This window comes from Pseudomonas sp. 20P_3.2_Bac5 (assembly GCF_025466035.1).
Lineage (GTDB): Bacteria > Pseudomonadota > Gammaproteobacteria > Pseudomonadales > Pseudomonadaceae > Aquipseudomonas.
The window spans coordinates 57084-114257 of record NZ_JANLOA010000007.1 but is presented as its reverse complement, the minus strand read 5'-3'; the positions used below and the strand labels follow the sequence as shown (position 1 = coordinate 114257).

At 58.3% G+C, this 57174-nt stretch carries 56 protein-coding genes and 1 pseudogene (1 of these 57 cut by a window edge); 13 read left to right on the top strand and 44 right to left on the bottom strand.

Annotation, left to right across the window (positions count from 1 at the left end; translation table 11 throughout):
• Positions 1-230 carry the beginning of a chorismate synthase gene (aroC, locus tag NTD88_RS01020; protein ID WP_095155548.1) on the bottom strand. Its footprint begins 862 nt before the window's first position, so 230 of the gene's 1092 nt are visible here — the first part of the coding sequence; its start codon is at positions 228-230; its stop codon lies beyond the left edge, outside the window.
• 133 nt (positions 231-363) lie between these two features.
• Between aroC and NTD88_RS01015 the strand changes: the two genes are divergently transcribed.
• Positions 364-1326 carry an alpha/beta hydrolase gene (locus NTD88_RS01015; protein ID WP_262155455.1) on the top strand — a complete coding sequence of 321 codons (963 nt, stop codon included), beginning with the start codon at positions 364-366 and terminating at the stop codon, positions 1324-1326.
• 94 nt (positions 1327-1420) lie between these two features.
• Complete coding sequence (locus NTD88_RS01010) at positions 1421-2218, top strand: hypothetical protein (RefSeq protein ID WP_262155456.1); 798 nt, start codon at positions 1421-1423, stop codon at positions 2216-2218.
• 48 nt (positions 2219-2266) lie between these two features.
• Here NTD88_RS01010 and prmB read toward each other — a convergent pair whose 3' ends face one another.
• Positions 2267-3175, bottom strand: a complete 909-nt coding sequence (gene prmB, locus NTD88_RS01005; RefSeq protein ID WP_110969309.1) for a 50S ribosomal protein L3 N(5)-glutamine methyltransferase — start codon at positions 3173-3175, stop codon at positions 2267-2269.
• 187 nt (positions 3176-3362) lie between these two features.
• Between prmB and NTD88_RS01000 the strand changes: the two genes are divergently transcribed.
• The 5 genes from NTD88_RS01000 to NTD88_RS00980 all read left to right on the top strand — a co-directional run bounded on the left by NTD88_RS01000 (position 3363) and on the right by NTD88_RS00980 (position 5998).
• A complete protein-coding gene (locus NTD88_RS01000) occupies positions 3363-3953 on the top strand; it encodes a cysteine hydrolase family protein (RefSeq protein ID WP_095155544.1) in 591 nt (196 codons plus the stop codon).
• A 67-nt stretch (positions 3954-4020) separates the two neighbouring features.
• Positions 4021-4341 carry a hypothetical protein gene (locus NTD88_RS00995; RefSeq protein WP_095155543.1) on the top strand — a complete coding sequence of 107 codons (321 nt, stop codon included), beginning with the start codon at positions 4021-4023 and terminating at the stop codon, positions 4339-4341.
• Between the two features lie 53 nt (positions 4342-4394).
• Positions 4395-4952 carry a Smr/MutS family protein gene (locus NTD88_RS00990; RefSeq protein WP_110969306.1) on the top strand — a complete coding sequence of 186 codons (558 nt, stop codon included), beginning with the start codon at positions 4395-4397 and terminating at the stop codon, positions 4950-4952.
• Between the two features lie 69 nt (positions 4953-5021).
• Positions 5022-5567 carry a GTP cyclohydrolase I FolE gene (gene folE, locus NTD88_RS00985; protein WP_095155541.1) on the top strand — a complete coding sequence of 182 codons (546 nt, stop codon included), beginning with the start codon at positions 5022-5024 and terminating at the stop codon, positions 5565-5567.
• 59 nt (positions 5568-5626) lie between these two features.
• Positions 5627-5998, top strand: coding sequence for a glutathione S-transferase N-terminal domain-containing protein (locus tag NTD88_RS00980; protein ID WP_110969261.1), 372 nt, complete (start codon positions 5627-5629; stop codon positions 5996-5998).
• 52 nt (positions 5999-6050) lie between these two features.
• Here the strand turns inward: NTD88_RS00980 and NTD88_RS00975 are convergent, their stop codons facing one another.
• Entirely contained in the window at positions 6051-6653 is a 603-nt protein-coding gene (locus NTD88_RS00975) for a glutathione S-transferase family protein (protein WP_095155539.1), read from the bottom strand.
• 146 nt (positions 6654-6799) lie between these two features.
• On the opposite strand from NTD88_RS00975, the gene NTD88_RS00970 reads away from it, so the two are divergent.
• Complete coding sequence (locus NTD88_RS00970) at positions 6800-7993, top strand: benzoate/H(+) symporter BenE family transporter (protein ID WP_095155538.1); 1194 nt, start codon at positions 6800-6802, stop codon at positions 7991-7993.
• Between the two features lie 15 nt (positions 7994-8008).
• On the opposite strand, the gene NTD88_RS29035 is transcribed toward NTD88_RS00970, so the two are convergent.
• The 3 genes and pseudogenes from NTD88_RS29035 to NTD88_RS00960 all read right to left on the bottom strand — a co-directional run bounded on the left by NTD88_RS29035 (position 8009) and on the right by NTD88_RS00960 (position 11496).
• Positions 8009-8713: a methyl-accepting chemotaxis protein gene (locus NTD88_RS29035; protein WP_371864280.1), complete on the bottom strand. Its 705-nt coding sequence runs from the start codon at positions 8711-8713 to the stop codon at positions 8009-8011.
• Between the two features lie 207 nt (positions 8714-8920).
• Positions 8921-9094: pseudogene (locus NTD88_RS29030) on the bottom strand (methyl-accepting chemotaxis protein); the annotation flags it as partial.
• A gap of 989 nt (positions 9095-10083) precedes the next feature.
• The gene (locus tag NTD88_RS00960; RefSeq protein ID WP_262155458.1) at positions 10084-11496 is read right to left on the bottom strand and encodes a PLP-dependent aminotransferase family protein; all 1413 of its coding nucleotides are present in this window, start codon (positions 11494-11496) and stop codon (positions 10084-10086) included.
• Between NTD88_RS00960 and NTD88_RS00955 the strand changes: the two genes are divergently transcribed.
• A complete protein-coding gene (locus tag NTD88_RS00955) occupies positions 11495-12781 on the top strand; it encodes an MFS transporter (RefSeq protein WP_262155459.1) in 1287 nt (428 codons plus the stop codon). The two genes, NTD88_RS00960 and NTD88_RS00955, sit on opposite strands and share 2 nt — an antisense overlap.
• Here the strand turns inward: NTD88_RS00955 and NTD88_RS00950 are convergent.
• Entirely contained in the window at positions 12774-13535 is a 762-nt protein-coding gene (locus tag NTD88_RS00950; protein ID WP_095155534.1) for an SDR family oxidoreductase, read from the bottom strand. The genes NTD88_RS00955 and NTD88_RS00950 overlap by 8 nt on opposite strands.
• A 229-nt stretch (positions 13536-13764) precedes the next feature.
• On the opposite strand from NTD88_RS00950, the gene NTD88_RS00945 reads away from it, so the two are divergent.
• Positions 13765-14769: an NADP-dependent oxidoreductase gene (locus NTD88_RS00945; RefSeq protein ID WP_262155460.1), complete on the top strand. Its 1005-nt coding sequence runs from the start codon at positions 13765-13767 to the stop codon at positions 14767-14769.
• Between the two features lie 47 nt (positions 14770-14816).
• Here the strand turns inward: NTD88_RS00945 and pyrF are convergent, their stop codons facing one another.
• Positions 14817-15518: an orotidine-5'-phosphate decarboxylase gene (pyrF, locus tag NTD88_RS00940; RefSeq protein WP_175653702.1), complete on the bottom strand. Its 702-nt coding sequence runs from the start codon at positions 15516-15518 to the stop codon at positions 14817-14819.
• A 178-nt stretch (positions 15519-15696) separates the two neighbouring features.
• Between pyrF and NTD88_RS00935 the strand changes: the two genes are divergently transcribed.
• On the top strand, positions 15697-15864 hold the full coding sequence (locus tag NTD88_RS00935; RefSeq protein WP_095155531.1) for a DUF2897 family protein: 168 nt from the start codon (positions 15697-15699) through the stop codon (positions 15862-15864).
• A gap of 48 nt (positions 15865-15912) precedes the next feature.
• Here NTD88_RS00935 and NTD88_RS00930 read toward each other — a convergent pair whose 3' ends face one another.
• Positions 15913-16242 (bottom strand): ComEA family DNA-binding protein, encoded by a 330-nt coding sequence (locus NTD88_RS00930; RefSeq protein ID WP_262155461.1) that lies wholly within the window; start codon positions 16240-16242, stop codon positions 15913-15915.
• A 217-nt stretch (positions 16243-16459) separates the two neighbouring features.
• On the opposite strand from NTD88_RS00930, the gene NTD88_RS00925 reads away from it, so the two are divergent.
• Together NTD88_RS00925 and NTD88_RS00920 are read left to right on the top strand one after the other, a co-directional pair.
• Positions 16460-17212 carry a metallophosphoesterase gene (locus tag NTD88_RS00925; RefSeq protein WP_262155462.1) on the top strand — a complete coding sequence of 251 codons (753 nt, stop codon included), beginning with the start codon at positions 16460-16462 and terminating at the stop codon, positions 17210-17212.
• Between the two features lie 37 nt (positions 17213-17249).
• Positions 17250-18296 carry an acyltransferase family protein gene (locus NTD88_RS00920; RefSeq protein ID WP_262155463.1) on the top strand — a complete coding sequence of 349 codons (1047 nt, stop codon included), beginning with the start codon at positions 17250-17252 and terminating at the stop codon, positions 18294-18296.
• A 351-nt stretch (positions 18297-18647) separates the two neighbouring features.
• On the opposite strand, the gene NTD88_RS00915 is transcribed toward NTD88_RS00920, so the two are convergent.
• The 35 genes from NTD88_RS00915 to serC all read right to left on the bottom strand — a co-directional run bounded on the left by NTD88_RS00915 (position 18648) and on the right by serC (position 57161).
• On the bottom strand, positions 18648-20672 hold the full coding sequence (locus tag NTD88_RS00915) for a polysaccharide biosynthesis protein (RefSeq protein WP_256587720.1): 2025 nt from the start codon (positions 20670-20672) through the stop codon (positions 18648-18650).
• A 60-nt stretch (positions 20673-20732) separates the two neighbouring features.
• Positions 20733-21743, bottom strand: coding sequence for an MraY family glycosyltransferase (locus NTD88_RS00910; protein ID WP_262155464.1), 1011 nt, complete (start codon positions 21741-21743; stop codon positions 20733-20735).
• Positions 21740-22705, bottom strand: coding sequence for a UDP-glucose 4-epimerase family protein (locus tag NTD88_RS00905; protein WP_095155525.1), 966 nt, complete (start codon positions 22703-22705; stop codon positions 21740-21742). The genes NTD88_RS00910 and NTD88_RS00905 overlap by 4 nt, the downstream gene beginning before the upstream one ends.
• Positions 22705-23958 (bottom strand): glycosyltransferase family 4 protein, encoded by a 1254-nt coding sequence (locus tag NTD88_RS00900; RefSeq protein WP_095155524.1) that lies wholly within the window; start codon positions 23956-23958, stop codon positions 22705-22707. Before NTD88_RS00900 ends, NTD88_RS00905 begins: the two co-directional genes overlap by 1 nt.
• A 14-nt stretch (positions 23959-23972) precedes the next feature.
• The gene (gene wecB, locus NTD88_RS00895) at positions 23973-25103 is read right to left on the bottom strand and encodes a non-hydrolyzing UDP-N-acetylglucosamine 2-epimerase (RefSeq protein WP_095155523.1); all 1131 of its coding nucleotides are present in this window, start codon (positions 25101-25103) and stop codon (positions 23973-23975) included.
• A gap of 28 nt (positions 25104-25131) precedes the next feature.
• The gene (wbjC, locus tag NTD88_RS00890) at positions 25132-26238 is read right to left on the bottom strand and encodes a UDP-2-acetamido-2,6-beta-L-arabino-hexul-4-ose reductase (protein WP_262155465.1); all 1107 of its coding nucleotides are present in this window, start codon (positions 26236-26238) and stop codon (positions 25132-25134) included.
• A 3-nt stretch (positions 26239-26241) separates the two neighbouring features.
• Positions 26242-27276: a polysaccharide biosynthesis protein gene (locus NTD88_RS00885; RefSeq protein ID WP_095155521.1), complete on the bottom strand. Its 1035-nt coding sequence runs from the start codon at positions 27274-27276 to the stop codon at positions 26242-26244.
• Between the two features lie 33 nt (positions 27277-27309).
• Positions 27310-28092: an AglZ/HisF2 family acetamidino modification protein gene (locus NTD88_RS00880; RefSeq protein ID WP_095155520.1), complete on the bottom strand. Its 783-nt coding sequence runs from the start codon at positions 28090-28092 to the stop codon at positions 27310-27312.
• Between the two features lies 1 nt (position 28093).
• The gene (hisH, locus tag NTD88_RS00875) at positions 28094-28708 is read right to left on the bottom strand and encodes an imidazole glycerol phosphate synthase subunit HisH (RefSeq protein WP_095155519.1); all 615 of its coding nucleotides are present in this window, start codon (positions 28706-28708) and stop codon (positions 28094-28096) included.
• Positions 28705-29838, bottom strand: a complete 1134-nt coding sequence (locus NTD88_RS00870) for an N-acetyl sugar amidotransferase (protein WP_095155518.1) — start codon at positions 29836-29838, stop codon at positions 28705-28707. The genes hisH and NTD88_RS00870 overlap by 4 nt, the downstream gene beginning before the upstream one ends.
• A 30-nt stretch (positions 29839-29868) precedes the next feature.
• Positions 29869-31014: a hypothetical protein gene (locus NTD88_RS00865; RefSeq protein WP_262155467.1), complete on the bottom strand. Its 1146-nt coding sequence runs from the start codon at positions 31012-31014 to the stop codon at positions 29869-29871.
• Positions 31004-32236 carry a hypothetical protein gene (locus NTD88_RS00860; RefSeq protein ID WP_143501960.1) on the bottom strand — a complete coding sequence of 411 codons (1233 nt, stop codon included), beginning with the start codon at positions 32234-32236 and terminating at the stop codon, positions 31004-31006. Before NTD88_RS00860 ends, NTD88_RS00865 begins: the two co-directional genes overlap by 11 nt.
• A gap of 38 nt (positions 32237-32274) precedes the next feature.
• Positions 32275-32955, bottom strand: a complete 681-nt coding sequence (locus tag NTD88_RS00855; protein WP_262155468.1) for a hypothetical protein — start codon at positions 32953-32955, stop codon at positions 32275-32277.
• Positions 32930-34165: a hypothetical protein gene (locus NTD88_RS00850; RefSeq protein WP_262155469.1), complete on the bottom strand. Its 1236-nt coding sequence runs from the start codon at positions 34163-34165 to the stop codon at positions 32930-32932. The genes NTD88_RS00855 and NTD88_RS00850 overlap by 26 nt, the downstream gene beginning before the upstream one ends.
• Positions 34166-34213: 48 nt before the next feature.
• A complete protein-coding gene (locus NTD88_RS00845) occupies positions 34214-35152 on the bottom strand; it encodes a Gfo/Idh/MocA family oxidoreductase (RefSeq protein ID WP_262155471.1) in 939 nt (312 codons plus the stop codon).
• A gap of 17 nt (positions 35153-35169) precedes the next feature.
• A complete protein-coding gene (locus NTD88_RS00840) occupies positions 35170-36147 on the bottom strand; it encodes a Gfo/Idh/MocA family oxidoreductase (protein ID WP_262155472.1) in 978 nt (325 codons plus the stop codon).
• 28 nt (positions 36148-36175) lie between these two features.
• Positions 36176-36937, bottom strand: a complete 762-nt coding sequence (locus NTD88_RS00835) for an oxidoreductase (protein ID WP_262155473.1) — start codon at positions 36935-36937, stop codon at positions 36176-36178.
• Positions 36924-37625 (bottom strand): cytidylyltransferase domain-containing protein, encoded by a 702-nt coding sequence (locus NTD88_RS00830; protein WP_095155510.1) that lies wholly within the window; start codon positions 37623-37625, stop codon positions 36924-36926. Before NTD88_RS00830 ends, NTD88_RS00835 begins: the two co-directional genes overlap by 14 nt.
• Complete coding sequence (locus NTD88_RS00825) at positions 37622-38638, bottom strand: Gfo/Idh/MocA family protein (RefSeq protein ID WP_262155474.1); 1017 nt, start codon at positions 38636-38638, stop codon at positions 37622-37624. Before NTD88_RS00825 ends, NTD88_RS00830 begins: the two co-directional genes overlap by 4 nt.
• On the bottom strand, positions 38635-39681 hold the full coding sequence (locus NTD88_RS00820; protein ID WP_095155508.1) for a nucleotidyltransferase family protein: 1047 nt from the start codon (positions 39679-39681) through the stop codon (positions 38635-38637). Before NTD88_RS00820 ends, NTD88_RS00825 begins: the two co-directional genes overlap by 4 nt.
• Positions 39682-39700: 19 nt before the next feature.
• On the bottom strand, positions 39701-40369 hold the full coding sequence (locus NTD88_RS00815) for an acetyltransferase (RefSeq protein ID WP_262155475.1): 669 nt from the start codon (positions 40367-40369) through the stop codon (positions 39701-39703).
• The gene (gene neuB, locus NTD88_RS00810) at positions 40366-41451 is read right to left on the bottom strand and encodes an N-acetylneuraminate synthase (protein ID WP_262155476.1); all 1086 of its coding nucleotides are present in this window, start codon (positions 41449-41451) and stop codon (positions 40366-40368) included. The genes NTD88_RS00815 and neuB overlap by 4 nt, the downstream gene beginning before the upstream one ends.
• Positions 41452-41454: 3 nt before the next feature.
• The gene (gene neuC / locus NTD88_RS00805) at positions 41455-42609 is read right to left on the bottom strand and encodes a UDP-N-acetylglucosamine 2-epimerase (RefSeq protein ID WP_095155505.1); all 1155 of its coding nucleotides are present in this window, start codon (positions 42607-42609) and stop codon (positions 41455-41457) included.
• The gene (locus NTD88_RS00800) at positions 42606-43757 is read right to left on the bottom strand and encodes a LegC family aminotransferase (RefSeq protein ID WP_095155504.1); all 1152 of its coding nucleotides are present in this window, start codon (positions 43755-43757) and stop codon (positions 42606-42608) included. The genes neuC and NTD88_RS00800 overlap by 4 nt, the downstream gene beginning before the upstream one ends.
• A 9-nt stretch (positions 43758-43766) precedes the next feature.
• On the bottom strand, positions 43767-44747 hold the full coding sequence (locus NTD88_RS00795; RefSeq protein WP_095155503.1) for an NAD-dependent 4,6-dehydratase LegB: 981 nt from the start codon (positions 44745-44747) through the stop codon (positions 43767-43769).
• 227 nt (positions 44748-44974) lie between these two features.
• Positions 44975-46258, bottom strand: a complete 1284-nt coding sequence (locus tag NTD88_RS00790) for a Wzz/FepE/Etk N-terminal domain-containing protein (RefSeq protein ID WP_262155478.1) — start codon at positions 46256-46258, stop codon at positions 44975-44977.
• Positions 46259-46392: 134 nt separating this feature from the next.
• A complete protein-coding gene (locus NTD88_RS00785; protein WP_262155479.1) occupies positions 46393-47499 on the bottom strand; it encodes a Wzz/FepE/Etk N-terminal domain-containing protein in 1107 nt (368 codons plus the stop codon).
• Positions 47500-47852: 353 nt separating this feature from the next.
• Entirely contained in the window at positions 47853-49307 is a 1455-nt protein-coding gene (locus tag NTD88_RS00780; RefSeq protein ID WP_262155480.1) for an MBL fold metallo-hydrolase RNA specificity domain-containing protein, read from the bottom strand.
• Positions 49308-49442: 135 nt separating this feature from the next.
• Positions 49443-49673 (bottom strand): lipopolysaccharide assembly protein LapA domain-containing protein, encoded by a 231-nt coding sequence (locus tag NTD88_RS00775; protein WP_175653721.1) that lies wholly within the window; start codon positions 49671-49673, stop codon positions 49443-49445.
• A gap of 21 nt (positions 49674-49694) precedes the next feature.
• Positions 49695-49994 (bottom strand): integration host factor subunit beta, encoded by a 300-nt coding sequence (gene ihfB, locus NTD88_RS00770; RefSeq protein WP_095155499.1) that lies wholly within the window; start codon positions 49992-49994, stop codon positions 49695-49697.
• 224 nt (positions 49995-50218) lie between these two features.
• Positions 50219-51892, bottom strand: coding sequence for a 30S ribosomal protein S1 (gene rpsA / locus NTD88_RS00765; protein ID WP_095155498.1), 1674 nt, complete (start codon positions 51890-51892; stop codon positions 50219-50221).
• Positions 51893-52014: 122 nt separating this feature from the next.
• Positions 52015-52704 carry a (d)CMP kinase gene (cmk, locus tag NTD88_RS00760; protein WP_095155497.1) on the bottom strand — a complete coding sequence of 230 codons (690 nt, stop codon included), beginning with the start codon at positions 52702-52704 and terminating at the stop codon, positions 52015-52017.
• Positions 52701-54941, bottom strand: coding sequence for a bifunctional prephenate dehydrogenase/3-phosphoshikimate 1-carboxyvinyltransferase (locus tag NTD88_RS00755; protein ID WP_095155496.1), 2241 nt, complete (start codon positions 54939-54941; stop codon positions 52701-52703). Before NTD88_RS00755 ends, cmk begins: the two co-directional genes overlap by 4 nt.
• 40 nt (positions 54942-54981) lie before the next feature.
• Positions 54982-56076, bottom strand: a complete 1095-nt coding sequence (gene pheA, locus NTD88_RS00750; protein ID WP_095155495.1) for a prephenate dehydratase — start codon at positions 56074-56076, stop codon at positions 54982-54984.
• Positions 56076-57161, bottom strand: a complete 1086-nt coding sequence (gene serC / locus NTD88_RS00745; RefSeq protein ID WP_095155721.1) for a 3-phosphoserine/phosphohydroxythreonine transaminase — start codon at positions 57159-57161, stop codon at positions 56076-56078. Before serC ends, pheA begins: the two co-directional genes overlap by 1 nt.
• Positions 57162-57174: the final 13 nt, after the last annotated feature.

Genomic DNA, 57174 nt, shown 5'->3' with positions numbered 1-57174 from the left:
GTGGTGCGGCCCTCGAAGACGCCGGAAAGAATCTCGACCTCGTCGGCTTCCTGGCGCTGGGTGGTGTGGCGGCTGGTGCCGGGCTTGCGCCGGTCCAGATCGCGCTGCAGGTCTTCCAGAGAAATCTCCAGACCCGGCGGGCAGCCATCGACAATGGCGACCAACGCCGGACCATGGCTTTCGCCAGCGGTGGTGACAGTGAACAGCTTGCCGTAGGTATTGCCGGACATGCAGGACGCTCCGCGAATCAGCCTGATTTGAACAAGGCCGCCAGTATACGCAGGCTAACCATTCAGTTCATCCCTGCTGGCGAACCTTCTGCACGGGGTCAGGTCCAACCGGCATCCCCCCGCATGTAGCCCGATGATGTCGCGCCTCGCCGTCCTGCTCCTCCTGATCGTTTCCGGCCTCGCCCAGGCCGCCGCCCCCGCCGTGTTCCAGCGCCCGGTCAGCCTCGATACCGGCCAGGGCATTCTTCATGGCAGCCTGCTGCTGCCGCGCGGCGACACCCCGCCGCCGGTGGTGCTGATCATCGCTGGCTCCGGCCCCACCGACCGCGACGGCAACAACCCTGCAGTCGGGCGCATCGACATTCTCAAGCGCCTGGCCCTGCAACTGGCTGCCCAGGGCATCGCCAGCGTGCGCTATGACAAGCGCGGCGTTGCCGAGAGCCTGGCGGCGACCCCGGACGAACGTCAGTTGAGTGTTGAACGCTATGTCGCCGACGCCGTGGCCTGGAGCCGCAAGATCAAGGCCGACCCACGCTTCGGCCCGCTGATCCTGCTCGGTCATAGCGAAGGCGCACTGATCGCCAGCCTGGCTGCGGAACCGGCCGGCGCCAGCGCGGTGATCGCCCTGGCCGGCAGCGGCCGGCCGGTAGACCAGGTGCTGCGCGAACAACTGGCCGAACGCCTGCCACCGGCCCAACTCAAGCAAGCGCAACAGGTGATCGATCAACTCAAGGCCGGCCAGCCGAGCAGCGATGTGCCGCCGGCACTCGCCAATACCCTGCGCCCCAGCGTGCAGCCTTATCTGATTTCGTTGTTCCGCCAAGACCCGGCGGCGGCCTTCGCACGCTTGCAGATTCCGGCGCTGATCATTCAAGGCCGCAACGACATCCAGGTCAGCCCGGCCGACGCCAAGGCCCTGCAGGCGGCCAAGCCCGATGCGCAGCTTGCGCTGATCGATGGCATGAACCACATGCTGCGCATCAGTCCGCCAGGCATGGGCCAGCAGCGCGACAGCTACACCAATCCGGCACTGCCCCTGGCCAGCGCACTGGGCGAACGGATCGTGGTTTTTGTGCGGCAGTTGACATCCGCCTGAGCAAATCGGGCTCCAGTCCTCGGCGAATCGGCCGATAAATCCGATGCAGGCGCTGTCACCGTAGACGGCCTGTTGCGCACACGAGGACCCTGTGATGACTGATGCACCCACCCAGGACGCTACCGCAGCGGCCGACGAACCGGTTGTTCCGGAAGCCGCCCCGCTGCCCTGGGCGGACCTGGCGCCCGAACATTTCCAGTTGCTGCGCCTGGCGCCGCTGCCGACCGACCGCAACAGCGGCGCGCGTCCGTTGCGTTTCGTCGAGTTCGGCCATGCCGAGCGCCACAGCAAGGAACACAGCCTGCTGCGCATGGAAATCCGTCTGCCCGGGCAAAAAGTGCGCAAAGAACAGAACGTGCTGGATATCCGTGTCGACCACGACAAGCGCCTGGTGACCATCGGCCCCGACAGCGGCTTGCAGATCGAACCACTGAACCGCGGAATAGGCCGCTTCATGCTGGCCCAGGCCGTGCAGTGGGCACAGCGCAAGTGGTCGCACTACCGGCTCGAGGGCGGCGCCCTGGGGAACAAGGACGCACTCAACGAAGACACCCGCCTGCGCCGCGACCATGTGCTGCGTAGCCACGGCGTGGAAGTCGAATACGCCGACGCCCAGCACCTCAAGGGGCGCTACGTCGAAACCCAGGTGGGCGAGCTGAAAGGCGGCTGGAATACCGACAAGCTGCAGCGGGTCGAGATCATCGAAGCGGCCAACATGTTGCAGCAGGCCGATCAGAAGTTGCAGGAGAAGGAATCGCAACTGCGTGAGCGCGACGAGCGGGTTTCCAAGTACCGGCGCGAAGACAGCGGCCTGCGGTTCACCATCACCTGCCTGGTGGCGTTCGCAGTGTTCCAGGCCGGCTTGCTGATCTGGATCGCCACCCACCGCTGAGGGCGAAACGCGGGACTGGCTGACAAGCCGTCCCGCGCAACAACACCATCAGACCCGCGAAGCGAACAGCGCCTGGTGCTGGCGGCATTGCTCGGCAGTGAGCATGAACACGCCGTGACCGCCGCGCTCGAACTCCAGCCAGGCGAAATCCACTTCCGGGTACAACTGCTCGACATGCACCTGGCTGTTGCCGACCTCGACGATCAGCAAGCCCTTCTCGGTGAGGTGGTCCGCCGCCTCGGCCAGCATGCGCCGCACCAGATCCAGACCATCATTGCCACAGGCCAGGCCCAGCTCCGGTTCGTGCTGATACTCGGCCGGCATGTCGGCGAAGTCCTCGGCATCGACATACGGCGGGTTGGACAGGATCAGGTCGAAACGCTGCGCCGGAAGGCCGGCGAAACCGTCACCCTGGACGGTGTAGACGCGCTGCTCCAGGCCATGTCGCTCAATGTTCTGGTTGGCCACTTCAAGCGCTTCGAAGGACAGGTCGGCCAGCACCACTTCGGCGTCGGGGAAGACTTCGGCGCTGACGATACCGATGCAACCTGAACCGGTGCACAAGTCAAGGATGCGCGCGGGCTCGTCGGCCAGCCACGGCTCGAAGCGCTTCTCGATCAGTTCGCCGATCGGCGAACGCGGCACCAGCACCCGCTCATCGACGATGAACGACATCCCGCAGAACCACGCCTCGCCGAGCAGGTAAGCGGTCGGCACGCGGTCTTCGATGCGGCGCTTGAGCAGGCGTTGCAGCTTCACCAGTTCGTCGTCTTCCAGGCGGCAATCCAGATAGCTGTCAGCCACTTCCCAAGGCAGGTGAACCGCTCCCAGCACCAGCAACCGAGCCTCGTCCCACGCGTTGTCGGCACCATGACCGAAGAACAACTCATGCTCGTGGAAGCGGCTGACGGCCCAGCGAATGTGGTCGCGCAGTGTGCGCAGGCGGGAAGTGATCACGGCAGACTCCTTGGAAGACGACCGGCGATTCTACCAGCCTCGCGCAACAAGTGGCCGCAATTGCATCGACGGGCGATTGGCTGACATGGCTGAGAGCCACTAACCACGCCACTTGTACGCTAAGCGATTCACATAAGTGTCCAAGCAGGGGAGAATAGGTAAAAAGCCCTACCCGAAGGAGCCCCTGATGTCTGTTCCAATGACGATGTTCCACCTCAGCGGACGTGGCTATCCGCCCGCCAAACTGAGCAACGCCAGCCTGATCATTATCGATGCGCAGAAAGAGTACCTGAGCGGTCCCCTGGCGCTGTCGGGCATGGACGAGGCAGTGGCGAACATCGGCAAACTGCTCGACGCGGCGCGCAAGGCCGGTCGTCCGGTGATTCACGTGCGTCACCTGGGCACCGTCGGCGGTCTGTTCGATCCTCAGGGTGCGCGCGGCGAATTCATCCCCGGCCTGGAGCCACAGGGCGATGAAGTCATCATCGAGAAGCGCATGCCCAACGCCTTCAAGAACACCAGCCTGCATGAAACCCTGCAGAACCTCGGCCACCTGGATCTGATCGTCTGCGGCTTCATGAGCCACTCCAGCGTCAGCACCACCGTGCGCCGCGCCAAAGACTACGGCTACCGCTGCACCCTGGTCGAAGACGCCTGCGCCACCCGCGACCTGCCGTTCAAGGATGGCGTGATCGCCGCCGCGCAGATCCAGCAGACTGAAATGGCGATCATGGCCGACAACTTCGCCTGCGTGACCCCTACCAACAGTCTGATCTGACCCTTGGCGCGCGGAACCACCTCCACGACTTTCGGTCCAAAACCGGATATTCACTGAGGAAATCGGAATGAAAATATCCGACGGTTTCGACGCCAAACGCCTGCGTCCGCGCCAGCCGGGCAATTGGCGTTCGCGCCTGGCCGCGGCGTTTTCGGCCCTGCTGGCAAGCGTCGGCGTGCTGCTGGCCATGGCTGGAGCCGCCAGCCTGCTGGGCCACCCCGCCGCACTGGGCGAGCTCAATGCCAACCCCGCCGCCGCCAGCCTGGTGCTCGGCGGCGGTTTGCTGGTGCTGTACCTGGGCGTGTGGCTCTGGCGCCGACGTCGCCTGCGTCTGCGCCGCGGCCGCGAACTGAACCTGTCGCCTCACCTGATGAAAAAACACGATTGACTGCAACGGCGTGTGGACTCGCGTAAACTGCGCCGCTCGCGGCGGAGACCTACATGCAAGACGACGATTTTTCCCTGTTCAAGAGCGAAGTGCGCGGCGTCAAGCCGATCAAGCATGATCGCGCCGACACCGGCAAACCCAAGACTGATCGCAAGCAACTGAACAACCTGCGGCAGAACGCGACGGTGCGCAGCGACCAGACCGTGGTTGACGGTCTGTCCGACCAGTTCGTCATCGACGTGGGCCCGGAAGACGATCTGCACTGGAGCCGCGACGGCGTCCAGGAAAGCCAGATGCGCAAGCTCAAGCTCGGCCAGATCGGCTTTGAAGGCAGCCTCGACCTGCATGGCATGACCGTCGAGAAAGCGCGCGAAACCCTCTGGGCCTTCCTCGCCGAGGCCACCCGCTTCGAAATCCGCTGCGTGCGCGTCACCCACGGCAAGGCCGTGCGCCTGGATGGCAAGCGTCCCATGATCAAAAGCCACGTCAATACCTGGCTGCGCCAGCACGCTCAAGTGCTGGGCTTTACCTCGTGCCAGGCCAGACACGGCGGCACCGGCGCGGTGTATGTGATGCTGCGCCGGACCATGCTCGAAGGTCGCGACGAGTAACGCCGGACTTGCGGCGCCGCCACAGCCGCCGTACCCTTCGCGTTTGCGAAATACACCACAGGTAGATCCATGTCCCTGGAACAGAACTACACCGCAATCCTCGGCCAGCTCGGCGAGGATGTCTCCCGCGAAGGCCTGCTCGACACGCCGAAACGGGCCGCGAAGGCCATGCAGTACCTTTGCCGCGGTTACACCCAAACCCTGGAAGAAGTGACCAACGGCGCCCTGTTCAGCTCCGACAACAGCGAGATGGTCCTGGTCAAGGACATCGAGCTGTACTCGCTGTGCGAACACCACCTGCTGCCTTTCATCGGCAAGGCGCACGTCGCCTACATCCCGAGCGGCAAGGTGCTGGGCCTGTCCAAGGTGGCACGGATTGTCGACATGTATGCCCGTCGCCTGCAGATCCAGGAAAACCTGAGCCGCGAAATCGCCGAGGCGGTGCAGACGGTTACCGGCGCCCTGGGCGTCGCCGTCGTCATCGAAGCCAAGCACATGTGCATGATGATGCGCGGCGTCGAGAAGCAGAACTCGTCGATGATCACTTCGGTGATGCTCGGCGAATTCCGCGATAACGCCGCGACCCGCAGCGAGTTTCTCAGCCTGATCAAGTGATCGGGAGCGTTACGCGAGCCGACCTGTCCAGGTCGGCTTTTTCATTTTGAGGAGTTGCCATGATCGTCAAAGCACTGCGGGTCGGCCTCGGCCAGGTGATCGTCTTTCTCGACTGGATCAGCCGCCCGGCCAAACGCAAGCGTGACCCCGCCGCCCAGGCGCGGGTCGAGCAGGAAGCCCGCGGGTTGAGCCTGTACCAGTTCCACGCCTGCCCGTTCTGCGTGAAGACCCGCCGCACCCTGCACCGCCTCAACGTGCCGGTCACCCTGCGCGACGCGAAGAACAACGAACAGGATCGTCAGACCCTGCTCACCGAAGGCGGCAAGATCAAAGTGCCGTGCCTGCGCATCGAAGAAGACGGCAAGACCACCTGGATGTACGAGTCCAAGGCGATCATCGCGTATCTGGACCAGCGTTTTTCGGCTGCCTGATCCTTTCGGGGCCTGCTGTGCAGGCCTTCGCGAGCTCGCTCCTACAAGAACGTCAGCCTTCCATCGCTACATGCCGCGGATGCTCTGCCACCCGCGCCAGCCACTCCCGCACTTTCGGATAAGCGCTCAGATCGAAGCCGCCCTCATGCGCCACATGGGTGTAGGCATACAACGCCACGTCGGCGATCGAATAGCGGTCGCCCACCAGATACGGCGTCACTTCCAGTTGCCGCTCCATCACCTTGAGCGCCTTGTGCCCGCCCTTGTGCAGCTTGCGGTATTCCTCCAGGCGCTCGTCTGGCAGTCCCAGATAGAACTGGATGAAACGCGCCACCGCGATATAGGGCTCGTGGCTGTACTGCTCGAAGAACTGCCATTGCAGCACCTGGGTGCGCAACCGCGGCTCAGAGGGCAGGAACTCGCTGCCGTCGGCGAGGAAATTGAGAATCGCGTTGGACTCCCACAGGCAGGTGCCATCTTCCAGTTGCAGCACCGGAACCTTGCCATTGGGGTTCATCGCCAGGAATTCCGGCGTCTGCGTCTCACCCTTGAGAATATCCACCGGCTGCCAGGTGTAGGGCAGATCGAGCAGGTGCAGCATCAGCTTGATCTTGTAACAGTTGCCCGACTGGTAATCCCCATAGACCTTGTACATCTTGCCCCTCCCCCTTTTCTGCAAAAGCGAACCGACCTTCATGGTTGGCGACTGTACGGCTAAATGCAACGGTTGCTGTATTGCAATCGACACCCTGTCGCACGGTAGTCTGAAAAATCTGCTGACACCCGTATAAGGATTTCGCCATGCCCGACGCCACCTCCGCACAATTGCGGCCGCTGGCCGACTCGTCACCCTCCGCGGTGGTCGCCGGTTTCATCGCCATGCTCACCGGCTACACCAGCTCATTGGTGCTGATGTTCCAGGCCGGCCAGGCCGCAGGGCTGACCAGCGCACAGATTTCCTCGTGGATCTGGGCGCTGTCCATCGGCATGGCGGTGTGCAGCATCGGCCTGTCGCTGCGTTACCGCACGCCGGTGACCGTTGCCTGGTCGACGCCGGGCGCAGCATTGCTGATCACCAGCCTCGGCGGCGTGACGTACGGCGAGGCCATTGGCGCCTACATCACCTGCGCCGTGCTGGTGGTGATCTGCGGCCTGACCGGCAGTTTCGAACGCCTGGTCAAACGCATTCCCGCGTCGCTGGCCTCGGCGCTACTGGCCGGGATCCTGTTCAAGATCGGCAGTGAAATCTTCGTCGCCGCCCAACACCGCACCACCCTGGTACTGGGGATGTTCTTCAGTTACCTGCTGATCAAGCGGGTGTCGCCGCGCTACTCGGTGCTCGCCGCGCTGGTGGTGGGTACGGCGCTGTCCGGCGCGCTTGGCCTGCTGGACTTCAGCGGTTTCAAGCTGGAAGTGGCGACACCGGTGTGGACCACGCCGAGCTTCTCCCTCGCAGCGACCATCAGCATCGGCATTCCGTTGTTCGTGGTGGCGATGACTTCGCAGAACATGCCCGGCGTCGCCGTGCTCCGCGCCGATGGCTATCAAGTGCCCGCCTCGCCGCTGATTTCGGTTACCGGCCTGGCCTCGCTGGTGCTGGCACCGTTCGGCGCCCACGGGGTCAACCTGGCGGCGATCAGCGCGGCAATCTGCACCGGGCCGCATGCCCATGAAGACCCCAAGAAGCGCTACACCGCAGCGGTCTGGTGCGGGATTTTCTACGGCATCGCCGGGACCTTCGGTGCCACCCTGGCGGCACTGTTCGCCGCCCTGCCCAAGGAACTGGTGCTGTCGATTGCCGCCCTGGCGCTGTTCGGCTCAATCATGAATGGCCTCAGCGTGGCGATGAACGAAGCCAAGGAACGCGAAGCGGCGCTGATCACCTTCATGGTCACCGCCTCGGGCTTCACGCTGTTCTCCATCGGCTCGGCCTTCTGGGGCATCGTCGCTGGCGTGTTAACGCTGCTGATCCTCAACTGGCGTAAAAGCGCCTGACAGGCATTTCCGGACTCAGATCCGGAAATGCCCGACCATCCCTTTCAACTCCGCCCCCAACTGCGCCAGCTCGATACTCGAGCTGGCGTTGCCTTGCATGGCCATCGCCGACTGATCGGCGCTGCTGCGAATCTGGGTCACGCTGCGGCTGATCTCCTCGGCCACCGAACTCTGCTGTTCCGCGGCCGCGGCAATCTGCTGGTTCATCTGCTGGATCAGCGACACTGCCGCAGCGATGCTGCCCAGCGCACTTTCGGTTTGCAGCGCATCAGCCACCGCCAGTTTGACCAGTTCGCCACTGTTCTGGATCTGCGTCACCGATGACTGGGCATTGGCCCGCAGACTGCTGACCAGGCGCTCGATTTCTTCGGTGGACTGTTGGGTGCGCTTGGCCAAGGCCCGCACTTCATCCGCCACCACGGCAAAACCGCGACCCTGCTCACCCGCGCGGGCAGCTTCGATGGCGGCGTTGAGCGCCAGCAGGTTGGTCTGCTCGGCGACGCTCTTGATCACTTCCAGCACCGAGCCGATGTGCTGAATCTCGGCACTGAGGGTCTCGATGCTGTGGCTGGCCGAATCGGCGGCACTGGCCAGTCGCTCGATGCGCTGCATGCTCTGGCGCACCACCTGCTGGCCGTTTTCCACCTTGCCGTCCGCCGATTGCGCGGCTTGCGCAGCCTCCTCGGCATCACGGGCAACGCTGTGCACGGTGGCCGTCATCTCCTGCATGGCGGTGGCAACCTGATCCGTTTCTTCTTTCTGGCTGCTGACCTCGCGATTGGTCTGCTCGGTCACCGCCGACAAGGTGTGGGCGTTGCTGGCCAACTTGTCGATCCCGGACTGCAAACCACTGACGATGCCGCTCAGGCCGCTGCCCATCTGCTGCATGGCCAGCAGCAACTGCCCCACCTCATCACGGCGATCGACGTTGATTTCGCCGCGCAAATCCCCTGCGGCAATTTCCTGGGCACGGCTGATCACCCGGCGCAGCGGCAGCACGATGGCCCGGGTAATGAGGATCGCCGCGACAATGCCCACCAGCAGTGCCAGCAATGACGACAGCAGAATCAGCAAGGCATTGCGCTTCAATTCGGCCTGCATTCCGGCATCGATGGCCGCGTTGATCTGCTCGACCCGCGCCGTGACCTGTTCGGCGCGCGCCTGCAATTGCTGGCGTAGTTGCTCCTCGCGGGCCAACAGGTCCGTGTATTCACCAAGCTTCTCGCCAAAGCTGGAGATGTGGGTGGTCACCTCGCCGAGTACGCTCTGATAACCGGGGTCTTCGATACTGCCCTTGAGTTGCGCGGCCAGTTCCGCCGCCTGGTCAGCCTGCTCGATGCGCCCCTGACGCACATCATCGGCGCCCTTGCGGCTCTGCTCCAGGCGCACCCGCGCCTCATCCATCGCCTGCAGCATCAGCCGCGCCACCTGACCGACCTGGCCGGCCTGCTCGACGAACTCGGCGCCCTTCTGGCCTTGGGAGTCCTTCAGCGTCCAGGTGCCATCGTCCGCCAGCCCGGACTGCAACACGTCCAGGTTGTTGGCAACGCTCGACACCGACCAACTGGCCATGTCCAGCGCCAGCTCCTTGGCCTGGGTCAACTCGACGAATTGGTCGAAGGCCTGGCGGTAGGCATTCAGCTCGGCGCCGACATCGCTGCTGGCAAGTTCCGGCAACTGCCCGGCCTGGGCGCTCAAGGCCTCCACGCCCTTGCGCAGTGCTTCGGCGGCCTTGGGATCAGAACGCTGGGCGAAGCGCTGTTCGTCCAGGCGCAGGGCCAGCACCCCGTTGTTGAACGCGGTCATCTGCTTGAGCCCATCGACGCGTTGGCCGAGGCCATACAGCGCGGCAATACCGATCGCGGCCACGACCGCCGTCAATAACAGCACCAGGGTGAATCCCAGCCCCAGCTTGCGGGCCATGCCCAGGTTGGCGAAACCACCATTTGCGCCCGATTTCATTGCTCGCTGCCCCCTTCTGCCCCTGGAAAACTCGCCGCATCGCCAAGGGTGCAGAGTGGCAACGGCGCCCGTGGCAGCACAAGACACCGGCGCCGGAATAATGGCAAAAAGCTACGGAGCCGTCGTTTTCAGGAAACTGAAGGTCGTCGCGACGATAGTTGGCCAACCGTCTGAAAAAACGCTTGAGCACGCACATCCTGGGTGTAGGCGACATTGATCCGCAGCCAGTCACTGTCGGCGCCCTCCGGATCGAATGCCGAACCCGGCGAGAGCACGACGCCTTCGCGCTGAGCGATCTGTTGCAGCGCGCTGGAGTCGACACCCGGGCAGCGGGCCCAGACGAACATGCCGCCGTAAGGCTCGGCAAAAACCTCCCAGCCGGTGGCCTCGAGCAGGCGCAACGCAGTGGCCATATGCTGGGCCAGACGCACGCGCAGGCGCTGCACGCTCTTGCGGTACACCCCGCTGGCCAGCAGTTGCGCCAGCACCTGCTCGGCAAACCGCGACGTGCCAATCCCGGTGATCATCTTCACCTCGGCCAGGCGTGCGATCAGCCCCGCATCGGCGACGAGGTAACCGACCCGCAGCGAACTGCTTTGGGTCTTTGAAAAACTCGCGAGGTAAATCACCCGCTGCTGACTGTCGAGGGTGGTCAGGCGGGTCGCCTGGCTGTCCTGAAAGTCGGCATAGATATCGTCCTCGATGATCCGCACGTCGAATTCGCCGGCCAGTTCCAGCAAACGCTGGGCGGTGCGCGGGCTCAGGCTGGTGCCGGTGGGATTGTGGTAGAGGCTGTTGATGAACAGATAACCCGGGGCGTGCTCGCGCAGCAGATCAGCCATCACCTCAAGATCGGGGCCGTCCACCGTGCGCGGCACCGGCAGCATGCGCACACCGTGCAGGCGCAGCAGGTTGTAGAGGTTGTAATAGCCGGGCGTTTCCACCAGCACGGTATCGCCCGGCTTGAGCAAAGTGCGCACCAGCAGGTCGAGGGCCTGGCTGGCACCCTGGGTGGTGAGAATCTGCTCGGGCTGCACCTGGATACCCAACAATCCGAGGCGCTTGCGCACCTGCTGGCGCAAGGCCGTGAGCCCCAACGGCGGCCCGTAGCCGAACAGATCCTGCTCCGCACCGCGACTGACCTGACGAATTGCCAGGGCAATTTCCTCGCTTTGCCGCCAGTTGTCCGGCAGCCAGCCACAGCCAAGCCTGAGCAACGCGTCACGGTCGTCGCTGAACAACCGCCAGCGCCCGTCGATGCCTTCTTCCCAGTGCGGTTCTTCGGCGAAAGGCGCCTGGCCCTTACGCTCGGCGACGAAAAACCCGACACCGTGACGCGCCTCCAGCCAGCCTTGCGATACCAACCGGTCGTAGGCCTCGATAGCACAGGACTGGCTGACGCCCTGCTCTTTCGCCAAATGACGAATCGACGGCAGACGGCTGCCAGGACGTAGCCGCTGGGCGGCAATCCAGCCCTGCAGGCCATCCGCCAACTGCTGTACCAGCGGGGCCGTCAATTGCCGATCAAGGTTCAGTTTCATGGTTCAGGTGTTTGTTTATTTTGGCCGAACAGTTAATCACAAAAGACCCGGAGGTGTGCCTTTCCCCCTGCCAACGGTCACCCGAAAATCGCCTTGTCACTACAAGGAGTCCCCCATGATTACCCGCCCTGCGTCCGCCATACTGGCTTTCGCCCTGTGCCTGGTCACCTTTGCCGTCAATCTCCAGGCCCCGCTGTACACCGCCTACGCGGCGCTTTCCGGCCAGGGAGCGGCGGCGACAGCGGTCGCTTTTTCCGGTTATGTCGTCGGCGTCCTGCCGGTACTGCTGTTGCTCGGCGGACTGGCGGACCGGGTCGGCCACAAGCCGCTGATCATTGCGGCGCTCTGCCTGTCGATGCTGGCCACGGTGCTGACGATGCTCGCGCCCGGCCTGACCACCCTGGCCTTCGCCCGCACCCTGCTGGGCGTCGGGACTGCGCTGGCATCGGCTACCGGCACCGCGTACATGGGCGAATTGATGCGCAACGGCGACAACCGCGCCGCAGCCAATCGGGTCACTGCCAGCACCTCGCTGGGCTTTGGCCTCGGCGCGGCGGTCACCAGCCTGTTCCTGCTACAAGGTCCCACACTCGTACCCGGCAGCTTTGCGCTGCATCTGGGTCTGGCGTTGGTTGCGCTGCTGGCGGTACTGGGGTTGCCGGATCCTGGCGTCCGTCGCCAAACCGCGCTGCTGCGCCTGCCGTTCTACCCGACGGGAAGCCTTCCCTACGGCCTGGCGATCCTGCTGGCCTGGGGCTGTGTCGGCCTGGTCATCGCTCTGATGCCGTCGATCCTGGCACGCCATCAACTGGCCAACTGGTCGGGGATGTCGACGTTCTGTGTCATCAGTTGCGGCCTGCTGTTCCAGCCACTGGCACGACGCATGACACCAGCCCGCTCGACCGGACTGGGCTTGCTGGTGCTGCCATGCAGCTACGCACTGCTGGCGTGGGGCGCGCATAGCGGCACATTGCCGGCTGTGTTGCTGGGAGCAATCGGGGCCAGCAGTGCCTGCTACGGGTTTATCTATCTGGGCGGGCTGTCGGCGGTCAATGCGCTGGCGAGAACAGAAAAAACCCGCGCTAGCGCCGGCTTCTTCCTGCTCGCCTATCTGGGTTTCAGCCTGCCGGTGATCTTCACCGGCCTGTTGGCTGATCGCTTCGGCGCAGGCACCGCCTTGACCTTGTTCGGCGCCTTGTTGCTGGTGGGTTGCCTGGTGGTCGCCGGCGCCCTGCTGCGCTCCAGCAGAAACGCCGCGGTCCAGGCCATGCTGGCCGTCAAATAGCCGTGGCACCACCGTCCACCGCCAGGGCCTGGCCGGTGGTGAAAGCTGCGCCGTCGCTGCACAGGTAGAGCACGGCGCTGGCGATTTCCTCGACCTTGCCGATGCGGCCAACCGGGTGCATGGCTGCGGCAAACTCCGCCTTGCGCGGGTCGGCTTCGTAGGCACGGCGGAACATATCGGTATCGATTACCGCCGGGCAGACGGCGTTGACCCGGATCTGCTTCTTGGCGTATTCGATCGCAGCGGACTTGGTCAGGCCAATCACCGCGTGCTTGGAGGCGCTGTAGATACTCATCTTCGGCGCCGCACCAAGGCCGGCAACCGAAGCGGTATTGACGATCGCGCCGCCGCCCTGGGCAAGCATCAGCGGCAACTGGTACTTCATGCACAGCCACACGCCTTTGACGTTGACGCCCATGATCGCGTCGAACTCCGCCTCGCTGCCTTCTGACAGGCGGCCCTGCTCAATCTCGATACCGGCGTTGTTGAAGGCGTAGTCCAGGCGACCATAGGCTTCGACGGTCCGCGCCAACAACTGCTGCACCTCGGCGTCCTTGGTCACGTTGCAGGCGACGAAGATTGCCTCGCCACCTTCTGCGCGGATCAGCGCCACCGTGGCCTCGCCACCCGCTACGTCCAGATCGGCCACCACCACCTTCAGCCCTTGCCGGGCAAACGCCTGCGCCGTGGCACGGCCGATACCTGCGGCGGCACCGGTGACCAGAGCGACCTGGCCGGAAAACGTCATACTCATCGAAAGCTCCTGCAACAAGGTGAGGAAAGTGGCGTGAGTCTAGTCAGCCGATAGAGCGGATGGGCAGCATCATCAGGGTTCCGGTTGATGCACTATGAGAACAGGTGATTATCAACGCCATGCTTCATCACCTTGCTCGATAGTCAGGTATTCGCCGCAAAGGCAGCACTTGCCGAGCGCGCCATGAAGGTCTATCACAAAGCTTTTGTCCAACCTTTGCGAGGCTTCCATGACTGCCCAGATCAACCGCCGCTTCCTGCTCGCCAAACGCCCGGTAGGCGCCGTGACCCGGGACGACTTCAGCTACGAGCAAGTGCCGGTGGGCGAACCCGCCGACGGCCAGGTGCTGGTGAAGAACCTCTACCTGTCTCTCGATCCGGCCATGCGCGGCTGGATGAACGAAGGCAAGTCCTACATCCCACCGGTGGGCCTCGGTCAGGTGATGCGCGCACTGGGCGTCGGTGAAGTGATCGCCTCACGTAACCCGAAATTCGCCGTCGGCGATCACGTCAACGGTGCACTGGGCGTACAGGACTATTTCCTCGGCGAGCCGCAGGGCTTCTACAAGGTTGATCCAAAACTGGTGCCGTTGCCCCGCTACCTCTCGGCGCTGGGCATGACCGGCATGACCGCGTACTTCGCCCTGCTCGACGTCGGCGCGCCCAAGGAAGGCGAGACCGTGGTCATTTCCGGTGCCGCCGGCGCAGTGGGCAGCATCGCTGGGCAAATCGCCAGGATCAAAGGCTGCCGCGTGGTGGGCATCGCCGGTGGTGCGCAGAAATGCGCTTACTTGAAAGAAGAACTGGGCTTTGACGGGGTGATCGACTACAAGGCCGAAGACGTGCTGGAAGGCCTGAAACGCGAGTGCCCGAAAGGGGTGGACGTGTATTTCGACAACGTCGGCGGCGACATCCTCGACGCCGTTCTCAGCCGCCTGAACTTCAAGGCCCGGGTGGTGATCTGCGGCGCCATCAGCCAGTACAACAACAAACAGGCGGTGAAAGGCCCGGCCAACTACCTGTCGCTGCTGGTCAACCGCGCCCGTATGGAAGGCTTCGTGGTGATGGACCATGTCGCGCAGTATGGCGCGGCCGGCCAGGAAATCGCCGGATGGCTGGCAAGCGGCAAGCTCAAGAGCAAGGAAGACATTGTGGAGGGGCTGGAAACCTTCCCCGAGACGCTGTTGAAGCTATTCAGCGGTGAGAACTTCGGCAAACTGGTGCTGAAGGTCTGAAACGAAAACGGGGCTCCCTTGGGAGCCCCGTCTTGTCTGGTCTGGCCTTAGCCGCGAATTTCCGCAACCACCGCCGCCAGCGCTTTGGCCGGATCAGCCGCCTGGCTGATCGGGCGGCCGATCACCAGGTAATCGGAGCCAGCATCCAGAGCCTGACGCGGGGTCAGGATGCGGCGTTGATCATCCTGGGCGCTACCCGCCGGACGAATGCCCGGCGTCACCAGCTGCAGCGACGGGTGCGCGGCCTTCAGCGCCGGTGCTTCCAGGGCCGAACAGACCAGACCATCCATCCCTGCCTTCTCCGCCAGCGCCGCCAGACGCAACACCTGCTCCTGAGGCTCGATATCCAGGCCGATGCCGGCCAGGTCTTCGCGCTCCATGCTGGTCAGCACGGTGACGCCAATCAGCAACGGCTGCGGACCGCTGCGCTTGGCCAGCTCGTCACGGCAGGCCGACATCATGCGCAGGCCGCCGGAGCAATGCACGTTGACCATCCACACACCCATTTCCGCCGCGGCCTTGACTGCCATTGCCGTGGTGTTGGGGATATCGTGGAATTTCAGGTCCAGGAAGACTTCGAAGCCCTTGCTGCACAGGGTCTCGACGATACCGGAAGCGCTGCTGGTGAACAGCTCCTTGCCGACCTTCACCCGGCACAGCGCAGGATCCAGCTGATCCGCCAGCTTCAGGGCGGCCTCACGAGTGGGGAAATCCAGGGCGACAATCAGGGGCGTCTGGCAGACGGACATGGGCAAGGTCTCTTTGGCAAGTCGAAAACGGCGCGCATTGTAAACGATGCAGCGGCGCAACGGGGGCCGGCGATCGCGAATTCCCCGCGGCGTTCCCGCCCCTATAATTGAACCAACACAGAGAAGTTTTACTCGAAATTACAGATACGGCCATATTCGCCGTGCAAAGGAGAGTGCCATGCCCTGGTATGCCTGGTTGATTCTGGTGGTGGCGATCGGCTCGATCGTCGGTGGCCTCATGATGCTAAGGGACACAGCGAAAAAGTTGCCCCTGACGGAAGAGCAGTTGAAGCGGGTTCATGAAAGGAATGCGGAGATGGATGCCAAGGAGGCGCAGGATCGATAACTCTGGCCACAGAGAAAAGGGGCGAGTGGTCACACTCGCCCCTGAGGCTTAGTTGACGGTTATTTTGTCGCGATTGCGGTCGACCAGCGCCTTACCGATGCCCTCGACCTCCAGCAACTCGTCCACTGAGGCGAAATCACCATTGCGCTCGCGGTAGTTGATGATGGCTTGCGCTTTCGTCTTGCCTATGCCCGAAAGTTCGCGCTGTAGCGTTGGAGCATCAGCGCTGTTCAGATTCAACTTTTCCGCGACTGGTAGCTCCACGACCATGGCTTCGGATAGAGAGGCGCCAGCGGGCGACGTGGGAGTGCCGCTTGCCACCAGCGAAAAAGTCATAGCAACAGCCGCCAGAATGGAGGTGATGTAGTGCTGAGTCATAGGTGTTGCTCCTTGATGTCTTGAGTTCCCAAGGCAGCTTTTCCGTAGCTGCGGCTGAACCTTAGACCCGCGCAAATCCACTGGCAAACGTCTGGGCCGAAAGAGTATTTTCAAAACTATTCAGCGGCCCGTCATAACGCATGGGTAGCAGCTTTCTATGGCACTTTGATACTGATAAGCTGCCCGGCCAGCCTTCGCATGCCGTCCCGAGCCTACCTTGCAGCCACAGCCCGGCCCTCCCCTTTTCCTTTCTTTCTCGGCGAATAATCGAGGGCGGGACCTCGTCGTCGGCGATGTTCACGGACAATTCGATATGCTTGAGGCGCTGCTGAGCCAGATCGAGTTCGATGAAGCCGATGACCGTCTGTTCATGACTGGTGACCTGATTGATCGCGGGCCGTATTCTCATCAGGTGCTGGACTGGCTGGATAAACCTTGGCTGCATGCCGTCAGAGGCAACCACGAGCAGATGGCGCTCGACTGCGTTGCGGGAACAGGCGATCCACCGCGACACACACGCAATGGCGGCCGGTGGTTCCACGAACGCCCTTGTTCGGAACAACAGCAGATTGCCGAGCGCCTGGCATTGCTTCCGGTCGCTATATCCGTCCAATTGAGGAGCGGCGATTGCGCCGGGATCATCCATGCGGAGCCCCCTGGCTGGGAGCACAGTCTCGACTGGCCGCAAGCAATAGCACTGCTCGACAGTGCGGAGCCGCAACAACAGCACCATGCCCTGACACAGGCGCTTTACGCCAGAACCCGGATCACAACACAGGACTGCCGACCTTTCAGTGGGGTCGACAAGCTGTACGTCGGGCATTCGACGGTCCCCGAGATACTGCATCTGGGTAACGTGGTCTATGTCGATACAGGCTGTTCATTCGCGGACGGCAAATTGACCCTGATTGACATGCTGAGCGGAGAAGCATTCTCCGTGCGTCCACAACAACACATGCTCTGCCTCTGACAGAGCCCTTTTACGTGGGTGAGGAGTGCCCGAAACAATGAGACCCTTGAGCGAAAAGTGCATTACATTTTTCGACTTCCTGAGATTCAGCCTGGCCCAGGTCGTATTGATAGGACATGGTATCGGCATTTTCTACGGATACTGGGGCGGCTTCTTTCCCGAGCGCGTTCCCTACCCCCAGCAAATCGCCGTCGTTGGCTTCTTCTTTGTTTCGGGCTTCCTGATTTCCCGCAGCGTGATGGCCAACTTCAAGTACAAAGGCGCGGATGCCAGTCGATATTTCGTCGACCGCTTTGCCCGTATCTATACCACCCTGATTCCCGCGTTGATCTTCGTCTATCTGGTCGACACTCTGTTCGCGCGCTTCTTCCCGCAAGCGGAGCTGCTGGTCTATGTCAACCTGCAGACGTTCTTCTACAACCTGCTGCTGATCCCCTCCGTGCCTCTGGGTACCATGCGCCCGATCTGGAGCCTGATGTTCGAGTGGTGGATCTATATCCTGTTCGGCGGCCTGGTGTTCTTCCGCAAGCGCTGGATCCTCTGCCTGATCTGTATCTGGTTCGGGGCCAAATATACCTTCAAGGTCAACTCCCAGGGCGAAGCCGGACATCTGGAGCTCATCTGGCTCGCCGGCGCCATTGGCGCTTTCTGGTTCGACCGGCTGACCCGTTTTGCCAGCACCACCCGGGTTGCACTGATTGCCTTCGTCGCCGCTGGCGCCATTTACCTTTACACCAAGAACAGCTACCACCTCGTGGCAGGCCTGATTCTCTCGGCCGGGCTGGTGGCACTGGCCGCTCGGCTCAACGCCGATCAAAGCCCCGTGAGCGCGGCGAAGAAAAGTCGATATGCCACCTTGGCTGGCTTTAGCTTTACCTTGTTCCTGACCCACTACACCGTGCTCTTCTGGATTCAGAAGGTGCTCGGAAGCAACACGCTCGGTTTCATGCTCTCCATGTTCCTGTCCAATGTCTTGGCGTTCCTGATCGCATGGTGCACGGAGCGGCATCACAAGGCCGTTTCGGAATACCTTCTGGGATTGCTGCGCCAGGGGAAATTACGCTTGGCGAAATTCTCGCGCTGATCAAGGGTCAAGAAACCGGCTTTGTCCTATCCGATATGGATAACTTGCTGGGCAGCGCCCCCCGTGAGGGGGAACCAACAAAGTCGGGCTCGCTGCATTCAGTGCTGAATGTAGTGAGCCTGTGGCGCGTCTATCGAGGAAAGAGCACCGCCGCCTTGTCGCAAGCTACTGCAAACTCACGAAAGCGATGAAACGATAGACACATCGCGGCCAGTTTGCTCGGTGTTTAGAACAGAACCGTTTGTTTAAGAAACATAAAAAATCCGATGCGTGTTTCCATGCATCGGATTTTTTGTCTTCGTATCAACGGTTCAACGAGTCAGCACCAGACGTTGCGATTGGCATTTTTTGTCACGGGTCGAGACGTCGCTGCTGATAGATCCAGTCGACAATCTCTCCATCAGGCGCATAGCCGCTGACAGTTTCCCGCAGCAATTGCCTGACCCGATTGTAGTCATCCACTTCGATCGCCCTGAGCAGTTCGCTCAGGCGCTCCTTGAGCACATCCCAGGACAGGTAGTCCTCGTTGGCGGTCATGATCATTGGGTGTCGGGTGGCGGCAACGTTGTCGCCGATCAGCAATTCTTCGTAGAGCTTTTCTCCGGGACGCAAGCCGGTGAACTCGATAGCAATATCACCGTGAGGGTTGCGGTCGGAGCGTACGCTAAGGCCGGAAAGGTGAATCATCTTTTCCGCCAGCTCGGTGATGCGTACCGGCTCGCCCATGTCCAGGACGAAGACATCGCCGCCCTGCCCCATAGAGCCCGCCTGGATTACCAACTGGGCTGCTTCGGGGATGGTCATGAAATACCGGGTGATGTTCGGGTGCGTCACGGTGAGCGGCCCACCTGACTTGATCTGCTTGTGGAACAGCGGAATTACCGAACCGGACGACCCCAGTACATTGCCGAAACGGACCATGGTGAACCGGGTCTTGTTAACCTGGGACACATTGCCCTTGTCACCGAACAGGACCGGCGCCAACTCGCGGCTGAGCGCCTGCAGGGTCATTTCGGCAAGACGCTTGGTGCTGCCCATGACATTGGTCGGACGCACCGCCTTGTCAGTGGAAATCAGGACGAAGTTGGCAATGCCGGCCTGCAGCGCAGCCTGTGCAGTATTCAGGGTGCCGATGACATTGTTCAGCACACCTTCGGCAATGTTGTGCTCGACCATGGGCACATGCTTGTAGGCCGCCGCGTGATAAACGGTATCGACGCGCCAGGTCTTCATAATGTCTAGCATCTGTCCCTGATTGCGCACGGACCCAAGGATCGGCAGGATCTTGGTCGGCAGCGACTCGCGACGGACCCGCTGTTCCAGTTCGGACAGGATGCTGTAGAGATTGAACTCGCTGTGTTCGAACAACAGCAGTATCCGCGGGTGCAGACCGAGAATCTGCCGGCACAGTTCGGAACCGATCGAGCCACCCGCCCCCGTCACCATCACCGACTGATCGGATATGCAGCGTTCGAGCAGGTCTTCCTGCGCGGGAACCGCGTCACGCCCAAGCAGGTCGGCGATATCCACTTCCTGAATGTCGTCGACCTTGACCCGGCCACTGGCCAGGTCCATGAACCCGGGAACGCTTCGAACGTGCAAGGGAAACTCTTCAAGGAAACCGAGAATCTCCCGGCGTCGCACACGGGTCACCGAAGGAATGGCCAGAAGTATTTCTTGCGCCCCCGTTCGATCTATCATCTTTTGCAAATGACGGGGCTTGTACACCTGCAAGCCGGAAATAACACGATCGGCGATGCTGCTGTCATCATCGATGAAGGCGACCGGGCGCATCATCTTGCCCAGACGCAGAGCGGCAACCAGTTGATTACCGGCGGAACCGGCACCATAGATCGCGACCTTGGGCAATCCATCGTCCCGATTGGTGAACGGCACATGTTGCGCAGCGGTGAACCAGTCGCCGAGGAAATACTGGCGCATGGCCAGACGCAAGCCACCCACCAGAATCAGGCTCAACCACCAGTAGTTGAAGATGATCGAACGGGGTACGACATTCTGGTGGTTGCTGTACCAGTAAACCGCCACACCCAGGATCAGGGCTGAGAGACTGACCGCCTTGATGATGGCGATGAGTGCATCGTTGCCAAAATAGCGCATTACCGCCCGGTACATACCAAAGCGAATGAAGAGGGGAATAGCGATTATCTGCGCGCTGATAAAGAGCCAGAGGTGGTCGCGGATGGGGTTCGCCATATCGTCGATGCCCAGGCGCACGACGAACGCCAGCCATAACGCAGCCCAGACCAATACGACATCGGCCAATACCTGCAACAGGCGCTTTTGACGGCGGGGCAGCCCAAGCAGCACCGCCCGCAATCTATCCATAACCCCTTCAAACACCTTTACTGCTCCCATAGTGAATCCGTACCTGAAAACACGTGCCTCTGCGCATGCCCGCCAGAGAATCAATCCAGGTTATTCAAGCGCACCGGCACGGTAACGCACGGCCAGTATGACCAGCGGTACATAAGCGATGATCACACCCAGCACCCCGTCCAGACCCAGCAGCATGACGCACAAGGCAACGGGTAACAACCAGAACAGGTTGAGCGCGCCAACCGCGACGGTCACAGGCAAATGCTTGCCGTAAAGGCGCGACGCGAACTGGTAGGCATGGCTGCGATGAGCCTCATAGACTTTATCGCCCCTGGACAGACGGCGAATCAGGGTATAGGTGGCATCAACGATGAACACCCCAAGCAGAATCAGCCAACACCAGAACAATTGCGAGGATACCCAGGCAGCTTGCAATGACAGCACGCCCAGGGCGATACCAAGAAAACCACTACCTGCATCGCCCATGAAAATGCGTGCTGGCGGGAAGTTCCAGTAAAGGAAACCAGCGACGGCCATCGCCAGCAAAAGCGGCAGCATCAACAGTTGCTCAAACCCTCCGAGCCAGTACAACAGGCAGGCCCCAAGACAGGCGCAGATCGCCTCGACGCTGGCAATTCCGTCGATGCCGTCCATGAAATTGTAGAGATTAAGCAGCCAGACCAGATAGAACGCCGCGATAATCGCGCCGAGCCAGCCAAGATCCAGCGTCGCGCCAAAGACCTCCAACGCAGGCAGTCCGCCCAGCCAGAACAGCGCCCATGCAGCGGCGAGGAAATGCCCCAGGAGACGCCAGCGCGCAGCGATATGACCGTGATCGTCCATGAAGCCGATGATCGCGATCAAGGCTCCCGCGCCCCCCAAGGCAATGATCCCGTGCAGCCCGGGGCCACCGTCCGTAACCAGTAATGCCAGAGCGAGGAGAAAGGCGAGCACGATTGCCACGCCACCACCTCGCGGTGTTGGCACCGCATGGGAGCTGCGCGCATTGGGGATATCCATGATGCTCCTGGCCAGCGCGTAGCGCCGAAGCACGGCGGTCAATATCAGGGACAGCCCCCCTACCAATGGAATCAGCCAGGCTTGAGTCATTTTCTTGTTTTTTCCTGATAGTCCCGGGCCGCCAGCCGAAGCGCGTCGTCAACGCTGATCGGTGGATTCCAGCCCAGCAAAGAACGCGTTTTTTCAATATCGACTTGCAAGGAGCCACACAACCGCTGCGACAAGGAGCGCTTGCCCAGCAGTCCTGCGCCCAGTTCCAGCAGGCTGCTGGGAACCGGCAACAGCCTCGCCGGCTTGTCCAAGGCCCGGGCCATGCGGCGCAGCAAGCCGCTAGTGGACAAATCTTCGCCATCGCTGACGAGGAAGGTCTGGTTGGCCGCCGCCGGGTGGGCGACGCAAGTGACCACGAGATCCGCCAGATTGCCCAGGGCTACCAGGCTGCGACGGTTATCGATGGCGCCGAATGGTAGCGGCACGCCCTTGTCCAGCCAGCGCATCATGGCCAGGAAATTGGCTTTCACCCCGGGGCCGTAAACCAACACCGGTCGCACAATAACCACCTCGAGCCCGGTCTCCTTGGCCAGCGAACGCAGCGCCTGTTCGGCTTCCATCTTCGACACACCATAGGGATCGGCCGGGGCCGGCATATCGTCGGCACCATAAGGGCGCCCCTTCGCTGTGCCCTCGCCGTTGACCTTGATCGAGCTGATGAACACGAAGCGACTGGCACCGGCCTGCACGGCCTGGCGCGCCAGGTTCAGGGTCCCATCGACGTTGACCTTGCGGAACGCTGCCAGCGGGTCCGTTTCGGTGTCGTTCATGACATGTACGCGCGCAGCGGAATGAATGACGGTACGCACCCCGACAAGAGCGGCCGCCCAGTCCATCGAGCCGTCCAGCGCCTCGAAACGGCTGACGGCCACGCGAGGGTCCAGATCGGCGGGCACACTGCGTAACGCCGCAACCACCGAATAGTCCCGCGCCAGAAGCCCTTCAAGGACAGCCTTACCTACAAAACCGGAAGCACCGGTCAACAACACGGTATGTGACATCACTTGCCTGCCTTGCGTAGGGTGGCTTCACGAAATAACGATTCCAGGCGAGCCATGAGCTTGGGCTTGGAATAATGTTCGAGGTAGTACTGACGCCCGGCCTCACCCATCGCGTTACGTTGCGCCAAGGCGGTATCCGCGAGGGTACTGGTGATTGCGGCAAGGCCTCGGGCGTCACTGGAGTCACAGGCAAACCCGGCGCCGGACTCGCGGATGACTCGAGCTGCCTCGCCGTTGATCATGCCCAGCAAAGGACGCCCGGACGCCAAGTAAGCTTGCACCTTGCCGGGAATCGTCCTCTGGAAGACATCGTTGGTTTTCAGGGTCACCAGCAACGCGTCAGCCTGGGCGAACAGGCCGGGCATCGCCTCCAGCGGGTGACGACCAAGCAGGTGCACGTTGTGCAACTGGCGCGCCTGTACCTGCTCCGCCAGCCAGGCGCTCATTCGGCCATCGCCAACGATGACCCAGCGAATCGCCGCGGTATCACGCAGCGCCTGCGCCGCGTCGAGAACCGCCGGGAAATCCTGAGCCTCGCCAAGGTTGCCGGCGAAGACCACGGTGAACACCGAGGGATCCGCCGCTATCAAAGCACTCGTCGTCGAACCTGAGGAGGAAAAATCATCTTCCGCCCAACTGGGGAAATATACCAACCGCTCATCGGCGATCCGCCGTGTGCAATATTGCCTGACGTTGTCCAGGAAACCGTGGGACTGCAGCAGCAGGTAGTCGGTGCGGTTGTAGATCCACGACACCATCTTGCCTACCAGTGCCAGCAGACGCGGGTTGCGTATCACCCCAACGGCGCGCAGCGTTTCCGGCCAGAGGTCCAGCACCCAGACAAAAACCGGTGCTTTCTTCAAACGCCCGATGACGAGCGCCGGTATCGCCGCCATGATCGGCGATACCGCGTAAACGAACAGCACGTCGTACTGGCGGCCACGTAATTTGAAAGCACCAACCGTCGAGGCACTGAGAAAGAACGATGCGTAGTTGAGCATCAGTTGGATACTGCGCTTACCTCGCGGCAGCATCGGTACCCTGACCACATCGGCACCATGATAGGCCGCAAAATTCCCGGGAGAAGTGCGGTAGCTTTCGAACACTTCACCCTCCGGATAATTGGGCAGCCCCGTGAGGACGGTAACCTCGTGGCCCTTTTCCTTCAGGTCGCGGACCAGATCATTGATCCGCATGTTTTCAGGCCAAAAATACTGCGTGACGACAAGCACTCTCAGCTTTTTATCAGACATGCATACCACTCGGTTCAGTAACGCTTCCATACGGTCCGATTCACATAGTCGGTATAACTATGAAGAATGCGGACAACCTTATCCGAGACGTTCGGCATACTGTAATCAGCCACCAGGCGCAGGCTACGCTCATCGCCTCGAGCCTGGCTGTCGAGAATGCTCAAACCTTGCAGAACACGGTCGACCTCCAGCCCGACCATCATCGCGGCGGCTTCCTCCATACCTTCAGGACGCTCATGGGCCTCGCGGATATTGAGCGCGGGGAAGTTCAGAATCGACGCTTCCTCACTGATCGTGCCGCTGTCGGAAAGAACGGCTTTGGCCTCAACCTGGAGCTTGTTGTAGTCCTTGAAGCCCAGCGGCTTCAATAAACGGACATTCTCGTGGAAGTTCACGCCCATGGCGTCGACGCGTTTCTGGGTACGCGGGTGCGTCGATACGATGACCGGCAGATCGAATTGGGCGGCGACGGTGTTGAGCACGTCCACCAGCTTGAGGAAGTTCTTGTCCGAATCGATGTTCTCTTCGCGGTGAGCGCTGACGACAAAGAAGCGGCCCTTTTCCAGGCCGAGCCGTGACAGCACGTCCGAGGCATCGATACCATCACGGTAGTGATTCAGTACCTCGAACATCGGGCTGCCAGTCTTGATCACGCGATCCGGTGGCAGGCCTTCGCGCAACAGGTAGTCACGGGCGATGGTGCTGTAAGTCAGATTGATATCGGCGGTGTGATCAACGATCCGGCGATTGATTTCCTCCGGCACACGCATGTCGAAGCAACGGTTACCTGCTTCCATGTGGAAGGTCGGGATCTTGCGGCGCTTGGCAGGGATCACCGCCATGCAACTGTTGGTATCGCCGAGCACCAACAACGCCTCAGGTTGCACTTCGGCGAGCACACGATCGACCGCGATGATCACGTTGCCAATGGTTTCTGCACCGCTGGCACCAGCGGCGCTGAGAAAATGGTCCGGTTTGCGAATACCCAGATCCTTGAAGAAGATCTCGTTCAGTTCGTAATCGTAGTTCTGTCCGGTGTGCACCAACACATGATCGCAATGCTCATCGAGCGCGCTCATCACGCGGGACAAGCGAATGATTTCGGGACGAGTCCCTACGACGGTAACGACCTTCAGCTTTTTCATACAAGTCTCTCTTCTGAATCCGGCAGACTTACGGGCACACAGGCAGCGCGTAGGTGTCCGGTCGTTCACGGTCAAAAATTTCGTTAGCCCAAAGCATCACGATCATCTCGTCTTCACCGACGTTCGTGATGTCATGGGTCCAACCTGGCACCGTCTCGACGATGACCGGCTTCTCGCCCGAGGTCTGCAATTCATAGAACTCGCCGGAAAGGATGTGGCGGAAGCGGAAATTGGCGTGCCCCTTGATGACCAGGAACTTCTCGGTTTTCGAGTGATGGTAGTGACCACCCCGAGTGACGCCCGGATGTGCAGTGAAATACGAGAACTGCCCAGCATCCGGGGTTTTCAGCATTTCCACGAATGTGCCGCGCGGATCGCTATAGCCAGGCACCTCATAGGTGAAGGAGTCCGGAGGCAGGTAGCTGAGATAGGTCGAGTACAAGGCTCGCACCAAGCCTGTACCCACCCGCTCACTGACCAGGCTCTGACGGCTGTCGCGAAATGCCCGCAGCAGGTCAGCCACTGCACCGACGGTAGTGCTGTAGACCGGCTCGACCTGAACCGCGGGATCGGTGATTGTGCCATCGAGAATGGAGATGCAATGGCTGACTACATCGTCGATGTAGACCAGTTGCAAAGGCGCCTGCTCGTCATGGATCTGAATCGGCAGGTCACGAGCGATGTTGTGGCAGAAGGTCGCGACTGCCGAGTTGTAATTCGCTCGCGCCCATTTGCCGAACACGTTCGGCAGGCGAAGAATATGCAAGTCGATGACCTGTTGGCCGGCGAGCGCGCGCAAGGACTCTTCGGCCTCGCGCTTGCTATTGCCATAGGCATTGTCGCGATCTGCCTGGATAGAAGAGCTGTAGACAACCGGAATCCGCTTTCCGCCGGCAAGCAAAGCCTCACACAGGACCTGAGTGAAGTCGCGGTTGCCGGATGCAAACTCGGCAGGATCCTCGGGACGGTTCACGCCCGCCAGATGGAAGATGCAATCGGCTTCTGCGACCCGAGCCCTGAGACCATCCAGGTCATCCCGCGCACACCGCAAGATCTCTACATCATCGCGCTCGCGCAGATGACTCTCCAGGTTCTTGCCGATGAACCCATTGATGCCGGTAATCAGGACCTTCATCGATCACTCCTCCGGCGTCGCGTGCTCACCACGCTGGATCGCGTTGATGAAATCAAGCTTCAACAACAACTTCTGCATACCCGCAACATCTAGGCGCTCGGTATTGTGCGAGTTGTAATCTTCGGTATGGGAGATCTTCTCCTCGCCCTGCTCTACGAACTTGCTGTAGTTCAGATCACGCAGATCAGGAGGTACTCGGAAGTAATCCCCCATATCCTCGGAGCACGCCATCTCTTCGCGACTCAGTAGCGCTTCGTATAGTTTTTCGCCGTGGCGGGTGCCGATGATCTGGATCGGATGCTCCGGCTTCCCCATCAACCCGGAAAGCGCCTTGGCCAATACTTCGACGGTCGCCGCCGGAGCCTTCTGCACGAACAGATCACCGTTGTTGCCATGTTCGAAGGCATAAAGCACGAGGTCCACGGCATCTGCCAGCGTCATCATGAAGCGGGTCATGTTCGGATCGGTAATGGACAGCGCCTTGCCCTGACGAATCTGGTCCACAAACAACGGAATAACCGAACCGCGGGACGCCATGACGTTGCCGTAGCGGGTTCCGCAGATAACGGTTTTGGTTTCGTCAAGGTTGCGCGACTTGGCAACCATGACCTTCTCCATCATGGCTTTGGAGATGCCCATGGCGTTGATCGGGTACACCGCCTTGTCGGTACTAAGGCAAACCACCCTACGAACTCCGTTCTGAATGGCTGCTTCCAGAAGGTTTTCAGTACCGATAACGTTGGTCTTGACCGCTTCCATGGGATGGAATTCGCAAGACGGTACTTGCTTCAACGCCGCAGCATGGAAGATATAGTCCACACCTCGTGTCGCGTTGAGCACACTCTGGTAGTCACGCACATCACCGATATAGAACTTCAGCTTGCTACTCGCGTAGCGCTTGCGCATGTCGTCCTGCTTCTTCTCATCACGGCTGAACACGCGGATTTCAGCGATATCCGTATCGAGGAAGCGTTTTAGCACGGCATTGCCGAAGGAGCCAGTACCGCCGGAGATGAGAAGTTTCTTTCCGCTAAACATAAATAATCCTGAATATGATGCAGACGGTCCCGACTACCGGGAGTGCAAGGCCGAGAACACCAACTCGTCCTTCTGCTGGGCCGTGGGATAACTGATCAGTACGGCCCGATAAGGTCCTTTGAACACGAAAAAACTACCCGCAGCAACGCCCACGACACCACAAGCGGCAACAACCTTGGCCATGTCATCGAGCGAACCACCGCCGCCGAGAATTGTAACAGGGATGCTTACTGCCTCACGCAGCCGGGTAGCCAGGGCAACGTCGTAGCCCTTCATGCGACCGTCGTTGTCGATCGAGTTGATGACGATCTCGCCGGCACCGGCAGTCTCCATCTCCCTCGCAACGTCCAGAACGTTGCGCTTGGTATTGCGAGTGCCATTATGGGTCCAGACATCGTGCTGCTTACTGAGCATCCGTGGTTTGTGGTCCAGCACGACGACGACCGACTGCCGGCCGATTTCGTCGGCGATCCGCGTCACCAGCGAAGGGTCCTCCAGCGCCGCGGCACTGATGGCAACTTTCTCGACCCCAAGGGAAATGATCTTTCTTGCTTGCTCCGGTGTACGGATGCCACCACCGTAGCAAAGTGGCATACGGCATTCGGCTGCCAGGTTGGCGATCCTGTTGTAGTCCGGTTCAACGCCGTTAACTGTGGCGTCGATATCGACGACGATGAGTTCGTCGGCCTCTTTTTCGTTGAAAATCTTCACCGCGTTGATCGGATCACCAACGTATTTGCCGTCCTTGAAACGCACTGTCTTGACCAGACCGCCGTCTTGAATCAGCAAGCAGGGAATAATTCGAGGTCTTAGCATTTCAGAGTTCCGCGAAGTTTTTCAGGAGACCCACACCAAAGTGATGGCTCTTCTCGGGATGGAACTGAACGCCAAAGACGTTTTCGGCCGCTACGGCACAACTGAAATCCAGGCCATAGTTCGATGCCGCGGCGCCGTGTTCAGCCTGCTTGCATTCAAAGTAGAAGGAATGAAGAAAGTAAAAACGTGCTTCATCCTCAAACCCCTTGAACAGCGGGTTTCCATTGACCGGCATAACATCGTTCCAGCCCATGTGCGGCATCGCAATGTTCTCCAGCCCATTCACCGAGCGGAACGAACGAACCCGCCCAGGCACCCAGCCCAAACCGGCCAACTGCCCTTCGTCACTGGTGTCGGCCAGCATCTGCATGCCCACGCAGATACCGAGTACGGGGATCTTCTCCTCCTTGACCATACGATCGACCGTGTCCCGCATGCCGGAATTATCAAGGCGCTGCATGGCGTGATCGAACGCGCCAACACCGGGAAGGATGAGCTTCTCGGCACCGGCCAGGTCTTCTACGGAACGAGCGACCCGCACAGGAATATGCAGGCGCTTGTACACGTTCACGAAGGCCTGAATGTTGCCCAGGCCATAGTCGATAATGGTGATCATCTAAAGAGCCTTCTCTCCAGACCCAGCGCGCTCATGACCCGCGCACCGATGCCGATCATAAACCGCTTACTCTTGTAATCGTGGAACGTTTGATTTTTGCCGTCGAAAATGGCTTGCAACTCAGCGACCGTCAGATCGAGCTTGTTGGCGACGTATTCGAACTCCGACTTGAGGAATTGCTCGTCAAGCTCCGGCTTGGCGATACGCTCCAGCGCCGCTTCGCGGGTCATCTGACCGGTCATGATCAAACTGGAGAAGTGAGCACGGCGCTTCTCGTAGCCGAATTTGCGAGGCATCCAGTAATCCTCGTAAAAACGAGTGAAACGCGACTCATGGTGCTTGTGCTGAAATTTCTTCCAGCCATACAGGCGACCGAGGGTTTCCTCGGCTTCATGCTTGACGTACGGCAACAGATTCAACGGCCTGACCACCTGCATACCCAGGACGTAACGGTAATAGAGTTTGTAGACCATCACATCAACGACAGGAAAGCTCTTGAGCTTGCGTGATCCAAAGCGATCATGGATGTCATTGATGAGGGTCTTGTCGATACCGGGGTAAGCGCCCCACTCTTCAGGCTCGCGACAGCACTCGGTGGAATAGTTCCCACCGGTCAGCACGTACTTGATCTTGTGTGCCTTGGCAAACTTGTAGAGCCCCGAGAAGAAAGCGGTGTCCTGTGGAATGTCCTGATCCGGAACCTGAGCTTTGAGGAAAGCGACCTGCAAGCTCTTCATCTCTTCCCAGTTAATCACCTCGGTGTAGAGATCAAGGCCCAGGCCATCCACCAGCTTCTCGATGTTGCCTACCGCCTGATCGGTGTTCCAGCCAGCATCAACATGGAAAAGCAAAGGCCGCAGCCCCATTTTTTCCTTGGCTACATAGGCCAAGTAGGAGCTGTCCAGACCACCGCTCAGACCAATGATGCAATCGAAATCGCGACCCTTGCCGTCAGCCTTGATGCGTTCGGCGATCTTCGCCAACTCCGCTTCGCCGCGGGCATCGGTATGCCAGTTCGGCTGGATGTTGCTGCTGAAGTTCGCACAATACTCACAGCTACCATTGACATCGAAGCGAATATTGGGATCCGACGTGTCCATTATGCAGGTCTTGCAAATTTGGTATTCCATAGAGCCTCGTTGAAACCTCAAATACTGGATCTAAGGACACTCCATAAATTGCTCTACGGAGTCCTCATCCTTAAGAAAAACAACCTTCTTTCCCAGCGCCTTGTACTCATACCCGAGGAATGAGTCATAAGAAACCATGTACGCGCATTCCGGGAAGCACGCCGCGTCGAGCACCTTGTCGGCCAAGCCCGTCAACTGCGTGGCGGATGCCTCGTAGACATGCCTAGGGTGAAGCTTGACCACGATGAAAAAGTCCAGATTATTCTTGACGCGCTGAAGAAAATCAATCTCAAACTGAACATAAGGTGCGGAAGATGCGAGGAAAAGCACCGGCCGTCCTTCGCCCACCGACTGAAGATTGAATTTGGGACGAATGATCGCTGAGCGACGAAACTCGTAATACCGGGAAAATACTGCTTCAAACTCCTGATCGAATACGTAAAGACAATCCACCGCACCGAATGAGTAGGTGAACTCAAGATCACCATGAATATACGCATGTTGAATGATCGAGCATCGGCGACTCAGATGCGTAGCAATATAATCCCAACGCTGCAAGTTGCAGTCGGTAATGAGTGCTTTCTCTGCTCGCGACATGTTTGCGACGAACAAGGAAAACCAGGTCAAGGGCAGTATATCCACCGCATGAAATATCAAATCACGACGACGAACACCTCGATGGGCACGGTGAAGCAAAATGGTTGCCAGTACACGCCATACAATGAAAACTGCGCGAACATAATCCAACGCCGACAGATACGGCAGCATCGACCAGGGGCGCTTGCAGCGAAAGCTGATTCGCTGGGCGAAGTCATCGAAAAGATAGTTGAACAATTTCACGTGACTGGAATTGGGCAAGCAGATCAACTCAGGCAGATCAGCCACCGCCTTGCTCTTCGATGAGAACAGAGCCCGGACTGCCAAAAAAAGATTGCATAGTGCGGCAACGGCCAAGAGCGGCAACAACGCTATGCGTATTGCCCACAAAACCAGAAGAATCGTGTTCCCATAACGCTTCCACAAAGAGAATAGCGGCATGATTTTGTACTGAGGCAACGCATCCGCCACCTTCTCGTCGCCGAGAAACTTTTGTTTCAAGGCTTGATCGAGGCAAACCTCATTTACATACGATTCGTAGATGACTCGAGCCAGTGATGAGGTTTTATCAGCGAACATCAACATTCTCTTTGACAAAAAGCAGACGACTTCCACCCCAGAGCATCAGGTAGAATATGATATTGAACAGGGCGATCCATTGCAGCATGCTGCCGCGGAAAACACTGAGGAAGAACAACAGTTCGCAGGTAAAGATAAAAAGAAACACGGGACCCAGACGATAGCGCAGCGAGTACAAAGTACAGATGTACAGCGAATACATGAAGACCGGAACGGCCCAGAATATATAATTCCCATAGTTCAAATAAAGCTCGGTTTCGATCGGCCACTGCTGGGTGGCGGATCCTTGGAACCACTGCTTGGGGAAATAGATGGACGTCAGCCAGCGACTGATGTCATGCATGTAGTCTTCCGAAGGTATGCCGACGAACGTCAGCCACTTGTTCATCGGGTAACCCATGGTCAGAAGAAAGTCAGGCTGCATATCCCGAAGAATCATGTCATGCAGGAAAATGGTATTGAAATAGCTGAGGAAATATTCGAGAAGCATTTCCGGCGTACTGTAGAAACCATTAGAGCGGAAATACATCGCAAAGCTGAAAGCCAAGGTGAAGAAGACAAAAATGACTGCCCCCTTCAGCAAGGTCAGACGGGCTACCGTGAGCCAAGGAATGCTGAAGAAAATCGTGAAGTAGAAGATCCGGCTCTTCACCCCTTGGATGTAAGCGCAGAAGACAAGTGCAACAAGCACGAACAAGACCAGAAAGTAGCTTTTGCTACGCGCGGTTTTCCAGTAAAACCCCAAGGCAAAGGCCAGGAAGTTTGAACTCATGATAAGCAGGAAGTTCAGCAGACCATAGCCTTTCTTGTTCTCCAAGTAGGTATCGCTATAGTTGCCGAACCAGGCTTCGATACCGCCTGTCACTTGGAAGAAGTAAAGCCCACCGACCAATACCAGACTCGTGAACACGAAGAGCATGAAGGTATTGACCCGATACTGCTCCAGCACCGTGGAAGCGGACGTTCGTGCCAGCAGCACTTCAAAGAGACGGGTAAACAGGAAGAACAAGGTGAATACATAGGCATAGGACAGAATTGCCTCATCTGAGAGCTTCGACCAATCATTGGTCTTCCCCCACGGCAATACATATACCCAATCAACCCATTCGAGAATATAAAAAAGGGTGCTGGGAAAAATGAAATAAAGAAAGTAGCTACCAAACACCACATTGGAGGGACACAGCAGTTCCTTGTTCCGAAACAAAAGGAAGACCGTCAGCATGAACATTACAATCAGAAACAACATACGCCACGCGCCTCCTAGCTCTTGGCTTCAAGGGCGTCGAGTGCCGTCTTCACGGATTCAAAAACCAAACCATTGCCCGCGTCATTCAGATGATGGTTATCGCTCAGAAATATCTCTCCAACGACACCCGCTGGATAACACTTGTTCATGAAGCCGGCTGGGAACTGCTCCTTCAGCAGCTCGTTATATTCCTCCACCGATTGTGCGATCAGTGGATTGCGGGCCTGATAAGCCAAAGAGGGCGGCGCAATCGGAACGATCAGTATCTTCGCTCCGGCGAAAACCTCCGACAACGCCAACAGATTTGCCCGGAAGGAAGCGGGAGGCACGTAGCGGATGCTACGGGAAACAATCAAACGGGCGTAAAAACGCTTGACCAGACGATGGACAGGGCGACTGATAAACGTGGGCAAGCGCAAAAGAATGGAAAGCTCCGCCTTTTTGATGGCTCGCGGATAGCAATCGACGATCCCTACCTGCACCACGACGATATCGGGCTTCAACGCAGCATAGTAGTCACGGGACAAGGACAACAACTGGCTGCTGTCCATGCCCGGAACACTCACGGTCCGCATCCTGAAACGCCCCGCGCAGTCATCGGCAAGGCGGTAAGTCCAGCACTCGTCATCAGTGATGAGCGCCGGACTTACTCGGGGCAACCCAAGGGAGTCAGTTAATACAAGTACTTTGTTCATGATCGCCTTGAGTACGGATTTTTTTGAAAAGAATCAACACCAATGCCCCAACCAGCAACGCATTGAGCAACGGCAGAAAAACGATGTGCGGCGTTCCCGTGTACAAATAACCGAAGGTGAACGACAGCCCAAGACCGACGACCATCAAACTCAAGTAAGCGACCGCCAACACCCGCTCGAGGCGTTGGGCGAGATAAAAATTGCAAACGAATCCCAGACAAATGAGCATCGTTTTGAGCAACAGCATCGATATCAAAATCTCGAAAAGCGGCCATTCAAAACGACCGATGACCAGCAAGAATAAGCTGATCGCAACGACGAAGAACGACACGACCGCAGACAGCCAAGCCCCACACTTGATCATCATGACCTTGAAGACACCGTGCTCCGCGTCATCGCCACTGAACCGCTTTAACAACCCGGGCGTGAAATAATAAAGTACCGAAGTCATCCCCAGGAAATAGATATTGGTGAGTACATCGACATACTGGAAGTCGGCCCTGACTTTCTCGGCAGCCCCCAACGTATTGAGAACCACGCGATCCAGCGTAAGCACCACGACCAGGCCACTCGCCATCAGAAACATGTACCGGGAGGCACTGAGAATCTTCCAGAACAACCTGAGGTTTTCAGAACGGTCGCTGATGGAAGCTCCCAGTTTGCCTCGGCAATAGACAAAGAACGCAACGACCACCGCAAAGGCCGCGAAAGCCCAAGCACCGAAGAATCTGTGCTCCAGCGTACTGTCGGAAAACAACAGAAATGCCAGGCCGAAGCTGACGAAGAATGCGCTCGCCCAGGAAACGTTCAGCACATTCAGGTGAAGGTCCATGCCCAGGAGACGGAACACCGTCTGGCAGGCCGTCTTCAGATGGTTGATTCCACCGATGAACAATCCCGCCATGAGGAAAAAGCGCTCATGACAAACTGCGGCTGCGAGCACCAGCAGCACGGCGATGAATGCCGAGAACTGGATTTCCAATCGTAAAATGCGCTGTTTCTCTTCCACCGAACCGCTGATGGCTCCATCGCGGATCGCACCATTGTGAAAACCCAGCGCAAGAAACGTGCTATAGGAGATCACGATGAATGCAATGCTGGAATCCGCGAGAGCCTGTTGACTCGCCATATTGGTGAAGTAGAGCGTCAACAACGCGACCAGCGAAAACTCGCTGTAGGTTGCCAACACGTATTTAATCGCACCAACCATGCCCTCACGCCTCATCGAGCGGCGACTCCCGAACGGACCAGCACAAAATCACGCATAACCAGCGATACGTGCATATAGTCGACTGTTCTCAAGGTGCTCCGCCAGAGAACAGAGCCCGTCTTGATCACCGTTCAGGAACTTGTCGACCTGGAGGTAAAGCCCCGGTTTGTAGCGGGCATCAAGACTGTCATCAATTTCCACTGGAGAGACGGCAACACTGTTGATCAGTTGCACCTGAAGCTTCTCCAACGGTTTGAAAATGAATCGACGCTTCTTCGTCAACACTTCCACTGCCCAGCGCCCAGGCGCCTCCCAGTCGCCCGTATAGGCAAACAGCGCACCCTCGGCGGTTACGCCGGCACCGGCGAAACGCGCCGCACGCTCATGCCATGACAGCGAACCGGCGTTGAACGTACTCAACTGGCTCGGGCGACCGCCCAGGTAGAAGGCCAGGTCGGTGACGTGGGTCGTGTTTGCAAAGAACCAGTTTTCCTTGACCCCCTCAGCCTTGTGGATAGCCTTGATGGTGTCTGACCACTCGGTGATTTCAAAGTTGAAGCTGGTGACCCCACCATCTTCAGCGATCAGTTCACGCGCCTTGAGGACAGAGGCAAGGAAACGACGGTTGTAGGCGATGTACACAGACGCACCGTAGTGGTCTGCTTTCTGCGTCAGACGCTCGATAGACTCAAGAGTCAAGCCGCCTGGCTTCTCGATCAACAACTGCTTTACGCCTTGCTCCAGCAAGTAAGCGCTGGTGTATTCCAGTTGCTCGACGCTGACCGCAACAATGGCGAATTCAACTGCGGGATGTTCGCCATCGAAATAAGCTTCAACACCACCCGGTACAGGTTTCACACCTACCGTTTGGTGAAAGGTCTCGGCAGATTGCGCGCTGCGCCCAACCACCTGGAATGGCTTTTCCATGCCTTTCAGAACGTTGGCATATTGAACGGCCATAGGGCCGGCACCGACTAATAGCATCATGGGTTATCCGTTCTTGATCAGGTAATGGGGCAAAGCGTGTAAGCGCCGCCGTCGTGCGTGTTGAAGAACGCCAGCAGCGTTCGCAGGAACGGCGCATGCAAAGCTGCCGATTCATCGAAGGTGGTCAGTTGGCATGGACTGCCACGATAAATGGACTCCGCGACACGGTGTGTCAGTTGGCTTTGGTACAGAACAGTAAACGGCAAGGCTTCAACAGCCCCGCTTGCCTTGTCCTGAAGTTCGCACAACCCAGCCCCCTCATTGAGCGTCACCCGATAGTCTTCGGTCTCGATCTCGATCCGCAATGGCTGTGAAGCGACCTCGGCATGACAGGTCAAGGAGAAACGGCTGTCCTGCCAATTGCCAGCAAGCGTTCCAATAAGTTCCTTGTAGCCGGGACGCTTGCTCTCGACAACCACTGGATCCAGTCCGGAAACATCGGCGACATACGAGGTCGCGCCGGAAAGAAATGCCCAGATATCGATGAAGTGGATGGCGTTGCAAGCCAGTCCCCATTGCTCGCCAACGACGCGCAGGTCGAACGCCCGCTGCCCACTCAGACGCTCACGCAGGACTTCATAACCCGAGAACATGCGGCGCGGGCAGTTGACCCAGACGTTGCACCCCACATGGTCAAAAAGCTGTGCCGCAGCGTTCAGTTGTGCCTCCGACTGGAACAGTACTTTTTCCAGCAGTAGGTTCCTGACCGTCAAGCGAGCAAGCATGTCTTCCAGCAATTGCAGGCGGCAGTCAGCGTTGGTGGCGACCACACAGAAATCAATGCTGCCTTTGACCTGAGCGATGTCGGTCAGAAAGTCGATACTGCGAATCGAAGACGAACGCTCGACCTGCTCCCAGCGCTCCTTGGCCCTTTCCAGCGACGCCGCGAACGGATCTACAACCTGAATGGTGATGTCGGCGAAATCAGCGAGAGCCAAGGCCTGCAGATGGCGGCTGCCAAGCTGCCCAGCCCCTACGAGAAGAATGTTGAACATGGTTGATCACTTTTATCCGGGAGGAAGACTACAAGCTAAAGCCATCATCGACGACGATGTTCTGACCATTGACATAGCTGGCATGGTCGGAAAGCAGGAACATGACGGATCCCACGACATCCTTGATATCCAGCATGCCCTTGCCCAGTGTGTGCTGCTTGTAGGCGGCGAGGAAACGCTCGGGCTGATGATCGAAGATTCCGCCAGGACTCACGCAGTTGGAGCGGAAGTCACTGCTGGCCACATAACTGGCCAGGTATTTGCTGAGATGAATCAGCGCGGACTTGATCGCGGCGTACTCCACCGGCATCGTCATTGGCGTGTCGTCATACACTTCGAATTTTGGCGCAACCACGCCATAGATCGACGAGATATTGACCAGCGAGAAAGGCCGACGGCTGCGCTCGAAATATTTCGCGCACTGCTGCATGAACAAGAACGATGACCCCAGATGCAGAGAAACGTTCTCGTTGAAATCGGCAAGGGTCACGTTCTCGAACTTGGCACCGTATCGCTTGTTGCGTGGATAGGTACAGTTCACAGCACCGTCCAGATCGTCCAGCGATGCAAACAAGTTATCGACGGACGCCGTATCATTCAGGTCCAGGGATACGCGGATCACGTCTGGATGATTCTCGGCAATTCCTTGTTGCAGTAGACGCTCGTTCATCAAGGAGAGATTGATGTCGGCCACTAGAACCCGCGCACCTTCGCCAAGCAAGGCCGCCGTGAGCTTACTGCCGAGCAGGCCTCCCGCACCAGCCACAAGAACTTTCTTACCCTTCAGCATGCCCTTTCTCTCTATCCGCATATAACATTTCGGCCATTTTGAAATCGTAGATATCATCGATATCCACAGCGCGTTGCCGCGGCACGACTACAGATTTAACCCGTCCGGAAAAGATCCGCTCCTGCTCCAATACGAACGCTGGACGGGTCACGTACGCCACGGTAGTCATGTCGAACACTGCTGGCGCATCCTGACGACGGTGCACCGCATTCCCCGAGCAGACCAACTGGCTGTTACCCGCATCATCCCGGACGACCATATTGAAGTAGGGGCTGCGCGATGCTGGCGTAACAGTCACCACCACGTCCGTATCCTGGTCAAGGCTGGCCAGACAACTACGGACATCTTCACTGTTTCTCAGGGGACTGGTGGCAGGCAGGCTGATGAAAGTGTCGAACGATTCGCCACGCTCCTGGAGGTAACCGATTGCATGTCGCCAGGCCAACCATTCGGCTGCAGTATCGGTGGCCAGTTCTTCCGGCCTAACGATGACTTCTGCGGAATAGGCACGGGCCACTTCGGCAATTGCAGACGAGTCTGTTGATACGAATACCTTGCTGATCCCTTCAACCTGTTGCGCGACCAGAATCGAGTGCGCGATTAGCGGGATTCCCCCCAAGGGTCTGATGTTCTTGCCTGGCAGCCCTTTCGAATTGCCGCGAGCAAAGATAAAGGCGTAAACACTCATGCTTGAATGCCTCCAATGGCGACAACCTGACCGGCTGCGGCCGAACGCTTCATGGCCTCAATGAGATGCAGCGTTTCCAATGCATCGGCAATACCCACTGCAGGCCGCGTAACGCCCATTGCTACCTTGGCGAAATGCCGCAACTGATCCATGTACATGTTGTTCCGATCATAACTGGGGTCATCGAACAGCACGCTCTGCTGATCCTTTGCGCTATGCAGGGAAATACGATTGTTCAGGATGTCCCAGACCAGCGTCCCGGACTGTCCGACCACTTTGCAGGTCCGCACCGGAGCACGCTGCAGGAAATCCATGTGCACATTGGCGACCAACCCGTCGTTACGCACCAACAGGGCATCCACGGTGTCTTCAACATCGACTTCCAATGCTCCTGAATTGCGCGCCACGCAATAGGCGGTCTCGAACCGACCGAACAACCAGCCGATATAATCCAGCTCGTGACTGAGCTCGAGCAGAACGCCTCCCCCCAGAGCCCGGCGGGCCGAAACATTCTTGCGGTAATCGCTGGCAGGACGCCAATCGGGCAGGTACTGACCAACGTCGACGCTGACACTGCGAACCGCACCAACCCGGCCTTCGTCGAGAAGCGCCTTGAAAGCTACGGCCGACCCCATGTAACGAAGGTTGTAAGCGACGTCGATGATGGATTCTCGATCGATAAGGAGGTCGCGCAAGCCACTCAGACGCTCGAGACTGTCGGCGATCGGTTTTTCGATGAGTACAGGGATGCCCTGCGCCACCAACAAGGAAGCATGCTCGATGTGCCAGGGAGCGGGAGAGGCAATGACGGCGAAGTCGGGTTTAGTCGCCAAGGCTTCCTGAATCGAAGCGAAACGCAGTACATCCGCCCCCACATCCTCGACCTGCAATTCCCGGCCCGATGCGGAGACGCAAGCGACTTGGGCTGGCGCGAACAACTGTCGCAGATTGGCGATATGACGTTTGGCGATGCTGCCACTACCAATGACAAGAAAACGGGAGAACTGACTCATAGGCCGCCGAACTCGTGCTGGGCTCGTTGAAAGTCCTCCATCCGCCCGATGTCCAGCCAATACTCATGTATCGGGAACATATTGACGTCGCGGCCGGCAGAAATTTCATGTTCCAGCAAGGTTGGCATGTCGACACGGGTACCTGCCGATACGCTCTTCACCAGCTCGGGCGAAAGCAGGTAGATACCGGCGTTGATGAAGAAGCGCTGCACCGGTTTTTCCACCATGGAGCGAATTCGGTGTCCGTCACTCTGGATAACGCCATAAGGCACGCAGTATTCGTACTCACGCACACACATCGTGGCGGAACCGCTATGGGCCTGATGAAAATCCAGTACGTTTTCGAAATCCAGCGTGGTCAGCAAGTCGCCATTCATCATGAACATCGGCAGATCGATTTCATCATGAGGCAACAGTCCTAGCGCTCCACCGGTACCCAGTGGCGACTCTTCGTGGATATAACGAATGCTCACCCCCCAACGACTGCCATCACCGAAGTGTTCGCGGATCATTTCCGGCATGTAATGAGTGGAAATGAAGAAGCGGTGGAAACCAGAGTTGATGAAGCGTTCCAGAATCAGTTCCAGAATGGGCTTGTCGCCTACCTTCAGCAGCGGCTTCGGGCAATTGTGGGTCAGCGGGCGCAAACGCGTACCGAACCCGCCTGCCATCAGGAAGACCGGATTGTTTCTGCGCGGTTTATTGAGCAGGTCGTGCAAGGTTTCCAGGCCGATCACCACACCATTGGCGTCCAGCACCGGCAACTGCAGCAACTGGTAGCGCTCCATCACCGCCAGAATGCGTTCTTTGCTCCAATCCCGCTCAGCGGTCCTTGGAGTAGAACACATGACCTCGCTGACCGGCGTGGTCAAGGGCCGCTGCTTCAACAAAGCACGGCGGACGTCGCCATCCGTCAGGGTTCCCAGCAGTCGCCGTTCATGATCCACAATCATGACGATTCTCACCGCGACCTTATCCAGCGTCGCAATGGCTTTTTCCATAGAGCACTCAGGATCGACGAGTGTTAGTTCCCACTGCTTCATTGCATACCTTCTCTAATATTCACGAGTCCGGCACAGACCTTGTCCGGGCCGACGGACCGATCAGAACGCCTCGGGCGGGCACGTCGCGCACGACAACGGTACCAGCCCCCACCAAGGCGTCCTCTCCAATCACGACGCCTTGGATTACAGTGGAACCACTTCCTATAAATGCGCCTTCGGCAACGGTCACGCCGCCGCACAGGGTTACGCCCGGGGCAACATGCACGTGGGCAGCTACACGGGAGTCATGGTCGATGCTGGCGCTGGTATTGACGATACTCGCACAGCCAATGCGTACATCCGCTTGCAAGATCGCACCCGCCATCACCTGGACACCCTCCTCCAGAACGACCGTATCATCGAGCCAGGCAGCCGGGTGCACCAAGGGAGGGAAGCGAAACCCCTTGGCACTTGCGCTCTCATGCACTACACGACGCAAGTTTCCGCCGACAACCTGACCGATCCCGTTTATGAGCTCGATGTCACTGGGAGCGTATTGATCCAGCACATCGTCAGCGCCCAGCACCGCAATACCTCGCCAATGGCTGATGCCCTGCCTGACCAAGCCGGGATCACATACCCCGACAACGTCGTAACCACACGCCCTGGCCAAGGAAAGTAACACTTTAGCGTGACCACCCGCACCCATCAGGATCAATGGCAAAGGACGCACATCGGACTGGTTCATTTCTCGATGATCTCACCCACCCCAAAGGCGCGGCGACTTGTGCTGCCTACCAGCTCCCACAAGGCTGTCGGAGGCAATCCAGAACCGCTGCGCGCGGTAGTCAGGTCATCCCGGGCAATGATCGCACCGGCAGCAATGTCACGTGCTGCGACTACCTGCTGGCGCGCGGCCTTGCGGGTATCCCATTCGCTGGGTTGCGGTACTTTGCACGGATCTCCGAGCGCAAGCTGTAGAGCCCGGATCTGGCTAACCATCGACTTGAGTTCGTCCGGCTCGAGCGATGCCTTGTGGTCCGGCCCCGGCATCGAACGATCCAACGTGAAGTGTTTTTCAATCACGCTAGCGCCACGGGCAACTGCAGCGACGGGGATGAGACAGCCCTCGGTATGATCGGAATAACCAACAGGTAGCCCGAACGCCCTCAGGGTGTCCATCGCCAGCAGATTGACCTCATGGGCCGGTGTCGGGTACTGAGAGGTGCAGTGCAACAAAGTCACGTGCCCCTGCAGACGTTGCCGGCTCACCGGGTCGCTCCAGCACTTCCAGACCTCATCCATGTTTCCGGGCTCGGCTGTCGAGGCCAGGGCATGGGCGATGATGGCCAGGCCCTGCTCCACTTCACTCATGGTGGCCATGCCAGTGGAAAGAACCAGCGGCTTGCCAGTGTGAGCAAATTGCCAAAGCAACGGCCCGTTCGTCAGCTCTCCAGACGGAATCTTGAAAAACGGCAGATCCATCTCGCATAGAAACTGCAGGCTGCCACTGTCGAACGCAGTGGAAAGGAACTCGATACCCTTGCTACGGGCATACGCCTGAAGCTCGAAATGCCACGCCTTGGGCAACTCCAGCTTCTTGAGCATCGCCAATTGGCTTTCCGATGCATCGGTGCTCTGTTTCTGATAGCTCGCCTTGGGCGCAGCCTTGGACGCCAGTCGCTCAGCATCAAAAGTCTGAAACTTGACGGCATCAACGCCGGCATCGGCTGCGGCATCGACAAGGGCATAAGCGAGGTCGCGCTCACCGTTATGGTTAACACCTGCCTCTGCAATGATATACACCGCGCTTGCATCGGATAACTTCATGGCTTAGACCAGATCTTGAAAAGACTTGTTAGGATTCATATCGAAGCGTTCAAGGACGCTTGCGATACTGTGCGAAGCGTTGCCCGCGCCGTACGGGTTTACCGCTCTTTTGCAAACCTCGGCAAACTCTTCGGAGAGCGCCTCGCGCAACGTGCCCTCGATAGCATCTGCCTGCGCCTTGCAGTGCAAGATTGATTCCGCCGCCAGACGCCCGTCCTGTCTTGCGCCGATATTCACCGTAGGCACAGCGAACGCCGGCACTTCGATGATCCCGCTTGAGGAGTTTCCAACCACAGCGTCGGCCAAAGCCACCGCAGACAAATAGCGCTTGAACCCAAGAGAAGGAATCGCCTTAACCCTTTCAGGCGTCTGCTGGGCATAGGCTTCAAGCAGAGGAATAATGGCACGCCCGCCATTGTCGGCATTCGGATACGTGATGATTACCTTGTACTCCGGGAAACGATCCAGGGCACACAGCAACGCCTCGAAACTCGCCACAGGATCTTCCTCAGCGAGGGTTACCGGGTGATAGGTAACAAGGAGAAAAGGCGAGTCGAGAACGAAGTCCAGACTTTCGGACAACTCGGCACGACTCATGCGCTCGCTGCGCAGCAGATGATCCAGACCAACAGCGCCAACATTGAATACGCGCTCTGGAGATTCACCCATCTGGATGACCCTCTGACGGTAGGCATCGGCGGCGACAAAATGCAGATACGACATTTTGGTTATGGCATGACGAATTGCATCGTCATAAGCGCCTTCGGTGATTTCCCCGCCATGCAGGTGGGCCACGGGAATCTTCATGACCAAAGCCGACTGGACAATCGCCAATGCTTCGAAGCGATCCCCCAAAACCACCAGAACGTCAGGGCGCAAACGATCAAGCGCATCGGCGAAACCGAGAATACCCAACCCCATGGACTTCACCACACCAACATCACTGTCGGAAGACAGAAGCATTTCGACTTTGGCATCGATGCCAAAGCCATCACTGTCTATGACTTTCCAGGTTTCGCCGAACTCCGGCGAAAGGTGCATGCCACTGACGATGACCTGCAACTCCAACACCTGGCTGGCCTGGATATCCTTCATCAACCAGTACAGCAAACCATACTCAGCCCGGGTACCAGTGAAGACAGCGACCTTGCGCTTCAATCCACCGACCCCGGACGAATGCTGCTGGGCAGGTTGACCACACGATCTTCCAGCCAGAGGGCATTTTCAAGATTGCCACGCAATGAACGGGAAAACGCAGGTAGATGGGTCATCAGCTTCCAGATTGGACGGGTCATCACCCCTGCCTGATTACTCTCCTGCAACAGTGCATCGCGTTGTGCCAGATCCTCACAAACCACTGCGTTCAGCCAGTAATTGGAACGGCAACCCTCAGGCTCGCGGAAAAACTGCAGAGACTGCCCCTCGAAGAACTGCTCGTAGTTCGCAGCCAGTTCACGTTTACTGGTGATGAAATCCTCCAGGCGCTCCAACTGCGCACAACCTAAGGCAGCATTCAGATTGGGAAGGCGGTAGTTGTAACCGACTTCGTCATGAACGTACTCATAGGGATGAGCCTGCTTGGCGGTGGTGGTGATGTGCTTGGCGCGTGCCCCCAAGGCATCTCCCGCGAGGATCATGCCCCCCCCACCCGTTGTGATGATCTTGTTACCGTTGAAGCTCAATGTCCCGACACAACCGAAAGTACCGGTATGGCGCCCGTGGTAAAGACTGCCTAGAGACTCTGCCGCGTCCTCCACGATAGCCAGGCTCCAGCGGGCACAAACGCTGAGCAGACCATCGATATCCACTGGATGGCCGAAAGTGTGCATAGGCAGACAGGCCCTCAGGACTCGCCCATCTTCTTTCGTCCGGCAAAGACCATCACTGCCCAAAACAGCGTTATCTTCCAGCCACACCTCTAAAGCGCTTGGGGAAAGACCCATGGTGTGCCGGTCCACATCAATGAACACTGGCTCGGCACCGCAATAGGCGATCGCATTGCAAGTTGCGACAAATGTCAGCGGCTGAGTCAGAACCAGGTCACCGGGCTTTACCCCGGCCAGCAGCAACGCAACGTGTAACGCCGCCGTTCCGTTCACCGTCGCCACCGCTCGCGGTGATCCGGTATAGGCCGCCATGTCACTTTCAAAGCGGTCCACGAACGCCCCAACACTGGAAACGAAAGTCGAATCGACCGTTTCAAGTACATACTGTTTTTCATTCCCTTGGAACACGGGTGCGTGCAACGGGATGAACTCGTCTGTACGGTACTGCTCGCGAATGAAACCGATTAGCGCTTTGAACATGGCAGGCACTCAGACGTTGTAGAGGTCGGCTTTGTATTTGGCCAGATTTTCTGCGCGGGAGAACCAGTTGATCGTTTCCTGCAACCCTTGGCGAATCGAGTATTCAGGTTTGAACCCGGTCAGACCATTGATCTTGGCGTTGTCGCACCACAGACGGAAGACTTCCGACTTCTCGGGGCGCAAGCGCTGATCATCAGTGAGAAATTCGACGTCGCTTCCCATCAGCTCACGAATCAACTCGAGAGTATCACCAACGGAAATCTCGTAGTTGGAGCCGATATTCACGGTTTCGCCAATGGCCTTCTCACAACGAGCAAGCTCCAAGAAGCCTCGGCATGTATCAGCCACATAATTGAAATCGCGAGTAGGCGAAACGTCGCCCAGCTTGATCTGCTTCTTGCCGCTGGCGATCTGGGTAATGATCGTTGGGATGACCGCACGCGCGGACTGGCGTGGACCATACGTGTTGAATGGACGAGCGATGGTCAGAGGCAAGTCGAAGGCGTTGTAGAAGCTCATTGCCATGGCGTCAGCACCGATTTTCGAAGCGCTATAAGGCGACTGTGCCTGCAGTGGGTGCTTCTCATCAATCGGTACATACTGCGCGGTGCCATACACTTCGCTTGTCGAGGTATGAATAACGCGCTGGACACCGTTATCCAGAGCTGCCTGACAAATATTCAGCGTACCTTTGACATTGGTATCGACGTAACTGTCAGGAGCAACATAGGAATAAGGAATAGCAATCAGCGCCGCGAGGTGAAAAACGGCATCCACGCCCTTGGTAATATGCTTGCAGTAATGCGGGTCACGAACATCGCCATTCAACACCTCAATGTCTTTGAGGCAAGAGATATCCTCAAGCCATCCCCAGTAGTTGAAAGAATTATACTGGGACAGCGCCTTGACTTCATAACCTTCACGGACAAGCAATTCTGTCAGGTGCGAACCAATGAACCCGTCAGCGCCAGTTACCAAAATTTTTTTCATTACGTAGCACCTTCATCCCATCTGTAGGCAGACAATCAACGAATGCCCACTAAATAATTACGACCTCATACAGAAATACCACTTCAAAGAGCGGCATTCGCCATTCCCGCCAATCTATATTTTTTGAAACGCCAACACCATCCCCGCCAGACTAAAGCAAGGAATGGTGATCAGAATACAATTTTATAAGACTTTAAAACGACCAACGGTCATTTGGATCGTAGCTATCAATGAATAGCCATGGCGCTACGACGCAGGGTCATATATCGCGCCAAAACCACGAACACCGCTCCCAACAGAGCACCCAGAAGAGCCCCCAGGACAACGAGAAGTGATTTCATAGGCTTGATCGGCGCCGGAGACTGCAGAGCGGAGCGATCGACAAGAACCATTTTCAGTTCCTGCATATCGGTGTTCAGGCCTTTCAGGCGAACCATTTCTTTCTCCATAGGCTCGATACCCAGCAGGAAAAGCTCATCATTCTGCCGACGCTTGAGGATTTCGACTTGACGATTGGCCTGAAGAAGCTGCAATTCTTTCTGAATCTCAGCAACACGATTCGTGGAGAAATCATCAGAAGTGCGCTTCTGCAAAACGGCGCGTTCTGCCTCCAACGCATCACTACCCATGAAATACAATGGAATAGTCTGATTGCTGACTTCGGTACGCACCACACTTCCGGATGAAGATTGAGCAGAGTCTCCGAGCATCGAGGGCGTAGTGGGCCGCTTGATACCCAGGGAGCGAGCGATGGAGATCGCTTCGGATAGCTCACTGATGCGATTGGATCGCTGAACCTTCAACTGCTGGCGAAGAGCATTGAGTTCGTCTTCCAGAAGGGAGCGCTTGAGGTTGTGCTGCTCAAGCAACCTGGCGATTTGCGACTTCTTGTCTCCGTCATAGACAGCCCTTTGCGCATCGATCTGAGCAGCGACTTCGTTAAGTCGATTCTTGAGAATCACATCGAAATCAGCCTGAACCAGGTTGCGCTCTGCTGCAATCGCAAAAGACACGAAACCATTGAGGATAGCCACGCCATCCACTCCAGCTGGGTAGGACATGTCGATGGTGACACGCATTCCGGCCACCCCGGAATCAGGGGCTGGCATGGTGACCTTGAGCGAACTGCGGTTGAACTCTTCAAACGCTTGTTCCACGCTCATGCCCGCGCGCAGATATGGCTTGAACAATGCCTCGTTCGCTCGAAAATAATTGAGCCGAGCCTCGTAAGAGTCCAGGGCAGTCCCCACTCTCAACAAAGCGGCCTCAGGAGACAGCGAATAGAGAGCGGAACGATTCAACGCATCCATGTCGTTCAATGCGACCGGGCGCAGAACGCTTGTGACCTGATACACGGGCGTCGCAATAAAAAATGCGTAAATAGCGAAAAGCAGGCCTACCAAGGCAGCAGCCGCACCGATCAATCCTTTTTGCCGCCATACGACTTGAGATATCGTAAACAAGTCAAACTCGACACGCGTGGAAGGTGGGAAGTTGGCTGCACTAGTCACAATAAACCTGCCTTGGTAGAAATCTCAGCGCTCCGGAGACGAAACCATCACCGGAAAGACACCAGCAGGCCAGAAGATTTTCTGCCAAACCAGCATCATTTCAAAAGCAGGGAGTCTACCAGCGTTCTGATCGATTACAAGACTTGTCCCGAGTCACCCCCGCCGTGCCGACGCCTCTTTCCATGATTTCCATTATCTGGTGACAAGAAAGCAACACTTATCAGGTACCACATCAAAACAGACGCCACGCCCACCACCACGCCTAGCAAGCTCCCCACGACAACTACAAGGACGCCGCTAGGCAAAATGGACCGATCAGGAACCCCAATAGCACCATCCTGACGATAAACAGCAATGGTCGACGGTAAGATTTTCAGCGCACTGTAAAACTCAAGCTCCACTTGGCGCTCACGCAAACCGTCAATGAACGGATCATCAGAGGCCCTCGCCTCAAGACTTTCAATCTCCGCCCCCAGCGCATCACTACCCCGCATGTAACTCAAAACTCCTACCCGCCCCGGTGATAGTTCCGCCGCCACCTCCCCGGAAAGAGCCAGAGGCCTATGCAGACCTATCGACCTAGCTACCGCAAGCGCCTCACGCAAACGAGCCTCACGATCTTCACGCTTCCTCTTGGCTGTCTCGCGCTCCGCAGTGATCTCCCGCCGCAGATTTTCTGCCCTGGTGGACGCATCACTTCTGACGTTCTCCAAAACCTCAGCCTTGGCAGCGACTTCCGCCATTTCGATGTATTGCTTGACCCACAAAGCGGCCTGCTCAGGATCGGGCAGTTTCACCGACACAGAATAACGGGCAGGCGACTTACTTAGCTGAACGACCTGTAGTAGCCGCGCAAAGCCTCTATAAAGATCCTCCACAGCCCCCCTGCGTTGCACCTCGGACAATTGCGGCAGGTATACTGACTCAAAGAATTTCCGACGCTGCGACTCGGACAACAGGTGATGAACATAGATTTCATAAACATCACCAGTCGTCAGAAGGGGCAACCCCGACTCCCCTCCCCGCCCATAGTTAAGCTGGGAAATATTCTCTTGAGCGGGCGCCTCGACAATGGCTTTTGCTTCATACACAGGCACTCTAACAACAATATAAAACAAAGAGAGAGCCACAGCTAAAAATACTATTACAAACACAACAGCCCGTTGCCTCCACAGCAATTCAAGCATAGCCAGCAAATCAATTTCATGATCTTTATCACGACACTCACGGTCATTGCGCATTTACTGTAATTCCCCTTGAGCCCGCCTAACAATCATCAACAACCGTCCATTACACATCTATCAAACACCAACCCTTGACCTCCTGTCCGACAACCGTTCTAACAGAAACAAAACATAGCACAGGGCCAGTCACACCCACCCACCACGTTCTATATCCACAAGAATAATCTGATCATCCAAAAGCAAATATAGAGTGACGTACTGAAAGAGAAGTTCCTGCCCTCTCGTCCAAGCGCAGTCCACCACCACCAATCATTCAGAAACTGGGCAGCAGGCTCCAAATGCCCCCGACGCTTATCCCAACCCCTCTTTCGCAATTGAACTGCGCGCCTTTTGGCGCCATGCTCAACACTTTATAGACCACCTGGGACCTCGATCCTCGCGACCCCCTCTTGCCCCGCCCTACGTCGCCTCAACGCAGCAGCCAACGCCTGCTTCGCCGAAGCCTCACCATGAACCAAAACGATCCTGTCCGGCCATCGAGGTATGCCCGCTACAAACTCCACCAACCCAGCCTGGTCGGCATGAGCCGAGTATCCACCGACCGTGGTGACCTTGGCCTTGATTTCGCGCATCGCCCCATCAAGGTCAACCATCACAAAGCCCTCAGCCCCCTCGCTTGCCTGAATGACCGCACCAGGCGTGCCCCGTGCCTGATAACCAGTGAACACAACCTCATGCCTTGAGTCGCCAAGCATGGCCTTCAGGTAATTGACGATTCGACCACTCGTGCACATGCCATTACCCGCAATCACGATCGCCGGCCGGCCGGTACTGCCAAGGTAGTTGACCACCTGCTGATGCTGTTGATGGCTGTCTATGCTGCTCAACTGACGGAAACTAAAGGGGCAACGCCCTTGTGCCAGACGCTGGCGAGCGTCTTCATTCCAGTACAAACCCAGATCGCGATAAATCTGAGTAAGCCGGCCGGCCAATGGCGAGTCGAGGATCACCGGCAACTGTGGCCAGTCGATCAATTGAGTGGAAGATGCCGTCTGCCCGGCCCCGGCATCCGGTATCAGAAGAGCCTTGTCGTGCAGGATACCCTCAAGCTCGAAGAGCAACTCCTGCGTGCGCCCGATACTGAATGAAGGGATCAACACCGTACCGCGGTCAACAAGTGCACGCTCTATAACCTGTTCCAGACGCCGCCGACGGGTGCTACTTCCTGCATGTAAGCGATCACCGTAGGTACTTTCGAGCACCAGGATATCTGCACGCTCCGGCGAATGGGGTTGACGCAACAAAGCACTGTTTCCCGCACCCAGGTCACCCGAAAACACCACGCGACAATCCGATTCCAGCTGCGCCCCCTGGATATCGAACTCAACATAGGCTGAACCCAGCAAGTGCCCCGCACGCTGCAGCCGCACCCGACAACTCGACAACGAAACGCCAGCAACGTCGTGCCATTCATCGAAAGCCAAAGGGGTAGTGGCAACACTCAGGAGGCGCAGACAGCGCTCGATAGCATCCGGCGACCAACGTCCGGAAACCTTCATAGCATCTTCAAGCACGACAGGAAGCAGCTTCGCAGAGGGCACGCTGCAGAGAATCGGCCCGCGATAGCCTGCGGCCAATAGGTCAGGGATGCGTCCCACGTGATCCAGATGGACGTGGGTCACCACCAGGGCCTTCAAACGTTCAACAGGGAAATCAATCACCGGGTACGGCTGTGTAGATGCGTCCACACCCTGAAACAGCCCACAGTCAATCAGCACGCTGCATTGCGCATCAAGATGAAGCTGATGACACGAGCCTGTGACACCCCGCGTGGCCCCGTGATGGGTAATGATGGGGAAAACCATGCTGCCTGCACTCCTTGGACCAGGAGCAGCATTACCCCACATCTAACTCGGAGCCATCAGCAGGAAAATTCCGTAGAGGCTGTAGGAGTCGTCTGGATTACAAGGTTTTTGTAAACCCAGAAGTCCAATGAAGGCTCAGCTCAGACCACGCCTGGCCTTGAGAACGATAAGGCCACCCAACAACGGGCCAACGGCCAGACCGGCAACAAGCGCAGCCAACACAAGTGCCGCGACAGGAACAGCTGGTGCAGTCCAACCAAAAAATACCAAAACTACAGACTGCTGGTTTTCCAGGACAAAGAATAAAGCCAGCGCCGCCAGCACGATCACAAATAGCACCAACAAAAGGCGCCTGATATTGCGCATGATCACATCCTCTTGCACAGATCAGTCTTCAGGAAGCTCATCTTCTTCATTGACCCTATCGCGCAGCTCCTTGCCAGGCTTGAAATGCGGCACGAATTTTCCGTCAAGGCTGACAGATTGCCCGGTCTTGGGGTTACGCCCCACGCGAGGAGCGCGATAGTGCAGCGAGAAGCTACCAAAGCCCCGGATCTCAATACGATCTCCGGTGGCTAGACACTGCGACATCTGCTCAAGCATGGTCTTGATGGCCAGCTCAACATCCTTCGATGAGAGCAGCCCCTGATGGGTGACAATACGTTCGATAAGCTCCGACTTCGTCATCTTTTTCCCTTCTGTATCAAGCAGCTAGGTCATTGCCTCCATTGGTTTTAGCATGGGCTGATGAATTTGAACAGCCCGGTTATTGACTTAAGAAAAAAATCCAGAATTGGATGATGCCGCTTCGCGCTGAAAGCCCCATATCTACAGGCTGTCGCGGTTAAACAACTGAAATAGCAGGCATAAAAAAAGGCGACCGAAGTCGCCTTTTTTTGATCAAGCAGAACTTAGTTCTGTTTGGCCATTTCCGCGCGCAGCAGGTCACCCAGGGTAGCGCCAGCGGCTTCTGGAGCCTTGGCGATTTGCTGGATAGCCTCTTTCTCTTCTTCAACGTCTTTCGACTTGATGGAGAGGTTGATTACGCGGCTCTTGCGGTCAACGCTGATGATCTTGGCTTCGATCTCTTCGCCTTCCTTCAGGACGTTACGCGCGTCTTCAACGCGGTCACGGCTGATTTCGGAAGCTTTCAGAGTAGCTTCGATATCGTCGGCCAGAGTGATGATGGCGCCTTTGGCGTCAACTTCTTTCACAGTGCCCTTGACGATAGCGCCCTTGTCGTTGACAGCAACGTAGTTGGAGAACGGATCGTCTTCCAGCTGCTTGATGCCCAGGGAGATACGCTCGCGCTCTGGGTCAACCGACAGGATGACGGTTTCCAGCTCGTCGCCCTTCTTGAAGCGACGTACGGCTTCTTCGCCGACTTCGTTCCAGGAGATGTCCGACAGGTGAACCAGACCGTCGATGCCGCCGTCCAGACCAATGAAGATACCGAAATCGGTGATCGACTTGATGGTGCCGGAGATCTTGTCGCCCTTGTTGAACTGGCCAGAGAAGTCTTCCCATGGGTTCGACTTGCACTGTTTGATGCCCAGGGAGATACGACGACGCTCTTCGTCGATGTCCAGAACCATGACTTCCACTTCGTCGCCAACTTGAACGACTTTCGACGGGTGGATGTTCTTGTTGGTCCAGTCCATTTCGGAAACGTGTACCAGACCTTCAACGCCTTCTTCCAGCTCAGCGAAGCAGCCGTAGTCGGTCAGGTTGGTAACGCGCGCCATAACGCGGGTGCTCTCTGGGTAACGTGCCTTGATAGCAACCCATGGGTCTTCGCCCAGTTGCTTCAGGCCCAGGGATACGCGGTTACGCTCGCGATCGTATTTCAGAACCTTGACATCGATCTCGTCGCCAACGTTGACGATTTCCGACGGATGCTTGATACGCTTCCAGGCCATGTCGGTGATGTGCAGCAGGCCATCGACGCCGCCCAGATCCACGAATGCGCCGTAGTCGGTGAGGTTCTTGACGATACCTTTGACTTGCTGGCCTTCCTGCAGCGATTCCAGCAGAGCTTCGCGCTCGGCGCTGTTTTCGGCTTCCAGGACACTGCGACGGGAAACGACAACGTTGTTGCGCTTCTGGTCCAGCTTGATGACCTTGAATTCCAGCTCTTTGCCTTCGAGGTGGGTGGTGTCGCGCACTGGGCGGACATCAACCAGGGAGCCCGGCAGGAACGCACGGATACCGTTAACGTCGACAGTGAAGCCGCCTTTAACCTTACCGTTGATAACGCCCTTGACCACTTCTTCGGCGGCGAAAGCTGCTTCCAGAACAATCCAGCACTCGGCGCGCTTGGCTTTTTCACGGGACAGTTTGGTTTCGCCAAAGCCGTCTTCCACCGCGTCCAGCGCAACGTGAACTTCGTCACCGACCTTGATGGTCAGCTCGCCAGCTTCGTTGTAGAACTGCTCGAGCGGGATGACGCCCTCGGACTTCAGACCAGCGTGGACAGTAACCCAGTCACCGTCGATATCGACAACGATACCGGTGATGATCGCACCTGGTTGAAGGTTGAGGGTTTTCAGGCTTTCTTCAAAGAGTTCTGCAAAGCTTTCGCTCATTTTAATTCCTGTAGATTCGGGCGATAAATCCGCCCATCAGCCACATTCCAGACAATGTGGGTTTCGTTCATAGTAAGGGTCGTCTGCAGGACGTTGACTGGGTAATCCTGCAGCCTCCCTGGTCATCCGGTGATGTCGCGCAGCGCGACTTCACTCAAGATGCGTTCCAGCACCTGCTCGATGGACAATTCAGTGGAATCCAGCTGAATTGCGTCGGCGGCGGGCTTGAGCGGAGCCACCGAACGCTGGGTGTCGCGCTCATCGCGCGCACGTATCTCATCTAGCAGACTCGACAGACTAACATCATCGCCTTTTGCCTTCAACTGGAGGTAACGGCGACGAGCCCGCTCTTCGGCGCTGGCTGTCAGAAATATCTTAAGCGGTGCATCCGCAAAAACGACCGTACCCATATCCCGACCATCGGCAATCAGGCCCGGCATTTCACGGAAGGCTCGCTGCCGCTGCAGCAGCGCCTCACGCACCGCCGGCAGCGCGGCAACCTGCGACGCCCCGGCGCCGATCTGCTCGTTGCGGATGTCATTGGTGACGTCGTCGCCTTCGAGAATGATCCGCTGCAGTTGACCCTCTTCCGCAGCCAGGAACTGCACATCCAGATGAGCGGCGAGCGCCTTCAGCAGTTCCTCATTGGTCAGGTCAACACCATGATTTCTCGCGGCGAAGGCCAACAAGCGATACAAGGCGCCGGAATCGAGCAGATTCCAGCCCAGGCGCCGGGCCAGCAGGCCAGCGATCGTGCCTTTGCCCGAGCCGCTCGGTCCGTCAATGGTGATGACTGGTGCGTGCGTGCTCACGACTTGCCCTCTTCAGCAACGCGAATACCCACTTGCGCACAAAGTGCGAGGAAGTTAGGGAAAGAAGTAGCGACGTTGGCACAATCGTGGATACGAATCGGCGCATTGGCACGCAACGAAGCCACGCTGAAGGCCATGGAAATACGGTGGTCGCCGTGCCCATGCACTTCACCGCCACCAATCTGGCCGCCGTCGATGATAATGCCGTCCGCAGTTGGCTCACATTTCACGCCCAGGGCCAACAGGCCGTCGGCCATGACCTGGATCCGGTCGGACTCCTTGACCCGCAGTTCTTCAGCACCGCGCAGCACGGTACGCCCTTCGGCACAGGCGGCAGCGACGAACAGCACCGGGAATTCATCGATGGCCAACGGCACCAGATCCTCAGGGATATCGATACCCTTGAGTTTCGCACCGCGAACACGCAAGTCAGCAACCGGTTCGCCACCCACTTCACGCTGGTTCTCGAGGGTGATGTCGCCCCCCATCAGACGCAGGATGTCGATTACACCGGTACGGGTCGGGTTGATGCCGACATGCTCCAGCACCAGCTCCGAGCCCTCGGCGATCGACGCCGCTACCAGGAAGAAGGCCGCCGAGGAGATGTCCGCCGGCACTTCGATATGCGTGGCGGTCAATTTTCCGCCAGACACCAGCGACGCAGTCGGCCCATCAACATTCACGTCATAACCGAAGCCGCGCAGCATGCGTTCGGTGTGATCGCGGGTCGGCGCAGGCTCGGTAACGGTGGTCTTGCCTTCGGCATACAGGCCGGCCAGCAGCAGACAGGATTTCACCTGGGCACTGGCCATCGGCAGGGTGTAGGTCAGCGCCTTGAGCGTGTGACCGCCACGAATGGTCATCGGTGGACGGCCTTCAGCCGCGGTCTCGATCACCGCGCCCATTTCCCGCAGTGGGTTGGCCACACGGTTCATCGGACGCTTGGACAGCGAGGCGTCGCCGGTCAGCACGGTGTCGAACTTCTGCGCGGCCAACAGACCCGACAGCAAACGCATCGAGGTGCCGGAGTTGCCCAGGTAGATCGGGCCAGGCGGCGGCTTGAGGCCATTGAGGCCCACACCGTGAATCGTGACGCGACCGTGGTGCGGACCTTCGATCACCACGCCCATGTCACGGAAGGCCTGCAGGGTCGCCAGAGCATCTTCGCCTTCGAGGAAGCCCTCCACCTCGGTGGTGCCCTCCGCCAGGGAGCCGAGCATGATCGAGCGATGGGAAATCGATTTGTCGCCTGGGACGCGAATGCGCCCGGACAGGCGGCCGCCAGGTTGTGCCAGGAAAATCAGGTCGTTGGAATTCATAGCGTCCACATAGGCCCGACGGGCCAGGATTTTACTGAAATGCTCGCGGGCAACCCGGGCGCGCGTAAATACGCCCAACAACTGGTGCCCATCCCCTGCATCGACCGCGTCGCGCAAGGCGTCGAGATCGCTGCGAAATGTATCCAGTGTGCGCAGAACAGCCTCGCGATTGGCGAGGAAGATGTCGTGCCACATGACCGGGTCGCTTCCTGCGATTCTCGTGAAATCGCGGAAACCACCGGCAGCGTAACGGAAGATATCCAGGTTTTCATTGCGCTTGGCCAAAGAATCGACCAAGCCGAAGGCCAACAGATGCGGCAGGTGGCTGGTGGCAGCAAGCACTTCGTCGTGCCGCTCGACCTGCATGTGCTCGACATCGGCCTCCAGTGCGCGCCACAGCCGGTCAACCACGGCAAGTGCGAGCGGATCGGTTTCCGCCAGCGGCGTGAGAATGACCTTGTGACGGCGGAACAGCGTGGAATTGGAAGCTTCCACCCCGCTCTGCTCGGACCCGGCAATCGGGTGGCCCGGCACGAACCGCGACAAACGACCGGCCATCGCCTCGCGCGCCGCGCGCACGACGTTGCCCTTGGCGCTGCCCACATCGGTCAGTACGGCCGACCCAAGATCCATCCCAGCCAAACGTGCCAGGAGCTTTTCCATGGCAAGGATCGGGACCGCCAACTGGATGACGTCGGCACCGACGCAGGCAGCCTCGAGGTCTTCCTCGCAACGGTCAACCACGCCCAGCTCAACCGCCAGCTTGCGCGATTGCGGATCCAGGTCGACACCGACCACCTCGCGGCACAGACCGCTTTCGCGCAGGCCCTTGGCGAAAGATCCGCCAATCAGCCCCAGGCCCACCACCACCAGGCGGCCGACGAGTGGCCCGCCCTGTTGCGTTTCAACTTCAATCACGGCGCAGGACCCTGTTCAAAACATCATGCATTAACGCGCCTCAGAGTACTGCTTTCGGGTACGAGCCCAGCACTTTCAGGGCCACCGCCTCCTGACTGATCTTCTCCAGCACGGCCTTGATCAGCGGATCGCGATGATGGCCAACGAAATCAATGAAGAAGACGTAGGTCCATTTACCGCTGCGGGACGGACGCGTCTCGATGCGCGTCAGGTCGATACCGTTTTCATGGAACGGCACCAGCAGTTCGTGCAGGGCACCCGGCTTGTTGCTCATGGAAACGATGATCGAGGTCTTGTCGTCGCCAGTCGGCGGCACTTCCTGGCTGCCAATCATCAGGAACCGGGTGGAGTTGTCCGGACGGTCCTCGATTTTCTCGGCCAGGCGCGTCAGGCCATACAGGCCCGCGGCCATGTCACCGGCGATGGCGGCAGAGTTCCACTCACCCTTGACCCGCTTGGCAGCCTCGGCATTGCTCGATACCGCGACGCGCTCGACGTTCGGGTAGTGAGCGTCGAGCCACTTGCGGCACTGGGCCAGCGACTGAGCGTGGGAATAGATGCGGCTGATGCTGTCGGTCTTGGTGTTCTCGCCCACCAGCAGGTGGTGGTGAATACGCAATTCGACTTCGCCACAGATAACCATGTCGTGCTCGAGGAAGCTGTCGAGGGTGTGGTTGACCGCACCTTCGGTGGAGTTTTCCACCGGCACCACGCCGAAGTTCACCGCGCCGGCGGCAACTTCACGGAACACTTCGTCGATCGCCGCCATTGGCTTGCTGATCACCGCGTGACCGAAATGCTTCATCGCAGCGGCCTGGGTGAACGTACCCTCAGGGCCGAGATAAGCGACTTTCAGCGGCTGCTCCAGCGCCAGGCAGGAGGACATGATTTCGCGGAACAGGCGGGCCATTTCTTCATTGCCCAGCGGCCCCGGGTTGCGATCCATGACGCGCTTGAGCACCTGCGCCTCGCGCTCGGGCCGGTAGAATACCGGCACCTCGCCTTCAGCCAGGGAACCCATCTTGACCCGTGCGACTTCTTGCGCACAACGGGCACGATCACTGATCAGTTCGAGGATTTTCTCGTCGAGACTGTCAATGCGCACCCGCAGCGCCTTGAGTTCCTGTTCCGACATCAGGAATGTTCCTTCTCGAATTCAGCCATGTAGGCAACCAACGCTTCTACCGCTTCCAGCCCCAGGGCGTTGTAGATCGAAGCGCGCATGCCGCCCACGGAGCGGTGACCCTTGAGGTTGAGCAGGCCGCGCTCGTCGGCACCGGCAAGGAACGCCTTGTCCAGGCGCTCGTCCGCCAGGCGGAACGGCACGTTCATCCACGAGCGGGCGTTCAGGCTGATCGGGTTGGTATAGAAATCGCTCTTGTCGATGAAGCCGTACAGGCGATCTTTCTTCGCCCGGTTGCGTTGCTCCATCGCCGCGACACCGCCCTGCTCTTTCAGCCACTCGAAGACCAGGCCGGAGAGATACCAGGAGTAGGTTGCAGGCGTGTTGTACATCGAGCCGTTGTCGGCTGCGACTTTGTAATCGAGCATGGTCGGGCAGGCGCTGCGCGCGCGACCCAGCAGGTCTTCACGCACGATCACGACTACCAGGCCGCTCGGACCGATGTTCTTCTGCGCACCGGCGTAGATCATGCCGAACTGCGAAACATCAATGCCACGGGAAAGGATGTCCGAAGACATGTCGACCACCAGTGGAACGTCACCGGTTTGCGGAACCCAGTCGAACTGCAGGCCACCGATGGTTTCATTGGAGGCGTAGTGCAGGTACGCAGCGCCTGGGGTCAGCGTCCACTCGTTCTGGCCTGGGATGTTCAGGTAGTCGTAGGGCTTGGCCGAGGCGGCGACATTGACGTTGCCGAAGCGACGCGCTTCCTCGATGGCCTTCTTCGACCAGATACCGGTTTCCACGTAGTCGGCGGTGCCGTTCTCGGGCAACAGGTTCAGCGGAATCTCGGCGAACTGCTGGCTGGCACCGCCCTGGAGGAACAGCACCTTGTAGTTGGAGGGGATGGACAGCAGGTCACGCAGGTCCTGCTCGGCCTTTTCGGCGATGGCCACGTAGTCGTCGCTACGATGGCTCATTTCCATCACGGACAGGCCTTTGCCGTTCCAGTCCAGCATTTCGGCCTGGGCGCGCTGCAGAACAGCATCAGGGAGCGCAGCGGGGCCTGCGCAGAAGTTAAAGGCTCGTTTGCTCACATCCACTCTCGCT

Bases quoted from the DNA above. Each gene is read 5' to 3' on its own strand.
- NTD88_RS01015 (WP_262155455.1), top strand. From the start codon at position 364: ATGATGTCGCGCCTCGCCGTCCTGCTCCTCCTGATCGTTTCCGGCCTC.
- NTD88_RS01010 (WP_262155456.1), top strand. From the start codon at position 1,421: ATGACTGATGCACCCACCCAGGACGCTACCGCAGCGGCCGACGAACCG.
- NTD88_RS01000 (WP_095155544.1), top strand. From the start codon at position 3,363: ATGTCTGTTCCAATGACGATGTTCCACCTCAGCGGACGTGGCTATCCG.
- NTD88_RS00995 (WP_095155543.1), top strand. From the start codon at position 4,021: ATGAAAATATCCGACGGTTTCGACGCCAAACGCCTGCGTCCGCGCCAG.
- NTD88_RS00990 (WP_110969306.1), top strand. From the start codon at position 4,395: ATGCAAGACGACGATTTTTCCCTGTTCAAGAGCGAAGTGCGCGGCGTC.
- folE (WP_095155541.1), top strand. From the start codon at position 5,022: ATGTCCCTGGAACAGAACTACACCGCAATCCTCGGCCAGCTCGGCGAG.
- NTD88_RS00980 (WP_110969261.1), top strand. From the start codon at position 5,627: ATGATCGTCAAAGCACTGCGGGTCGGCCTCGGCCAGGTGATCGTCTTT.
- NTD88_RS00975 (WP_095155539.1), bottom strand. From the start codon at position 6,653: ATGTACAAGGTCTATGGGGATTACCAGTCGGGCAACTGTTACAAGATC.
- NTD88_RS00970 (WP_095155538.1), top strand. From the start codon at position 6,800: ATGCCCGACGCCACCTCCGCACAATTGCGGCCGCTGGCCGACTCGTCA.
- NTD88_RS29035 (WP_371864280.1), bottom strand. From the start codon at position 8,713: ATGACGGCCACCGTGCACAGCGTTGCCCGTGATGCCGAGGAGGCTGCG.
- NTD88_RS00955 (WP_262155459.1), top strand. From the start codon at position 11,495: ATGGTTCAGGTGTTTGTTTATTTTGGCCGAACAGTTAATCACAAAAGA.
- NTD88_RS00960 (WP_262155458.1), bottom strand. From the start codon at position 11,496: ATGAAACTGAACCTTGATCGGCAATTGACGGCCCCGCTGGTACAGCAG.
- NTD88_RS00950 (WP_095155534.1), bottom strand. From the start codon at position 13,535: ATGAGTATGACGTTTTCCGGCCAGGTCGCTCTGGTCACCGGTGCCGCC.
- NTD88_RS00945 (WP_262155460.1), top strand. From the start codon at position 13,765: ATGACTGCCCAGATCAACCGCCGCTTCCTGCTCGCCAAACGCCCGGTA.
- pyrF (WP_175653702.1), bottom strand. From the start codon at position 15,518: ATGTCCGTCTGCCAGACGCCCCTGATTGTCGCCCTGGATTTCCCCACT.
- NTD88_RS00935 (WP_095155531.1), top strand. From the start codon at position 15,697: ATGCCCTGGTATGCCTGGTTGATTCTGGTGGTGGCGATCGGCTCGATC.
- NTD88_RS00930 (WP_262155461.1), bottom strand. From the start codon at position 16,242: ATGACTCAGCACTACATCACCTCCATTCTGGCGGCTGTTGCTATGACT.
- NTD88_RS00920 (WP_262155463.1), top strand. From the start codon at position 17,250: ATGAGACCCTTGAGCGAAAAGTGCATTACATTTTTCGACTTCCTGAGA.
- NTD88_RS00915 (WP_256587720.1), bottom strand. From the start codon at position 20,672: ATGGGAGCAGTAAAGGTGTTTGAAGGGGTTATGGATAGATTGCGGGCG.
- NTD88_RS00910 (WP_262155464.1), bottom strand. From the start codon at position 21,743: ATGACTCAAGCCTGGCTGATTCCATTGGTAGGGGGGCTGTCCCTGATA.
- NTD88_RS00905 (WP_095155525.1), bottom strand. From the start codon at position 22,705: ATGTCACATACCGTGTTGTTGACCGGTGCTTCCGGTTTTGTAGGTAAG.
- NTD88_RS00900 (WP_095155524.1), bottom strand. From the start codon at position 23,958: ATGTCTGATAAAAAGCTGAGAGTGCTTGTCGTCACGCAGTATTTTTGG.
- wecB (WP_095155523.1), bottom strand. From the start codon at position 25,103: ATGAAAAAGCTGAAGGTCGTTACCGTCGTAGGGACTCGTCCCGAAATC.
- wbjC (WP_262155465.1), bottom strand. From the start codon at position 26,238: ATGAAGGTCCTGATTACCGGCATCAATGGGTTCATCGGCAAGAACCTG.
- NTD88_RS00885 (WP_095155521.1), bottom strand. From the start codon at position 27,276: ATGTTTAGCGGAAAGAAACTTCTCATCTCCGGCGGTACTGGCTCCTTC.
- NTD88_RS00880 (WP_095155520.1), bottom strand. From the start codon at position 28,092: ATGCTAAGACCTCGAATTATTCCCTGCTTGCTGATTCAAGACGGCGGT.
- hisH (WP_095155519.1), bottom strand. From the start codon at position 28,708: ATGATCACCATTATCGACTATGGCCTGGGCAACATTCAGGCCTTCGTG.
- NTD88_RS00870 (WP_095155518.1), bottom strand. From the start codon at position 29,838: ATGGAATACCAAATTTGCAAGACCTGCATAATGGACACGTCGGATCCC.
- NTD88_RS00865 (WP_262155467.1), bottom strand. From the start codon at position 31,014: ATGTTCGCTGATAAAACCTCATCACTGGCTCGAGTCATCTACGAATCG.
- NTD88_RS00860 (WP_143501960.1), bottom strand. From the start codon at position 32,236: ATGCTGACGGTCTTCCTTTTGTTTCGGAACAAGGAACTGCTGTGTCCC.
- NTD88_RS00855 (WP_262155468.1), bottom strand. From the start codon at position 32,955: ATGAACAAAGTACTTGTATTAACTGACTCCCTTGGGTTGCCCCGAGTA.
- NTD88_RS00850 (WP_262155469.1), bottom strand. From the start codon at position 34,165: ATGGTTGGTGCGATTAAATACGTGTTGGCAACCTACAGCGAGTTTTCG.
- NTD88_RS00845 (WP_262155471.1), bottom strand. From the start codon at position 35,152: ATGATGCTATTAGTCGGTGCCGGCCCTATGGCCGTTCAATATGCCAAC.
- NTD88_RS00840 (WP_262155472.1), bottom strand. From the start codon at position 36,147: ATGTTCAACATTCTTCTCGTAGGGGCTGGGCAGCTTGGCAGCCGCCAT.
- NTD88_RS00835 (WP_262155473.1), bottom strand. From the start codon at position 36,937: ATGCTGAAGGGTAAGAAAGTTCTTGTGGCTGGTGCGGGAGGCCTGCTC.
- NTD88_RS00830 (WP_095155510.1), bottom strand. From the start codon at position 37,625: ATGAGTGTTTACGCCTTTATCTTTGCTCGCGGCAATTCGAAAGGGCTG.
- NTD88_RS00825 (WP_262155474.1), bottom strand. From the start codon at position 38,638: ATGAGTCAGTTCTCCCGTTTTCTTGTCATTGGTAGTGGCAGCATCGCC.
- NTD88_RS00820 (WP_095155508.1), bottom strand. From the start codon at position 39,681: ATGAAGCAGTGGGAACTAACACTCGTCGATCCTGAGTGCTCTATGGAA.
- NTD88_RS00815 (WP_262155475.1), bottom strand. From the start codon at position 40,369: ATGAACCAGTCCGATGTGCGTCCTTTGCCATTGATCCTGATGGGTGCG.
- neuB (WP_262155476.1), bottom strand. From the start codon at position 41,451: ATGAAGTTATCCGATGCAAGCGCGGTGTATATCATTGCAGAGGCAGGT.
- NTD88_RS00800 (WP_095155504.1), bottom strand. From the start codon at position 43,757: ATGTTCAAAGCGCTAATCGGTTTCATTCGCGAGCAGTACCGTACAGAC.
- NTD88_RS00795 (WP_095155503.1), bottom strand. From the start codon at position 44,747: ATGAAAAAAATTTTGGTAACTGGCGCTGACGGGTTCATTGGTTCGCAC.
- NTD88_RS00785 (WP_262155479.1), bottom strand. From the start codon at position 47,499: ATGCGCAATGACCGTGAGTGTCGTGATAAAGATCATGAAATTGATTTG.
- NTD88_RS00780 (WP_262155480.1), bottom strand. From the start codon at position 49,307: ATGGTTTTCCCCATCATTACCCATCACGGGGCCACGCGGGGTGTCACA.
- NTD88_RS00775 (WP_175653721.1), bottom strand. From the start codon at position 49,673: ATGCGCAATATCAGGCGCCTTTTGTTGGTGCTATTTGTGATCGTGCTG.
- ihfB (WP_095155499.1), bottom strand. From the start codon at position 49,994: ATGACGAAGTCGGAGCTTATCGAACGTATTGTCACCCATCAGGGGCTG.
- rpsA (WP_095155498.1), bottom strand. From the start codon at position 51,892: ATGAGCGAAAGCTTTGCAGAACTCTTTGAAGAAAGCCTGAAAACCCTC.
- pheA (WP_095155495.1), bottom strand. From the start codon at position 56,076: ATGTCGGAACAGGAACTCAAGGCGCTGCGGGTGCGCATTGACAGTCTC.